Origin of the sequence: Cellulomonas cellasea, from assembly GCF_030372105.1 — a bacterium.
GTDB classification, from domain to species: Bacteria; Actinomycetota; Actinomycetes; order Actinomycetales; family Cellulomonadaceae; genus Cellulomonas_A; species Cellulomonas_A cellasea_A.
On the sequence record NZ_JAUDBQ010000014.1, the window covers coordinates 57,672 to 115,133 of the forward strand.

Consider the following 57,462-nt stretch of genomic DNA (forward strand, 5'->3'; position numbering starts at 1 on the left):
GAGACCTCGCTGTACAGCGCGAGCAGGCCGTCCTCCTCGCGGACGTACACCTTCGGCCAGATCCGCTCGCGATTCCAGTCGTTGATCGCCAGGGCGACGGCCCGCCGGCGCTCCAGGGGGAGCTGGCGCTGCCAACGCCCCCGCACCTGCAGGATCTCCTCGTGCTCGCCGAGCAGCAGGAACCAGAACCGGTTGCCGTCCCAGGTGCCCGTCAGGTCGCCGTCGTCGTCCACCAGGAACTGGTAGCCGCGCCCACGCAGGTAGTCGGCCACGCGCTCCCGGGTCAGCGGAGTGGGCGCCTCCTCGTCGGAGCGCGGGCTGTGGTGCTTGGCGGGGGAGCGCGCGCCCAGCACCCGCGAGATCCAGGCGCTCAGCGGGCGGGCGCTCACGGGGCCACCCCCGCGGGGTCCGGGTACAACTCGTCGATCGCGTCGAAGAACATGCTGCCGGTGCTCAAGCCGCAGAACAGCAGCTGGTTGAGCTGCTCGTCGGTGACGCCGTGCTCCAGGTCGGTCGCGACCTCGGTGATGACATGGACCATGCCGTTGTCACGCACCCGCACGTAGGCCTTGGGCCAGATGCGGTCGGCGTTCCACTCGTTGCACGCGTCCAGCACCTCCTCGAGGCGCTCGATCGCCACTTCGCGGTTCCACTGGCCGCGCACCTGCAGGATCTCCGACTCCTCGCCGAACAGGAAGAAGTAGAAGAGCCGTCCGCGCCACAGCCCGCCCAAGTCGCCGTCGCTGTCGACGAAGTAGCTGAAGTCGTTGCGGACGAACCACTGGGCGATGCGCTCGGTCGTCACTGGTGTGGGCGTGTCGACCACCTGTGCGCCCAGCTCGCGTGCGAGGAGGTCGGTCACCTGGTCGTGCAGTGCGGCGTGCTCGGCTATCTCGTCGGCGCCGCCATCGGGCTCGCGCCGGCCGTTCTCCGGCGGTAGCCCGAGCCACCGGCTGAGCCGACGGTCCCGGAAGAAACCCATGGCGAAACCCTACCCGTGCTGGGAAGGGGTTCCGCCAACCCCCTGCGCGCGGCGCGCGCGGGACGTAGGGCATGACCACCGGCGCCGGTTCGGGCTACCCTCGGTCGGCAGCGCGCCCCCGCGCGATTTACGAGACACGAGGTCGTTTTGTCATGGGTTTCTTCAGCAGGCCGGACGTGGATGCCACGGCATCCGGGCTCGAACCGTTGAGCCACCAGCGCATCATCGATCGGCTCGAGGCGAAGGGCTTCACCTACGGCGTCGACGACGACGGGGACATCGGCGGCCGGTGGGACGACCACGCGTTCTACTTCTTCCTGCTGGGCCGGGACTCCGAGTACCTGCAGGTGCGGGGCCGTTGGGCCCGTGACGTGGCGCCGAGCGAGATCGAGGCGCTCACCGCCGAGGTCAACGCCTGGAACCTCGACAAGCTGTGGCCCAAGGTCTACGTCCGTGCGGAGGGCGACCGCATCGGCGTCTACTCCGAGCACACCGTCGACTACGAGCACGGCGTGAGCGACAGCCAGCTCGAGCTGCACATGGCCTGCGGCATCAGCACCGCGCTGCAGTTCTTCGCGCACCTCGACTCGCTCTACCCCGAGGCGGTGGCCGAGGCCCGCAAGCAGCTCGCAGGCCAGGGCTCCGCGCCGGCTTCCTGACGTCCTCATGCGGGCCGCAGGGCTGGCCAGCGCGGCGGTTCTGTTCTCCGGGGATGTGGCTCGACTGAGGCGGTCACGGCTCGCCGCCGACCGACGTGGAGGGCGTCACCTCGCTCGGCGGGCTCGTCCTGGCCACGGGGCGGGAGCGGCTACCGTCGGAGCATGCTCGTCGCTGCCGCACTGGTCCCTGAGACCGCACTGCTCGTCCCTGGCGCCGCTGGCCGCGCTGACGTCCTGGGGAAGGTGCGGGAGGCCGCGCTGACCGCCGTCGCGCGCGTGCTCGACCAGGCGCCCGACACCGTCGTGGTGGTCGCCCCGGGCCCGATCGACCGCGTGCTCGGCGAGGGCGCACGCCCGAGCCTGGCCGCCGCGGGGATCCCCGACGACGCGCTCGGCTGGCGTCCCGCCCCGAGTGGCCCGGAGTCGGTGGCGGCCAATCCCGCCGCGAGCGTCGCGCTGCTGCTCCTGGCCGCGGCCGGGTGGCAGGGGCGCACGGTGACGGTCGAGGTGGGCGGTGCCTCGCCCGACCCCGAGCGGTTGCGCGCCCAAGGCGCCGCGCAGGCCGGGCCGGCGGAACCCGGCGCCCGGATCGGGCTCCTCGTCGCGGGGTCGCTCAGCGCGCGGCACGGGCCGGATGCGCCGTTGGCCGAGGACCCGCAGGCGGTGACCGTCGACGCGGAGCTGCTGGAGGCGATCGCCGACGCCGGGCCGCACGCCCTCGCCCGGCTAGCGGGCCTGCCCGCAGACGTGGCCCAGCGGCTGGCGATCACGCTCTGGGGCCCGATGCAGGTGCTCCTCGGCGCCGTCGGCGAGGTGCCCGGGGCCCGCGTGGCCGCCGATGTCCTCGTTGCCGACGCGCCGCTCGGCGCCCAGTACGCCGTCGCCACGTGGCTCACCGGGCAGGCCGCCCGATGACCGGCGCAGCGCTCGTCGTGGCGATCGTCGGGCCCACGGCCACGGGCAAGTCCGACCTCGGGCTGGCGCTCGCGGAGCGGCTCGACGGCGAGATCGTCAACACGGACTCGATGCAGTTCTACCGGGGCATGGACATCGGCACGGCCAAGCTCGCCCCGGCCGAGCGGCGGGGGATCCCGCATCACCAGATCGACGTGCTGGACCCGCTCGACGACGCCTCGGTGGCCGACTACCAGCGTGACGCCCGCGCGGACCTGCAGGGCATCGCGGCGCGGGGCCGTCGGGCGGTGGCTGTGGGCGGGTCCGGGCTGTACGTGCGCGCCCTGCTCGACAACATGGACTTCCCGGGCACCGACCCCCTGGTGCGCGCCCGGCTCGAGGCGCGGGTCGAGGCCGAGGGGTCGCGCGCGCTGCACGCCGAGCTGGAGCGGCTCGACCCGGGCGCCGCCGCCGGCATCGGGCCGCGCAACGCCCGCCGGGTGGTCCGCGCCCTCGAGGTCATCGAGCTCACGGGCCGGCCCTACTCGTCGAGCCTCCCGCAGCATGTGTACGAGGTCCCCGCCGTGCAGATCGGGCTGGACTGCGACCGCGCGGTCCTCGACGCCCGGATCGAGTCCCGGGTGGACCACATGTGGGAGGCCGGGCTCGTGGGCGAGGTCGAGGCGCTCGCGGCCCACGGCCTCGGACGCACCGCCGCCCGCGCCGTCGGCTACGCGCAGGTCCTCGCGCTGCTGGCCGGGGAGCTCGACGAGGTCGAGGCCCGCTCGGCCATCGCGGCGGGCACCCGGCGGCTGGCCCGCAAGCAGATGGGCTGGTTCGGCCGCGACCCCCGGGTGCACTGGCTCGACGCGCAGGACCCGGACCTGGTCGAGCGTGCCCTGGAGCTGGTCGCCGCCGCCGACGAGGGCGGGCTGGCGCCGCCCACGGTGGACCCGGCGCCGCGCCGTAGTCTGGGCTCATGACCAGTCCGGCCACCGACCTCGCCGCCACCGGCGCCGCGCACGCGACGCTCCCCGTCACCAAGGGCCACGGCACGCAGAACGACTTCGTGCTGCTCGACGACCGTGACGGGGCGATCGAGCTCACCGACTCGCTCGTGCGGGCGCTCGCGGACCGGCGGGCCGGGATCGGCGGCGACGGGGTGATCCGCCTCGTCGCGAGCGCGGCCCTGCCCGACGGCGCGGCCAGCCTCACCCAGGACCCGCGCGCGCTGTGGTTCATGGACTACCGCAACGCCGACGGCTCGATCGCGGAGATGTGCGGCAACGGGGTGCGCGTCTTCGCCGCGTACCTGGCGAGCCTGGGCCTGTGGGACCCCTCCGAGGGCGACCTGGTGATCGGGACCCGCGCCGGGGTGCGCCATGTGCGCCGTGAGCCGGCCCCCGGAGCCCCGGGCGGCGTCTGGTACGCGGTGGACATGGGCCCGTGGACGCTCCCGGGTGGCGCGGCCGCCCAGGCGGCCGGGTTCGACGCCGAGGTCGTCGTCTCCGGGCTGGAGGTCGACCGCCCGGCGCTGCGCGTCGACGTCGGCAACCCGCACACCGTCCTCGCGCTCGCGGGTGAGGGCGAGCTGGAGGCGGTCGACCTGACCCGGGCGCCGTCGGTGTCCCCGCATCCGCCGCAGGGCACCAACGTGGAGCTCGTGGTCCCGCTCGGCGAGAGCGCCGGCCCGGACGGCACGCCCGTCGGGCGGGTGCGCATGCGCGTCCACGAGCGCGGCGTGGGGGAGACCCGCTCCTGCGGCACCGGGGCGTGCGCGGCGGCGCTGGCCGTGCGCACCTGGGCCGGCTCTGGGGCCCCGGACGTGTGGCTCGTCGACGTGCCGGGCGGCACGGTGCGGGTGCGCCTGCTCGACGGCGGGCACGTGGAGCTGGCGGGGCCGGCGGTGCTCGTCGCCCACGCCGACGTCGACCTGGCGGCGCTGGGCCTATGACGGCCGCGGGGCGGATGACCGCGCTGACGAGCGCGGAGCTCGGCCGGCCCCTCGGGCGGCGCGCGACGTTCGTGCAGATCTCCAGCGCGTTCTGCCTGCCGTGCCGGGCGACCCGCAGGGTGCTCGAGATTGTCGCCGGCGAGCAGGACGGCGTCGCCCACATCGAGCTGGACGTCGCCGACCACCTGGCCCTGGGCGAGCGGCTCGACGTGCGCTCCACCCCGACGGTCCTCGTGCTGGACGCCGACGGGGTCGAGCGGGTGCGCGCGACGGGGGCCCCGACGCTCGCGCAGGCGCGCGCGGCCTTGGCCCGCGTGATCGGCAGCCTGGAGCGCCCGAGCTCAGCGTGAGGTGACGCGCAGCACCCGGAAGCCCTTGGCGCTCGCCACCCGCTCGACGTCGGCGGCGTCCCCGAGCTGCTCCGCGAGCCAGCGGTGCAGCGAGTCGGCCCCGAGGTTCTTGCCGACCACCAAATGCGCCTGGGCGCCGGGCGCCAGCCGTGGCATCCAGCGGAGCAGCAGCGCGTGCAGCGCGTCCTTGCCGACCCGGATCGGCGGGTTCGACCAGATCGCCGCGAAGGCCACGTCGTCGGGCACCTCGTCGGGGAGGACGGCGCGGACGTTCCCCAGCCCGAGCCGCTCCGCGTTGCGTCGCACCAGGTCCAGTGCCCGCTCGTTGACGTCCACAGCCCACACCTGGGCCTCGGGCGACTCCAGGGCCAGCGACAGCGCCACCGGGCCCCACCCCGACCCCAGGTCGAGCAGGTCGCCCGTGGCGGGGGCGGCGGGCACGGTGCGCAGCAGCACCTCGGTGCCGAGGTCGACGTGGTCGGGGGAGAAGACGCCACCAGCGGTCTCCACCTCGACGTCGCGGCCGGCCAGGTGGACGGCGAGGGTGCGGCGCTCCTCGGACGAGGCCGGCTGGGCGGTGAAGTAGTGGTCGTTCGCTGTCACCACCCGACCCTATCGGGGCGTGCTGGGCGCCGATGCGCGCAGATCGTCCGCCCATGGCCTTAGCCCGCAGCGAATAGCGTCGCGATCCCTCCCCGCGGCGTGTCACCCTGGACATGTCGCCGGATGAGCCGGCGGAGCGTCGGTCTCGCGGGGCTTCCCGCACCGACGCGGGCACGACGAGAGGCCACGTGTGAACGACCCGCAGCACCCCATGACGCGCCAGGACGAGAACAACGAGGTGGTCCTGCCACGCAGCGCGCAAGAGGTGGCGGACGACGTCGTGGCCCGAGTCCTCGCCCGCGCCGGCACCGCCCGCCAGGACGGCGGCACCGTCCACTCGGCATATGACGGCGACCAGCTCGAGCTCGAGGAGCGCTCCTCGCTGCGCCGGGTCGCCGGGCTGTCCACCGAGCTCGAGGACGTCACCGAGGTCGAGTACCGGCAGTTGCGCCTGGAGCGCGTGGTGCTCGTCGGCATCTGGGGCGCGCCGTCCTCCGAGGAGGGCGCCACCACCGCCGAGGAGGCTGAGATCTCGCTGCGCGAGCTCGCGGCGCTCGCGGAGACCGCCGGGTCGGAGGTGCTCGACGGGCTCCTGCAGCGGCGCCGCAACCCGGATCCGGGCACGTTCCTCGGCTCGGGCAAGGCCGCCGAGCTCGCCACGATCGTCGCGGCCAGCGGGGCCGACACAGTCATCGTCGACGCGGAGCTCGCCCCGTCGCAGCGCAGGGCGCTCGAGGACGTGGTCCGCGTCAAGGTGATCGACAGGACCGCGCTGATCCTCGACATCTTCGCCCAGCACGCCAAGTCCCGTGAGGGCAAGGCGCAGGTTGAGCTCGCGCAGCTCGAGTACCTGCTGCCGCGCCTGCGCGGGTGGGGCGAGTCCATGTCCCGCCAGGCCGGTGGCCAGGTCGGCGGGGCGGGCGCGGGGATGGGGTCGCGTGGCCCCGGTGAGACGAAGATCGAGCTCGACCGGCGTCGCATCCGCGACCGCATGGCCAAGCTGCGCCGCGAGATCGCGGCCATGGAGCCCGCGCGCGCCACGAAGCGCGCCAACCGCAAGCGCCACGCGATCCCCTCGGTGGCCATCGCGGGGTACACCAACGCGGGCAAGTCCTCGCTGCTCAACCGCCTGACGGGCGCGGGGGTGCTCGTGGAGAACGCGCTGTTCGCGACCCTGGACCCGACCGTCCGCCGTGCGGAGGCCGCCGACGGGCGCGTCTTCACCCTGACCGACACCGTCGGCTTCGTGCGCTCGCTGCCGCACCAGCTCGTCGAGGCGTTCCGCTCCAGCCTCGAGGAGGTCGCCGACGCCGACTTGGTGCTGCACGTGGTCGACGCCTCCCACCCCGACCCCGAGGGGCAGATCGCGGCCGTCCGCCACGTCTTCGCGGACATCCCCGGCGCCATGGACGTGCCCGAGATCATCGTGCTGAACAAGGCCGACCTGGCCCAGCCGGACGTCGTCGCGCGCCTGCGCTCCCGCGAGCCGGGCGCCATCGTGGTCTCGGCGCACACCGGCGAGGGCATCGACGAGCTGCAGGAGCTCATCGCCGACCAGCTCCCGCGACCGGGCGTGACCGTCGACGTGGTGATCCCCTACGACCGGGGCGACCTGGTCAACCGGGTGCACCTGCACGGCGAGATCGACTCGGAGGAGCACACCCCGGCGGGGACGGCGCTGCGCGGACGCGTCGACGAGTCGCTGGCCGCCGAGCTCACCGCCGCGGCGGTGCGCGCGGGCTGAGGCGTCAGACCCGGCGACTAGGCTGTGGCGGTGCCTTTGCCTGCCGCTGTGTCTGTGGACGAGCTCCTGGACCTCGCGGTCGGGGCGCTCGGCGGTTCCCCGCGCGAGGGCCAGCAGGAGATGGCGCGCGCCGTCGCGACCACCATCGAGGCCGGAGAGCACCTGCTGGTGCAGGCCGGGACCGGCACCGGGAAGTCCCTCGGCTACCTGGTCCCCGCGGTGCGGCACGCGGTGCTGGAGGACGAGCGCGTCATCGTGTCCACAGCGACGTTGGCACTGCAGCGCCAGGTGATCACCCGCGACCTGCCCTTGGTGGCCGACGCGCTGGCGCCGAGGCTTCCGCGCCCGCCCCGTATCGCGCTGCTCAAGGGCTGGCACAACTACGTGTGCGTGCACAAGGTCGCCGGGGGCTACCCGGCCGACGAGCCGGGGATGACGTTGTTCGACCTGGGCGACCACGCCGGCGCCGCAGACCACCCCGCGCCGGAGTCCGGGGAGGGTCGCCCTCGTGGCGGCCGGCCCGCCGGGGAGGACCTCGGCGCGCAAGTGGTGCGGCTGCGCGAGTGGGCCGAGGAGACGGAGACGGGCGACCGCGACGACCTGGTGCCCGGCGTCAGCGAGCGGGCCTGGCGCCAGGTGTCCGTGACGTCGCTCGAGTGCCTGGGCGGCAAGTGCCCGATGCTCTCGGAGTGCTTCCCCGAGCGCGCCCGGGGACTGGCCCGCGAGGCCGACGTGGTGGTGACCAACCACGCGATGCTCGGGATCGCGGCCTCCGGCTCGCCGAACGTGCTCCCTGAGCACGAGGTGCTGATCGTCGACGAGGCCCATGAGCTCACCGACCGGGTCACCGCCCAAGCCACCGGCGAGCTGTCGGTGGGGACCATCGAGCACGCCGGACGCCTCGCGCGCCGGCACGGCGGCCTGTCCACCGCCGACCTGGACGCGGCGAGCCTCGCACTGGGCGCCGTGCTCATGGAGCTCCCCGAGGGACGATTCCCCGACGGGCTGCCCCCGGCCGCTCTCGACGCCGTGGGCGCTGTGCGGGACGCGGCCCGCACCCTGCTGTCCCACCTGAAGCCCGAGGGGGCGCCCGCGCAGGCGGTGGGCCGCTCCGCCGGCGGGTCGCCCGACGGCGGCATGAAGATGGCCGTGTCCGCCATGCTCACGCTCTTCGAGACCGCCGAGCGGATGGCCGGCGACGCCGAGGAGAACCGCCACACGGTGCTCTGGTGCTCGCGCGGCGACGGGACGGGGCGCGGCGGCACGATGACCCGGCTGCACGCGGCGCCGCTGGCGGTCAACGGGCTCATCCGCACGAACCTCTTCTCAGGCCGCTCAGCTGTGCTGACCTCCGCGACACTGGCGCTAGGCGGCTCGTTCACCTCGGTGGCCCGATCCGTCGGCCTCGAGACGCAGACGGGGGCCGAGCCGACCGGGCCCGAGCGCCTGACCAGCACCGCGGCGACTCCGCGCACCGGCGCCGCGAAGTCCAAGGACCCCGCCGCCCCCGCCTGGCACGGGCTGGACGTCGGCAGCCCGTTCGACTATGCCCGCCAGGGCATCCTCTACATCGCCCGACGCCTGCCGCCCCCGGGCCGCGAGCCCGCCACCGACGCCCAGCTCGACGAGATCGCCGAGCTCATCACCGCCGCCGGGGGCCGCACCCTGGGCCTGTTCTCCTCCCGGCGCGCGGCCGACGCCGTCGCCCAGGCGATGCGGGAGCGGCTCGACGTGCCCGTGCTCGCGCAGGGCGACGACCAGCTCCCCACGCTCGTGCGGCAGTTCGCCGCCGACGATCGGACCTGCCTGTTCGGCACGCTGTCGCTGTGGCAGGGGGTCGACGTGCCCGGTCCCGCCTGCCAGCTCGTGCTCATCGACCGCATCCCGTTCCCGCGGCCCGACGACCCGGTGCGCTCCGCGCGGTCCGATGCCGTCGCGGCCGCCGGCGGCAACGGCTTCATGTCCGTCTCCGCGACCCACGCAGCGCTGCTGCTGGCCCAGGGCGCCGGGCGCCTCATCCGCTCCACGTCGGATCGCGGCGTTGTGGCGATGCTGGACCCACGGCTCGCCACCGCGCGGTATGGCGAGTTCCTGGCCCGCTCGCTGCCCGGCTTCTGGCGCACCACCGACCGGGAGGTCGCGCTCGCAGCCCTGCGGCGTCTCGACGCAGCGGCTCCCACCACCAATTCCGCCAGCACGAACTAGCCTGTGAGAGGCGCGGAAGCGCCGAACGGGCGACACGGCCCCACTGGCGAGGAGGACGCGTGAGCGCGGAACACGAGAGCGACGACCTCGGATTTCCCGACACCGCCGCAGGCCCGCAGCGCCGCACGAGCAAGCTCGCGGTTGTCGGGGCGGGCTCGGTCGGCGCGACGATGGCCTACGCGGCGCTGATGCGCGGCGCGGCGCGGAACGTCGTGCTGTACGACATCAACAAGGCGAAGGTCGAGGCCGAGGCGCTCGACCTGGGCCACGGCATCCAGTTCATGCCGATGGCCGAGGTGGTCGGCTCCGACGACATCGCGGTCTGCGCGGACGCCGACATCGTCATGGTGACGGCAGGCGCCAAGCAGGAGCCCGGGCAGTCCCGCATCGACCTCGCCGGCGCGACGATCTCGCTCGTCCGCAAGATCCTGCCGGGCCTCGTGGACGTGGCGCCCAACGCGATCTACGTGATGGTCACCAACCCGGTGGACATCGTGACCTACGCGGCGCTGAAGGTCTCCGGCCTGCCGCCGAACCAGCTCTTCGGCTCCGGCACGGTGCTCGACTCCTCCCGCCTGCGCTACCTCATCGCCCAGCACACCGGGGTGGCTGTGCAGAACGTCCACGCCTACATCGCGGGCGAGCACGGCGACACCGAGCTCCCGCTGTGGAGCTCGGCGACGATCGGCGCCGTCCCCCTGGTCGACTGGCCCGGGATCGGCGACCGCGGCCCGCTGACCGAGGAGGTGCGCGAGCGCATCGCCCGTGAGGTCGTCGAGTCCGCCTACCGCATCATCGAGGGCAAGGGAGCCACGAACTACGCCGTCGCCCTCGCCGGATCGCGCATCATCGAGGCGGTCCTCAAGGACGAGCAGCGGATCCTGCCCGTGTCCTCGCTGTTGGAGGACTATCACGGCATCTCCGACGTCTGCCTGTCGGTGCCCACGCTGGTGGGCGGCCAGGGGGTCGGTGAGCGGCTCGAGGTGCCGATGTCGGCGGACGAGCTAGCAGGCCTGCGCCGCTCGGCCGAGGCTCTCAAGGTCGTCGCGCGCCGCTTCGGCCTCTAGCCGCCCGCTGCGCCATGTCGCTCGGCGCCCGCGGTGACGCGCTCCGCTCAGTGGGAGCGGAGCGCGTCGACCAACTCGTCCTTGCGCATCGTCGAGCGGCCCGCGATGCCCAACTCGGCCGCCCGCCTGCGGAGGTCGTCGACGGTCCAGTCGTCGTACGACCCGGACTCCCCGCCCTTGCGGCCGACCTCGCCGCGTGAGCTGTCAGCCGCAGCGTTGGCGATGCGCGCCGACTTCTCCTTGCTGTTCCCCTCGTCGCGGAGCCGCTCGTAGAGCTCCTTGTCCTTGACGCCGGGACCGGGATCCCGCAGCCGACCGGGCATCTCGCCCACTTCCTCTCACTGTGCCGTAGTGCTGCGAGCCAGCACGCGCTGCTAGCCGCGTGGCCAGCGTCGCCGATGCGCCCCGGCGCCGCACCTCGAGGATCAGAGGCTGCGCAACACGCTCACAACGCGTCCGAGCACCTGGGCCTGGTCGCCGAGGATCGGCGCGTACGCGTCGTTGTGGGGCAGCAGCCACACGTGGCCGTCCGCCCGCTTGAAGGTCTTCACGGTGGCCTCGCCGTCGATCATGGCGGCCACGATCTGCCCGTTCTCAGCGACGGGCTGGCGCCGCACGACGACCCAGTCGCCATCACAGATCGCCGCGTCGATCATCGAGTCGCCCGCGACCTTGAGCAGGAAGAGCTCCCCGTCGCCCACGAGCTGGCGGGGGAGGGGGAACACGTCCTCGACGACCTGCTCGGCGAGGATCGGCCCGCCTGCGGCGATCCGGCCGACGAGTGGCACGTAGGTGGGAACCGGGGCCTCATCAGACCCCAGAGGGCCCACGGAGCCGACGGAGCCGCCGGCCGACGGCGCGGCCCAGCGCTGGACGCCGCGTGAGTCATCCCGCTGCACGACCTCGATGGCGCGCGGGCGGTTCGGGTCGCGGCGCAGGTAGCCCTTGCGCTCGAGCGAGGTGAGCTGGTGCTTGACGCTCGACGGGCTGGTCAGCCCGACCGCGTCGCCGATCTCGCGCATGCTCGGCGGGTAGCCGCGTGACTCCACCGCGGCGCGGACGGTCTCCAGCACGAGCCGCTGCCGAGGCGTGAGCTCGTCGGACGCGGCGTCGACGTCAGCCTTCCCGACCACGGCGAGCGCGACATCGCCGTCCTGCCGCGCTGAGCGCAGCGCAGTGTCGCCAGCCCCGTCCCTGGCAGACCCGCTGTCGCGGGACGCGCCGTTCGCCGCCCTGCGGCCCCGTGCGGGGTCGTCCTCGACCGTCCTGCCGTCGCTGCCCACCGTTGGCCTCCTGAGGTGTGTCGTCGCGCTCCCGCGACGCCGTCCGTTGGGCCGAACGGGGTCCCGTGTCAGCGCCTCGTGATGGTCTGTCGCCTGCTGCGCCAGCCTAGGGGAGCGGGGCCGTTCGATCAAACATTTGTTCGAGCGAGTCTCGACAGTCGGGGCGGCGAGGTGGTAGACATCGTACAAGCGTTCGACGAACAGGTGTTCGACAGAGAGGAGGCGACCATGAGCACGATCGCGATCGGCCCAGTCGCGAACCATGGCGGAGCCGTGGTCATCCCCTTCCCCGCGAGGCGCCCGCAGGCGTCGGCCCGCTTGGCGGCACAGCGCCCGCAGGCTGAGGCCTCACAGCGGCGCCCCGCCGCCGTGGCGCGGCCGCAGCAGGCTGTCGCGCACGGAATGCGGGGCGCTGAGCACTCGGCCGCACCGCTGCGGCTGACCGCCCGTGGCCGTCGCGTGGTCGCGCTGCTCTCCCTCATGCTCGTCACCGCGTTCGCCCTGATCGGGACGAAGGCCGTGGCAGGCGGGCCGCAGCGCGCGCTGGAGGTCGAGACGTACACGGTGGCCGCCGGCGACACGCTGTGGGCGTTGGCGACGGAGCTGGCTGCTCCGGGCGAGGACGTCCGCGACGTGATCTTGGAGTTGGTCGAGCTCAATGGCGGCGGCGGAGCCGGGCTCACGGCGGGTCAGCGGATCCTCCTGCCGGTCGAGCGCTGACGCGCCTCACAGCCACCTGCCTTGCAGGTCGAGGACCAGACGTCATAGGTTCTTTGCTGGCGTCTGTCAATGGCGCCGTGATGCCGTGCTCCAGCGCGGCACGTCGTCAAACCGGTCCTCTGCCGCCACGCGCGGCAGGCGAGCTGGTGAGGAGCCTCCTGTGCACTGCCCGTTCTGTCGGCACGCGGACTCGCGCGTGGTCGACTCGCGCACCTCAGACGACGGCGCCTCCATCCGTCGTCGCCGTCAGTGCCCCGAGTGCAACCGCAGGTTCTCCACGGTCGAGACGGCGAGCCTCTCGGTCGTTAAGCGTTCAGGCGTCACCGAGCCGTTCAGCCGCGAGAAGGTCGTCAACGGCGTCCGCAAGGCATGTCAGGGCCGCCCGGTCAGCGATGACGACCTCGCCCTGCTCGCCCAGCGCGTCGAGGAGACGATCCGCGCGAGCGGCACCGCCGAGCTCGACGCCTATGAGATCGGCCTGACCATCCTTGGCCCGCTGCGCGAGCTCGACGAGGTCGCCTACCTGCGGTTCGCCAGCGTCTACCAGGCGTTCAACTCCCTCGAGGACTTCGAGGCCGCCATCACGGTGCTGCGCGCCGAGCGCGATGTCGCGAACGACGAGGCGCAGGCCCCCGGTGACGAGGCCCGCTCGGAGCAGGGCTGAGCACGGAGTAGGGCCCGACTGGCGCAGCACAGCACAAAGGCCCGACCGCGTCTGCAAGACGCGATCGGGCCTTTGCTGAGGAATGCCCTGGTCAGGCGCGAGCGAGGACCTGGTCCCGCACAACGCGCCGCAGCACCTTCCCGATCTGTGAGCGGGGCAGGTCGGCGACGATGACGATCTCGCGGGGGACCGCGTAGCGGGCGAGACGCTCCTCGCACCAGGCGCGCACTGCCGCGAGGTCGATGGCCGGCGAGTTGGTGTCGTCGAGCACGACGGCCGCGACGACCTTCTCGCCCATGTCCCCGCCGGGGACTCCCACGACGGCGACGTCTGCGACGCCGGGCATCGAGCGCAGGTGGCTCTCGACCTGCGAGGGGTACACCTTGAACCCGCCGGTGACGATCATCTCCTTGATCCGGTCCACCAGCGTGGCGAACCCGTGCTCGTCGACGACGACGACGTCGCCGGTGCGCAGCCATCCGTCGGGGAGGAGCTGGTCGGCGGTCTCACCGGGGCGGTTCCAGTAGCCGCTGAACACCTGGGGGCCGCGAATGAGCAGCTCGCCGCGCTCGCCGGGCGCGACGTCGACGGTCGGGTCCTCCTGGTCGACCACGCGGATCTCAGTGCTGGGGAACGGCAGGCCGAGGGCGCCGGGCCGGCGCTCGGCGTTGCACGGGTTGCCCAGGGCGACCGGGCTGGTCTCGGTGAGGCCGTAGCCCTCGATGAGCAGCCCGCCGGTGAGGCGCTCCCACCGGTCGGCGGTGGCGCGGGAGATCGGCATGGCCCCGGCGAGCGAGATGCGGATGGTGCTGAGGTCGGCGCCCGTCTTCTCGGCGAGCGCGGCGAGCCGGTCGAACATGGGCGCCACGCCGGGCAGGAAGGTGGCGGGGCGGCGGCGCTGGGCGGCGAGGACGGATGCCGGGTCGAACTTGCCGAACGCGACGAGGGTGGCGCCGATGCGGGCGGCGAACGTGAGGCACAGCGTGAGGCCGAAGGCGTGGAAGAACGGCAGGACGCCGTAGATCGTCTCGGTCCCGTCCTCGAACTGGGTCCAGGCAGCGCCCTGGACGGCGTTCGAGCCGAGGGAGCGGTGCGTGAGGATCGCGCCCTTGGGGGTGCCGGTGGTCCCGCCGGTGTACTGGATGGTGGCGATGTCGTCGACGGACGGCGCCGGGTGCGTCGCGGGCAGCGGCTGGGCCTCGTCGACGAGGCGGTGCCATTCGAGCGCGCCGGCGGGCACGGGCCCGCGCAGGGCGGCGCGCTGCTTGCGGGCGGCGGGGACGGGGAGCGTGAGGGCGATCCGCTTGACGCGGGGCAGGTCGCGGGTGAGGTCGACGGCGATCAGGTGGCGGAGCTGGGTGTTCTGCTGCACCTCGGCGACACGGGCCGCTGTCGGCTCCCAGCAGATCGCGGCGACGGCGCCGGAGTCGGCGAGCTGGTGCTCGAGCTCGGAGGCCGAGTAGGTGGGGTTGTGCTCGACGACCACTGCGCCGAGGCGCAGGATCGCCCAGAAGGCCACGACGTGGGTGTGGCAGTTGGGTAGCGCGATCGCGACCCGATCACCGCGCTGGACGCCGAGGGCGAGGAGCGCGCCTGCGGCGCGTTCCACCTCGTCGAGGAGCTGGCGGTAAGTGGTGGTCTGGCCTTCGAAGTCGACGGCGACGCGATCCGGGAAGCGCTGGGCGGCGCGTTCGAGGGTGGCCGTCAGCGGCTCGTCGGGAATGTCGATCTTCGGGGGCACGCCGGTCGGGTAGGACGCGAGCCAGGGGTGTCCGAGGGTTGATTCCACCTCGCCATCGTAACCTACGCTCCCGTAAGTTACTAGAGAGTAGGTACGGCCTTCACAAGCCGCTCAGACTGTCAAGGCACATGCTCACAGATCGCTCGAACGCGGTCCCCAGAGGTTCACGCCGGCATCGACCGCGTCCGCGTCGATCGCCTCGAGCTCGGACTCAGTCAGCGGCGGGCCGTCCAGCGCTGCCAGGTTCTCCTCGAGCTGGGCCGAGGTGCGGGCGCCGAGCACCACAGTCGTCACACGCGGGTCGCGCAGGGCCCACGCGATCGCCAGTTGCGCCAAGGACTGCCCGCGTGACAGGGCGACCGCATTGAGCGCGCGGACATGGGCCACGTTCTCCTCGCTCAGATAGGAGGCGCGCAGCGGCCCGCCTCGGGCGGCCCGGGAGTCCGCGGGCACGCCGGTGAGATACCTGTCGGTGAGCATCCCCTGGGCCAGTGGCGAGAACGCTGCGACGCCGAGCCCGCCCTGGGCCGCGACATCGAGCAACGACCTGCCATCCGCCGTCGGGTCGGGCCGCTCGATCCACCGATTGAGCATCGAGTACGCGGGCTGGGCCACCGTGAGGGTCACGCCGAGCCTGCGGGCCACGTCGAGCGCCTGCGCCGTGCGGGCCGCGGAGTAGGAGGAGACGCCCACAGCCCGCGCGCGTCCTGACGCGACGGCGGCGCCGAGTGCCCCGATCGTCTCCTCGAGCGGGGTGCTCGCATCGAACCGGTGGCTGTAGAACACATCGACGTGGTCCAGCCCGAGGCGCCGCAGCGACTGGTCGAGGGAGGCGAGCAGGTACTTGCGCGACCCGTGCTCCCCATACGGCCCGGGCCACTGCCGGTAGCCGGCCTTGGTGGTGATGACGAGCTCGTCGCGGCGCGACCTCAGGTCGCCGGCGAGCAGCCTGCCCATCGTGAGCTCCGCGGCGCCCGGCGGCGGCCCGTAGTTGTTCGCGAGGTCCAGGTGCGTGACGCCGAGCTCGACGGCCCGCAGCACTAGGGCCCGCTGGGCGTCGAACGCCGTGGACTCCCCGAAGTTCTGCCAGAGGCCTAGCGTGACCACAGGCAGCCACAGCCCGCTGCGCCCGCATCGGCGCAGGGGGAGCGGGGACGCATTGGCTGTGGGCGCGTCGTGCATGCGTCGACGTTAGCCGGATCCACCCGCCCCGACCGCACCGGCCACCCCGGCCGCGCAACCCGCCCCTGCGTGGTCCACGACAGGATCTGCCAGGCCCTTGGCAGGGCAATGCGTTGGCATTCGGCGCCGATGTCGGCAAGGCTGGACCGGTGGCGCCGCGGAACCCCCGCTCGCCGCCCCACAAGCAGTACCCATGAGGAGGCACCGCGATGGCGCAGAACGACGACAGGGCGACCGCACCAGCGGCGTCTGAGGACGCCAAGGCGAAGTTCCGCGAGGCGCTCGACCGCAAGAAGGCGGCGCAGCACCGCACGGCGGACGGCTCGACGAACACAGGCTCCGTGCACAGCTCCGAGACCGCCGGTCCCGTGCAACGACAGTTCCGGCGCAAGTCCGGGTCGGCGTGACCGCACTCGGCAGCCTGCGCGCAGGCTGATCGACCCGCGGCCGAGCGGCCACGGGCGCACCGGCCGGGTGACCTCGGTTGGGCGACAGACAGGCTGGGCGACAGACAGACGGCGATGGCCGGGACTCATGTCCCGGCCATCGCCGTCTGTCGCTTGACTGCCGTGGGATCAGGTCAGCAGGCGCAGCCGCACCGACTCGGGGCGCGAGGCGAGGGCTTCGACCACCGCGGGGTCGACAGCCGCGCCGGCGTCGGTGACGACGTAGCCGATCTCGCCGCGTGTCGACAGCAGCTGGCCCTCGATGTTGACGCCATGCTCGGCGAGGGTCGCGTTGACCGCCGCCAGCACGCCCGGGACGTTGCGGTGCAGGTACGCGAGGCGGTGCGCGTCCGGCCGCCGGTCGAGGGCCACATTGGGCAGGTTGACGCTCAGCGTGGTCGAGCCGGTGGTGAGGTAGTCGCGCAGCTTGTTCGAGACGAACTGGCCGATGGCCTCCTGCGCCTCCTCGGTGGAACCACCCGTGTGGGGGGTGAGGATGACGTTCGGCAGCCCGCGCAGCTCGGAGTCGAAGGGGTCGCCCTTGCGCTTGGGCTCCACGGGGAAGACGTCCACGGCCGCGCCGCTGATGTGGCCCGAGACGACGGCGTCACGCAATGCGGAGTAGTCGACGACGAAGCCGCGCGACAGGTTGAGGAACACCGCGCCCGGGCGCATCGCCGCGAACTGCTTCGCGCCGAAGAGCCCGGCGTTCCCGCCGCGCCCGTCCACGTGCAGGGTGACGATGTCCGCGACCTCGAGCACCTCGTCCAGCGAGGCGGCCCGGCGGGCGTTGCCCAGCGCGAGCTTCTCCGAGGTGTCGTAGAAGACCACGGACATGCCCAGGTTCTCGGCGAGGACCGAGAGCTGGGTGCCGATGTTGCCGTAGCCGACGATGCCGAGGGTCCGCCCGCGGACCTCGTGCGCGCCTGTCGCCGACTTGTTCCACACACCGTCGTGCATCGAGCGGTCGAACTCGGTGAGGCGGCGGGTGAGGGCGATGATCTCGGAGATCGCCAGCTCGACGACCGAGCGCGTGTTCGAGAACGGCGCGTTGAACGTCGCCACGCCACGGGAGGCGGCGGCCGCCAGGTCGATCTGGTTGGTGCCGATGCAGTAGGCGCCGATCGCCACGAGGTCCGGGGCCTGCTCGAGCACCGCCGCGGAGACGTGGGTCTTGGAGCGGATGCCGAGGAGGTGGACCCCCTGCAGCGCCTCGACGAGCTCGGACTCGTCCAGGGCGCCGGTGCGGGTGGTCACCTCGAACCCGGCGTCTTCGAGGATCGACTTGGCCTGGGGATGGAGGTTCTCAAGGAGAAGGGCGCGCAGCACGCCCCTATGGTGCGCCTCCCCGCCGCGAGACCCCAAGCCGGTCCCGTCCCTCGGACACGGACGGCCGAGCCACGGCGGCGCGACGGGAAGGCGGCGCTCAGGCGGGGCTGGCCCCCAGGCCGTCGGGCAAGGGCTCGCTGTGCACGACCCGCAGCGCCCGGGTCGGGCGCGTCATCGCCACGTACAGGTCGCCCGCGCTGGCCGCGAGGACCTGTGACGGCTCCAGCAGCACCACGACGTCGAACTCGAGGCCCTTGCTCTCCCGCGGTGTGAGCAGCGACACGGGGGCGTCGAGCGTGGCGCCCCCGGACTTGGTCGCGCGCGGGCTCAGCGCGTCGCCGAGGCCGTGCGCGCGCAAGGCGTCGCCGGCCTCCGCCAGCAGCCCAGGCTCGCCGACCACTGCCACACGCCCGCCCGACGCGTCCGCCGCGAGCTCGTCGATCCAGTGGCGCGCCTGCCGGGCCGCCGCGTCGGCGATCTCGGCGCGTGCCACCCGTTCGACGGCCAGCGCGCCGGGCACCTGCCGCGCCGACGTCAGCGGGCTCACGGGCAGGCCTGCCGCGACGGCGACCCGCTGCGCGGCGTCGGCGACCTCGGCGGGCGTGCGGTAGTTCACCGTCAGCTCCGACAGCCGCCACGAGGAGCGCAGCAGCGGGTCGAGCATCGCCTGCCAGTTGCGGGCGCCCGCCGTCGAGCTCGTCTGCGCGACGTCGCCGACGATGGTCATCGACCGTGTCGGCACGCGGCGCAGCAGCATCCGCCACGCCATCGACGACAGCTCCTGCGCCTCGTCGACCACCACATGGCCGTAGGTCCACGTCCGGTCGGCTGCGGCGCGCTCGGCGGTGGTCAGGCGGGGGCCGGTGGCGGCGAACCGGTCCGCGAGCATCTCGGCGGAGACGAGCCCGTCGCTGCCGCTCGACTGCAGCACGCGGCGGGCGTAGTCCAGCTCGGCGTCGCGGCGGACGGCGTCGGCGCGGGCCTGGGCGCGGGCCGCCTGGTCGTCCTCGCCGAGCAGCTCTGCCGCCTCGTCGAGCAGCGGGACGTCCGCGGCGGTCCAGTCGGCGTCAGGGGAGCGTTGCAGCAGGCGTCGTTCGCGGCGGGACAGCTCGGGCGCCGCCGCGTCGAGGCGGTGCGGCTTGGTGAACAGGTCCCGCACGAGGCCCTGCGGGGTGAGCGGCATCCACGCCAGGTTGAGGGCGATCCGCACCTCGCGGGTCGTGCGCAGCTCCTCGACGATCTCCGCGCGGTCCTCAGGCGCCAGCGGCGACCCGAGCTGCGCGATGTACTGGTCGGCGAGCCGCGAGAGCATGTCCCGCACGAACGACGTGCGCGCCAGGTTGTGGGGGCGGTTGCCCCGGCGGGCGCGGGCGATGGCCGACGCGACATGCGACGGCTCGACGACGACGATCCGGCCGTCCACCGAGATCTCCGTGGCCTCGCGGGGCGTCCGCTCGCGCTGGCGCACCGCCCGCTCGATGATGCGGGCCCACACCGCGCGCCCCTTGATCTCGCTCACCTGGTCGTCTTCGACGCCAGGCGCGTCGACGCCCGGGAACAGCTCCGCGATCGTGGAGGTGACCACGCCGGTCTCCCCGAGCGAGGGGAGCACCTGGTCGATGTACCGCAGGAACGTGCGGCTGGGGCCGACGAGCAGCACCCCGGAGCGCTCGAGCAGCCGCCGGTGGGCGTACAGCAGGTAGGCGGCGCGGTGCAGCGCCACTGCCGTCTTGCCGGTGCCCGGCCCGCCCTGCACCACGAGCGACCCCTGCAGCTCGGAGCGGATGATCGCGTCCTGCTCCGCCTGGATCGTGGCGACGATGTCGGCCATGTGCCCGGTGCGCCCGGCGGCCAGCGACGCCAGCAGGGCTCCCTCGCCCGACAGGCTGGACACGGACGCCGCGCCGTCGGCGCCCTCGGCGAAGTGGTCTAGGTCCAGCACCTCGTCCTCGACGCCGGTGACGGAGCGGCCGCGCGTCACCAGGTGGCGGCGGCGCACCACGTCGTCGGGCTGTGCCGCGGTCGCGCGATAGAAGGCCTGCGCCGCCGGCGCCCGCCAGTCGGTGAGCATCGACGCGTGCTCCGCGTCGGTCAGCCCGATGCGCCCGATGTAGCGCCGCGCGCCGTCCGCGAGGTCGAGCCGGCCGAAGGCCAACCGCTCCTCCACGGACTCGAGCTGGGCGAGCCGGTCCTCGTAGAGCGTCGCGAACGCGTCGCGCTCGCTGCGGTTCTGCGGTGATCCCGAGGGCCCATGCCGCCGGACGTCCACGAGCCGTTCACGGGTTTGATCCCGGAGGGCGTCCAACCGGCCGTAGAGCCTGTCGACCATCTCTTGCTCGTCACGCAGCTCCGACTCGATGCCCGCCACATCCACCGCCCTGTCTGTCCCGACACACCGTCGCCCGCACAGATCGTGGCGCAGGCAGCCGTCCATTATCCGGCACAGGAGCCGATGTCCGCATCGTGCCGGATGTCCGAATCGCTCGGGCGGCCCGCATGTGAGGCATCTACGCTGCAGGGCGGACATCAACGAGAGGACCCCCTTGACCGACATAGCAGCGGCGCCGTCCTTGGCGGTCACCCCGCCTGCCCAGGCGGCGACCGACGGGGCCTTCCGCGTGCTGCTCGTCGAGGACGACGACGGGGACGCGCTGCTCGTCGAGGAGGGCCTGCTCGACGCGGGCCTCGACGCGTCGATCGTCCGGGCGCGGACGCTCGACGAGGCGTTGGAGCGGCTCGACGCGGACTGCGTGCTGCTGGACCTCGGCCTGCCGGACGCGATGGGACTGGGCGCCCTCCAGCGGCTGCTCGCCGCCGGGGCGCCTGCCGTCGTGGTGCTCACCGGCCTGTCCGGCGGCGACCTCGGGCTCGCCGCCGTCGCCCAGGGCGCACAGGACTACCTGGTCAAGGGCGAGGCCGACAGCGAGACGATCGGCCGCTCGGTGCGGTACGCCGTGCAGCGGCGACGGCTCGAGGCCGCCGACCGGGCGCTGTACCGGAGCCTGGTGCGCGCGGAGGAGACCAATCGGCTCGAGCGGGCACTGCTGCCCACCCCCGCCGTGCGCGACGACCGCCTGCACGTGAGCGTCGGGTACCGCGCAGGCCGGGACGGGCTGCTCGGCGGGGATTTCTACGACGTCGTCGAGCGGGCCGACGGCCGTGTGCTGGCGCTCGTGGGCGACGTGTGCGGGCACGGCCCCGACGAGGCGGCGTTGGGGGCGACGCTGCGCACGGCATGGCGCACCCTCGTGCTCGCCGAGGTCGCGGCAGGGGAGATCCTGCCGCTGCTCGAGCGTGTGCTCGAGTCCGAGCGGTCCCGGCCGGAGGTCTTCACCACCGTCGCGATGCTCGAGGTGGCGCCTGACCGCGCCAGCACGGACCTGTACCTGGCGGGCCACCCGGTGCCGCTGCTCATCGACGATCGCAGCCGGCTCCTCCCGTCGACAGCACGGGGGAGGGCGCTGGGCATCCCCGTCTCAGGCGGCTGGCTCCCGCTGCGACTCGAGCTGGGCCCGCGATGGCGGCTGATGATGTACACCGACGGAGTTTTGGAGGCCACCATCCGCGAGAGCTCGGACCGGATCGGCAAGGAGGGGTTGCGCTCGCTCGTCGACGCCGCCCTGTCCCGCGGATCCGCCGACCTGGTCACCGACGTCCTGCAGGATGTGCGCGCGCTGCACGGCGGCGAGCTCGTGGACGACGCCGCGCTGGTCGTGCTCGGGTGGGGCGCATGAGCCCCGCGCTCGCGCTCGCGGCGGGCGCCACGACGCTGCGGTCACGGCTCGGGCAGATGCTCGTGGCCGCCGGGGTGCTGCTCGGCCTCGTGGTCGGGGCTGCTGGCGTGGCCCTGACCCAAGTGGTGGAGCTGCAGAATCAGGTGACCGTCGTCCACTTCGACGCCATCACCCGGGCCGACGGCGCCTACGTCCGACTCGTCGACGCCGAGACGGCGGTGCGCGGCTATGCGCTCACCGGCGACACCGTGACCCTCGAGCCCTTCGAGCGGGCCGCCGACTCGGCGACGACCTTCGCGTCCCTGGCCGACGACTCCATGGCGCGCGGCTTCCCCGACGGGGCTGCCCAGGCCGCCCGCGTCGCGGCGGACGCGGCCGTGCGCTGGCAGGACGAGTTCGCCGAGCCGCTCATCGAGCAGGTCGCGGCGCAGGGCGTGGAGTCAGTCACCCCCGAGCAGATCGAGGCCGGCCGGGCGTTGTTCGACGCGGCCCGATCGGGGGTGGAGGCGTACCTCACCGAACTGCGGCAGGTGCGCGACCAGGCAGGCGGCGAGCTCGCCACCTGGACGACCATCCTCTCGGGCGCCGTCGTCGTGCTGGTGCTGGCCGCGCTCGCCGTCGGCGTCGCCCTCTGGGTCCTGCTGCGCCGCTGGATCACCGCCCCGGTGGCCGCGCTCGCCGCGGACGCGCGCGCGGTCAGCTCGGGCGAACTGTCCCACCCCGTGGTCGTCACCGGCCCGGGGGAGATCGCCGGCCTCGCGCTCGACATGGAGCGGATGCGCCGCACCCTCGTCGACCAGCTCGACGCTCTCGAGCAGTCCTCCCGCGAGGTCGCGCAGGCCCATGAGCTGCTCACCGAGCAGGCGGAGGAGCTGCGCCGCTCCAACCGCGACCTCGAGCAGTTCGCCTACGTCGCCTCACACGACCTGCAGGAGCCGCTGCGCAAGGTCGCGAGCTTCACCCAGCTGCTGCAGAAGCGCTACGGCGGACAGCTCGACGACCGCGCCGACGAGTACATCGGCTTCGCCGTCGACGGAGCCAAGCGCATGCAGCAGCTCATCCAGGACCTGCTCGGCTTCTCCCGTGCCGGTCGCGGGGACGGCGTGCAGGAGCCGGTGGACCTGGCCGACGCGCTCGCGCAGGCCGTCGACAACCTCGACGAGGCCGTGACAGGCGTGAACGCGCAGATCACGGCGGACGATCTCCCGGTGGTGATGGGCGAGCGGGCGCTGCTCGTCCAACTCCTGCAGAACCTCGTCGGCAACGCGGTGAAGTTCCGCCACCCCGACCGTGTGCCGCAGATTCAGATCTCGGCCCATGAGATGGGAGACTCCTGGGAGCTACGGTGCACCGACAACGGGATCGGCATCGATCCGCAGTACGCGGATCGGGTGTTCCTGATCTTCCAGCGGCTGCATCCGAAGGACGTGTACGAGGGCACCGGGATCGGCCTGGCGCTCTGCAAGAAGATCGTCGAGTTCCACGGCGGTCGCATCTGGATCGACCCGGCTCAGGAAATCGGCGCCAGCATCCGCTGGACGCTGCCCGCGGCGCCGGCCCGCGACAACTGACCTGCCCTGGTCGGACTGCCATCGAGGAGAACGAGTGCCCAACTCGCACAAAGACATCGACGTCCTGCTGGTGGAGGACGACCCGGGCGATGTCCTCATGACGCGTGAGGCGTTCGCGGACAACAAGGTGACGAACCGCCTGTCGGTCGTCTCCGACGGGGTGAGCGCGCTCGAGTACCTCCGCAAGGAGGGGGAGTACGCGAACGCCACCACGCCGGACCTCATCCTGCTCGACCTCAACCTGCCGCGGATGGACGGGCGCGAGGTCCTGCACGCGTTGAAGCAAGATGAGCAGCTCCGCTCGATCCCCGTCGTCGTGCTGACCACGTCGGAGGCCGAGGAGGACATCGTCCGCAGCTACTCGCTGCACGCCAACGCCTACGTCACCAAGCCCGTGGACTTCGACCGCTTCATCGAGGTCGTGCGCCAGATCGACGAGTTCTTCGTCACTGTCGTCCGGCTGCCCGGCCGCTGAGCCGGTCGTGACCTGCGCGGCCGTCTGCTGACCACGCGGCGAGACGGGCCGCGCACGTGGGAAGACATGCGCGCCACCGAGTGTTGACCTGGTGGGCAGCAGCGCATGCGCTGCCCGAGTCGGCACGAGAGTGAGGACCCATGCTCGACCCGAGCGAGATCTACGACGTGGACCCTGTGGTCGCCGCCGAGGTGACCGCGCGCGCCGCGCTCGGCTCCGGACCTGTGCTGGTGCACGCCCTGCAGGGCTTCGTGGACGCCGGCGCCGCCGGGCGCAAGGCCGCTGAGCACCTGACGGAGAACCTCACCACCACCCGGCTCGCGACGTTCGACGTCGACCAGCTCATCGACTACCGCTCGCGCCGACCGACCATGACCTTCGACTCGAGCGCCTGGACGGCGTACGACGAGCCCGCGCTGGCCGTGGACCTGGTCCGGGATGTGGAGGGCGCGCCCTTCCTGCTGTTGCACGGCTCGGAGCCGGACGTGCAGTGGGAGCGGTTCACCGCCGCGGTGCGGCAGATCGTCGAGCGCTTCGACGTGCCGCTGACGGTGGGGCTGCACGGCATCCCGATGGGCGTGCCGCACACCCGTCCGCTGTCGGCCACCGCGCACGCCACCCGCCCGGAGCTGGTCGCCGACCACCCCTCCTGGTTCGGCACGGTGCAGGTGCCGGCGAGCGCCGCGGCCCTGTTGGAGATGCGGCTGGGGGAGTCGGGCCACGACGCGATGGGCTTCGCCGTCCATGTGCCGCATTACCTGGCGCAGTCGGAGTTCCCCCAGGCGAGCAAGGTCGCGCTCGAGCATGTGGAGCGGGCCACGGGCCTGGACCTGCGGCTCGCCTCGCTGGCCGAGGCCGCCGACCAGACAGCCGCCGAGATCGAGCGGCAGGTCAGCGACTCGGCGGAGGTCGCCGCGGTGGTGCACGCCTTGGAGGAGCAGTACGACGCCTTCACGCGGAACGTCGGCCGCCCCGGACTGCTGGCCGAGACCTCTCAACTCCCCACCGCCGATGAGCTCGGCGCGGAGTTCGAGCGGTTCCTCGCGGAGCACACCGAGGACGGCCCAGGCTCCTGAGCCGTTCGAGGACGCGCGCCCGGAGCGGCGGATGACCGCTCTGGGCTGGTGCTGAGCCCGCGCCAGGCCGTGATCGGATCGTTGTCGAACCGGGGCCATCACGGCTCCCAAACCGTGGCGCCGCCAAGGTCGCCATGACAGAATCGCGACTGTTGCAGTGACGTACTGACGCTTGACCGGCGCCGCTCTCCACCGAGCGGCACCCTCCAGCCGACCGGCTGGTCTGCCCGGTGCAGGACGCGGGACAAGGCATTGCGGCACGACGCAGGGCGCTGGGCCAGGCGTCGTCACCGGTTGGAACAGAAGGACAGGAAACATGGCACAGGGTGCTGTCAAGTGGTTCAACGCTGAGAAGGGCTACGGGTTCATCGCCCAGGACGGCGGCGGCGCTGACGTCTTCGTCCACTACTCTGCGATCGACTCGCAGGGCTACCGCTCCCTCGAGGAGGGCCAGCGCGTCGAGTTCGAGATCACGCAGGGCCCGAAGGGCCCCCAGGCGGAGCAGGTCCGCCCGCTCTGATCACCTGCGCTCGCTGAGTCCCCGGCCGTGAGGCCCGGGCCCGCGCGCACCGACAAGGCCGTGCCCTCCGGGGCACGGCCTTGTTGCGTCTTGGGTGGGGTGGCGGTGAGGCGCCTGGCGAGGTGCCGGAGCGGGGGCACGTGCCTCGGGGCGGGGTGGAGGTCACCCGACTCCGACCCGCCCTCTCAGCCCGCGGCGTGCTCTGTGGCCGAGCCCCCGGCAGCGGGCTCCGCGGCCTCGGGCGGGTCGGCGAGCACGCGCGCCGCGCCGACGAAGGCGCGCATCTCCTCGCCGGTCAGCAAGCGCGCGGGCGCCGGCAGCGACCGGACCTCGCGTTCCACCTGCGTGGACGCCAGCAGCGCCCCGCTGTCAGTCGCCGCGAGCACCACGTTCCCGTACCCGCGGCCGCGGAGCAGGCCCGGCTCCGCCACGACGCCCAGGTGGCCGAACACCGCGAGCAGTGTGGCCGCCTCGGAGCGGGCGAGGGCGAGCGGCGGCCGGTCGGCGCAGTTCGCCAGGTAGAGGCCCCCGGGCCGCAGCACGCGCGCGACCTCGCGCGCGAACTCCACAGTCGTGACGTGCTCGGGGGTGCGGTCGCCTGCGAAGACGTCACGCACGACCACGTCCGCCGAGGCGTCGGCCATTGCCTCGAGCTGCGCCCGGGCGTCGCCCGCGCGAATCCGCAGGGCGGGCGCGCGCGGCAGGTCGAACCAGGTGCGGACCAGTTCCGGCAGCGCGGTGTCGAGCTCGACGGCGATCTGCCGGGATCCGGGCCGCGTGGCGTGGACGTGCCGGGCCAGGGCGCAGCCCGCCGCGCCGAGGTGGACGACGGCCAACGGCTCGCCGGCCGGGGCGGTGTGGCCGAGCAGCACGGCCATCTGCTGCATGTACTCGAAGGACAGCCGCCGCGGGTCCTCGAGGTCCAGATGCGAGCTCGGCACGCCGTTGACCAGCACTGTCACGCCCGAGGGGTCGTCGGCGGCCCGCACAAGCTCGACCGTGCCCGTCGGGATGCGGACAGGGCCCTCGGGCCAGCGGGTGTGTGTCGGTGGGCGGTGGGATTGTGGGGGCCGTCGCCCCGAGCGGTCACGGGAAGCCACAGGACCACGGTACGGGTTGACGGGTATCGAACAGGTGTTCGATACTGAGTTGAGCAGAGAAGGAGGTGCGGCCGGGATGAACGCCATCCGATCCCATCTGTCGGGCGGTCTCGCGGGGCCGGCCGAGGGGCTGCTCCAGCGCGCGGACGCCGAGCTGCTGGCGGCGCAGTTCTCCTCCGAGCCGTGGGAGCGGCTCTCGCACGCCCATCTCGCCGCGGTCCGTGCGGGGGCGGCGCTGCTCGCGGCCCGCGGGCGTCCCGGTGGCCGCCGTGTGCCCCGGACAGTGTGGGAGATGCTCGACGCCGTGGCCCCCGAGGTGCAGCGTTGGAGCGGGTACTTCGCCGCTGGCGCGTCGCTTCGCTCGGCGGTCGAGGCTGGCCGGTTCGACATCGTGAGCCCCGCTCGGGCCGAGCAGGCCGTCTGCGCCGCCGAGGACTTCCTCGACGCTGTGCGCGCGCTCGTCGAGGCTGAGGCCGGGACCGCCGACGCGGCCGGCGCCTCCGTGCTGGCAGCGCGCGCGTCATGAGCCGCGGACCGCGCCCCAGCGGGCGCCGGGATTGGGGCGACGACGAGGACGGCGCGTCGATTCTGCACGTCGACATGGACGCGTTCTTCGCCTCGGTGGAGTTGGCGCGCCGACCGCACCTGCGCGGGCTGCCCGTCATTGTCGGCGGCGAGCAGCGCGGGGTGGTGCTTGCCGCCACCTACGAGGCGCGGGCGTATGGCGTCCACTCGGCCATGCCCATGGCGGTGGCGCGGCGGATGTGCCCGCAGGCCGTCATCGTCCCGCCCGACCACAGGGCGTATACGGCGGTCTCCGAGGGTGTGATGCGCGTGCTGCGGGACGTCACCACGCTGGTGGAGCAGGTGAGCGTCGACGAGGCGTTCTTGGACGTGGCCGGCGCGCGCCGTCGGCTGGGACCGCCGACCCACATCGCCGCGAAGATCCGCAGCGACGTGCGCGCCGAGTTCGGCATCACGTGCTCGGTGGGCATCGCCGCCACGAAGTTCGTCGCGAAGCTGGCCTCGGGGCACGCCAAGCCGGACGGTGTCCTGCTGGTGCCACGGGCGGCGACAGTCGACTATCTGCGCACGCTCCCGGTCGGCGCGCTGTGGGGTGTGGGTGAGGCGACCGAGGCGGCACTGGCCCGCTGGGGCGTCCGCACCGTCGCCGAGCTCGCCGACAGTGACGTCCAGACGATCCAGCGCGCAGTGGGCAGGGTCGCGGGCGCGCACCTGCACGACCTCGCCTGGGGGAGGGACCCGCGGCCCGTCCAGCCCGGTCGGGAGGAGAAGAGCATCGGGGCGGAGGAGACGTTCGACGTGGACGTCCACGACCTCTCGGTGGTGGAGGCCAAGGTGCTCGAGCTCGCCGATCGGTGCGCCGGGCGGCTGCGGTCGCATGCGCTCGTCGCGCGCACAGTGAGCCTCAAAGTCCGCACCTCGGACTTCCGCACTCTCACCCGGTCACGCACGCTCGCCACGCCCACCGACGTCGCGCGGGAGGTCTACCTGGCGGCCCGTGCCCTCCTCGCGGGCGTGGACCTGGGCGGTCTGCCTGTGCGCCTGGTCGGGGTGCGCGCTGAGGGGCTGAGCCCTGCCGCCTCGACGGTGCGACAGCCGACGCTCGAGGAGGCTGTGGCAGAGAACAGCACGGCCCGACGTGACGCGGAGCGGGCAATGGACCTGGTTCGAGGCCGTTTCGGGCGGTCCGCGATCGCCGCCGGATCGATTCCGCCCCCGCGGCGGCGGGACTCGACTACCGACTTCGTGTCCGGGGAACTATCCTTGTCGAAAGATGTCTCTACGGGGGAGTACGGGGGTAGTAATGCCTCTGTCCGAGTACGAGCAGCGCGTACTGGAACAGATGGAGCGACAGCTCACATCTGACGACCCCAGACTCGCGAACACTCTGGCATCGCGTGGCCGGCGGCCTGTGGGCCGTTACGTGCTCGCGAGCGCGGTCGCCGTCGCGGGTCTCTTGATGCTGGTCGCGGGAGCGGCCACGCGGCTCGCCTGGATCGGAGTCCTCGGCTTCGTCATCATGTTCGGCGCCGTGGCCTTCGGATTCTCCCAGGGATCCTCGAAGGACTCCGCGGGAGCCGCAACCGCCACGAAGGCGAAGTCGGCCAACGCCCCGCGCCGTCAGGCAGGGTTCATGACCCGCCTCGAGGAGCGCTGGCAGCACCGACGCGATCAGGGCGGCGGTCGCTGACCTCAGCGTCAGCGGTTGTCCCCGAGTGGCAGAGGCTGCCCCTTGGCGGCAGCGGTCGTCGCCGATTGGCAGCGGTCGTCGACGACCTCATCGATCAGACGTTCTTCGCCTCAGCCATCGTGTTGCCGTCGCTCGAGAGGTTCGCGGTCACGCCCTCAAGCACCTCATGCGCCCACCGGCGCACGTCCTCGTCCGAGTCCTGTGCCGGGTCAGGGGCGTAACGGCCCCGCTCGACAGCGTCGGTGAGCCGGGTCAGGGCCTCGTCGGCGGCGGCGTCGAGGGGCTCCCCGCGCAACTCCTCCGCGCGCGCGCGGATCACGGCCGCGGCCTGGCGGGGCGTTCGCGCATCCGACCAGGTGATCGGCACGCGACGCAGCCGTCCGCGTAGCCACGTCCACGCGTCCTCGGCGGTGAGGTGCGCGACCCGCGCCGAGCGGCGGCGGATCATGACGACCGCGCCCAGCAGCAGCGCCAGCACGATGCCGGCGACGGGCGCCACCAACGCGCGGGGGATCTCGGACTCGTCCACGTCGGGGGCGGGCACCGCTGCCCGCGGCGCGGCGGTGCTGCTCGCGGTGGGGGCGGGGGCGGACGGGACCACGGGCGCGGCGGTCGGCGCGGTGGTCGCCGGCGTCACCACGAGCGGGTCGCTCCACCGCGGGGGCGTCCCCGTCTGCACGGCCGGTGTCGGCTCGAACCGCACCCAGCCGACGTTCGGGAAGTAGAGCTCGGGCCACGCGTGGGACTGCCGTCCGGTGATGACGTACTCGTCGTCGGCGGAGATGGTCCCGGGGAGGAAGCCCACGCCCACACGGGCGGGGATGCCGAGGGTGCGCGCCATGATCGCCATGGAGGTGGCGTACTGCACGCAGTACCCGCGCTTGCTCTCCAGGAAGTCCCACACCGAGTCCTCGGACGTCGCTGGCTCGACGCGGGTGTCATAGGCGAAGTTCTGCGGGTTGCGGAACCAGGTCTGCAGCGCCATCGCCTGTTCGAAGGCGCCGGTGGCGCCGGTGGTGACCTCGGTGGCGAGGGCGGCGACGTCCTGCGCATGGTCGGTGTCGGGAGTGGTCAGGTAGGGGTCGAGGGTGGGGCCGCTCGCCGCTGGCGCGGCGCGCAGGACGTCCGCTGTGAGCTCTGGCACCTGGACGGTCATCGAGTAGCCCATGCCGTTGCGCGTGCTCCGATCGCCCACCACCTCATCGTGCTCGGCGTCGTACAGCCACGGCCCGGAGACCTCCAGCGTGCGGGCGAACGTGCTGACCGGCAGTTTGTCCTCCCGGAGGCCGCCGACGATGACGTTCACCGCGGCGAGCATCCCCTCGGACGGGTCGGGCGCGCCGCCGTGCATGCGGGGGTCCGGGCTGAGGAGGGTGTCCGGATCCCAGTCCTCGAGCTCGGTGGGGTCGGAGTGCGCCCACGTCCGCCCGTCGAAGTCGCGCAGGGTGAAGGCGCGCAGCGGCCCGATCGTCTTCGCGTCGGCGAGGAGTGTCGGCCGGGCCAGGTCGGGCACGTCTGCCGCGGGGGCGCTGCCGGGCGCCTCCTCGACGGTGTAGCGCAGGACGACCTGCTCGGAGCGGGGGCCGAGGCTGTCGCGCATGTCCAGGGAGTCGTCGAGCCGGACCGGCCCCACGGAGCCTGAGCCCAGTCGGGGGAGCTCGAGCGCCGCCCAGCCTGGCACGGGGGCGAGCAGCGGGCCGACGACGATCGCGGCGACGACGACGCCCCCGGCCGCGGCGACGGTCCAGCCGGCACGCCGGGCGGCGCCGGGCCCGGCAGTGGAGGGCGCGGCGGAGAGTCCCAGCAGCAAGAGGTACGGCACGGCGGTGACCGCCAACGCCTGCCCGGAGGCCGGCGTGCCCAGGGCGATCCCCGGGATCCACACGATGAGCAGCACCAGGCCCGACCAAGCCGGGGCGCCGAGCCCGAGCGCGACGAGGTCCACGCCGAGGAAGAGCAGCGCCGCCCCGATCACCACCAGCAGCACGATGGGCCGCGACGACTGCAGGGGGATGAAGGAGGAGTTGACCAGGTCCAGCGCGACACGGGACATCGCGAGGAGCCGGTCGACGGACTCCGTGTCGGGGATGAGTTGCACGCGCCCGGGAGGGGCGCCGAACGTGATGAGGACGCCGGCGGTGGTCGCGAGGGCTCCGACGAGGGTGGGCGCCCACCAGCGGCGGGACAGCGCGCGCACCCCGGCCGTCAAGGCGGTGAGCAGCAGGACGACCAGGACGGCGGTTCCGAGCCACGGGCCCGGCGCGATGAGCTGCTGGACGGCGAGGAGGCCGCCGCATGTGGCGGCGCCGACCAGGGAGGAGGCGATCAGGCCGCGGCCGCCTCGCAGGGCCACGGACTCCTCGCGGGGGCCGCTCATGTGCGCGTTCCCAGCATCCGAGTCCAGCTCTCCGTGAGGTCGTCGCCGGGCTGCACAGGGCAGGCCCGCCAGCCGAGTCGGCGCAGATGGCTGATGGTCCGCTCGGCCTCGTGCCGCTCGTTGACGGACCAGGCCGGGTCGGAGCGGACCATGGCCCAGCCCTGGGCTCCTGTCGCGAGCTGGGCGAGGGCGGTGCGGGTGGGCTGGCTCAGCGGGCCCACGAGCGCCACGACGATCTCGCTGCCGCTGTGACTGCCGAGGTGCAGGCGCACTGCGGTGAGGAGCTGCTCCTCGGCGGCGGACGCATCGGGGGCCTGCACGTCGATCATCCGGTCGAGGAGCTCGGTGCGCGCCGTGTGGCCCGGACGGGCGTGGGCGCCGTCCGCCGAGCGGGCGTCGGGCTCGGAGGGCGGGCCGAGCAGCCGGACGGGGTGGCCCGCGTCGAGCATGGCCAGGGCCATCGACGTGCCGAGGGAGATGGTCCACTCGAGCGACTCGGCCTCTTGGGGCAGGTCGAGGAGCACCGTCACCGGGCGCATGCCGGCGCGCTCGTCAGAGCGGACGACGAGCTCGCCGCGGCGCGCGCTGCTGCGCCAGTGCACCCGCCGCAGGTCGTCGCCGAGCTGGTACTCCCGCAGCGCGGAGTCGTCCGTCGACGGGCTGCGGGCGCCGAGGGCGATCCGGTCGGGCTCGGCGACGAGGATCCCGCGCGGCGCCGGGAGCTGCGTCACGGCAGGCCAGACGGCGATGTCGGCCTGCTCGCCCAGCGCGGTGCTGGCCCGGACCACGCCGAACGGGTCGTAGCGGGTCACGGTGAGCGGTCCCAGTGCCCAGCGGCCGCGCCGGGCGGCGTGCACGGGGTACGCCAGGCCCACGGAGCGGTCGGTGCGTATGACCCGGGCGCGCAGCGGCCGCCCGCCGGAGAGCTCGGCGGACGCCTGCTCCCCGAGGCGCAGGCCGTTCAGGCGGACCCGGCCGGCGAGGTTGTCGGCGACGACCTCGACGCTGACCTGGGCGGGGGAGCCGGCGTGGACGGGGCTCGGCTGCACATGGCGGTGCACGCGCAGCCGGTGCCGACCGCGCCCGGGGTCGCGGAGCGCCGTCGCGGTGAACGAGCCGATCACCAGGAGGAGGGCCAGCGCGCCGATCTGCACCAGGTCGATGGCGCCGAGCCCGATGCCGAGCCCGACCGCGCTGGCCCCGGCGACGCTGAGGCCGGCGCCGCGGCGGGTCAGACGCGGACGCATCAGCCGGTCGCCCGCCGTTCGCGCGGGGCGACGCTCGTCGACGGCACGGGGGTGCGGGCCACGATGTCCTGGACGACGTCGCTCGTCGAGCGGCCGGAGAGCCGGGCCTCGGTGCTCGCGATCAGGCGGTGGGCGAGCACGGGCTCGGCGAGCTGCTGGACGTCGTCGGGGAGCACATGGTCGCGCCCGGACATCGCGGCGAGAGACTTGGCGGCGCGCAGCAGCTGGATCGAGGCGCGGGGGGAGGCTCCCAGCCGCAGGCCCTGGTCCTCGCGCGTGGCGGTCACCAGGTCGATCACGTACCTCTTGATCCCCGGCGCGGCGTAGAGCCGGCGCGCGGTGTTGACGTGGCGGGCGACCTGCGCGGCGTCGGTCACGGGGCGCAGCGCGGCGAGCGGGTCCGACGTCTCCTGCAGGTCGAGCATGTCGAGCTCGGCCTCGACGCTCGGGTAGCCGACGGTCAGCCGCGCCATGAAGCGGTCGCGCTGCGCCTCGGGCAGGGGGTAGGTCCCCTCCATCTCGACGGGGTTCTGGGTCGCGATGACGAGGAACGGGCGCGGCAGCGGGTAGGTCGACCCGTCGACTGTCGCCTGCGTCTCCTGCATGCACTCGAGGAGCGCGGACTGGGTCTTGGGGGAGGCGCGGTTGATCTCGTCGCCGATGACGATGTGCGCGAACAGGGGGCCGGGCCGGAACTCGAACTCGTGGGTCTGGCTCCGGTAGATGTTGACGCCGGTGAGGTCGCTGGGCAGCAGGTCGGGCGTGAACTGGATGCGGCCCACGCTGCAGTCGATGGTGCGGGCCAGGGCCTTGGCCAGCGTCGTCTTGCCGACGCCGGGCACGTCCTCGAGCAGCAGGTGGCCCTCGGCGAGCAGCACGGCCACCGTGATCCCGACGATCTCGGACCGTCCGGTGACGACCGTCTCGATCCCCCCGCGGATCTGGTTGGTCGTCTCGACCAGCTCGGCGAGCTCCGAGGTCGAGGGCACAGCCTGAAGCATGGGGACTCCTTCGGCGGGTGGGGGCACGAGCCTACGTGCGGGCGCGCGCAGGACGTGCTCCGTCCAGGTGAATCTGACGAACGCGGTGCGGCGGGCCCCCACTTCCCCCCACGTTCCTCTTCGTCGCGGTGCGTGACCACTTGGAGGGCGCCCGGTTCCTCCGATTGCGGGTGGAGGAACCACCATAAACGGTCGCCGCTCGCCGCGTGTTCGTTCGGCGAGGCGTCTCGCCGGTGGCTGGCGCCGTCATTCCCCTCCACTCCGCCCCACCTCTCTGACCTGCGGTTTTGCTGGCAGCGACGGGTGAAACGCGCGACTTTGCGGTTGCGGGTGGAGGGAAGTGGAGTACCGTGGAGGCACTTGGTGAGGACTGGATGAGAGACGTGGATCGCGAGCCGACGGGGAGCAGAGGGGGCGGCGGTGAGCATCGAGTCGACCTTCAGCGGCTTCGGCTCCTCAGCGCCCTTCCTTGGCACGTACACGCCCCGGCTCGACGACAAAGGGCGGCTGATCCTGCCGGCCAAGTTCCGTGCGCAGCTGGCGCCCGGGCTGGTCATGACGCGCGGGCAGGAGCGCTGCCTCTTCTTGCTGCCGATGGACGAGTTCCGGCGCATGCACGACCAGATCCGGCAGGCGCCGGTGACGAGCAAGCAGGCCCGGGACTACCTGCGCGTGTTCCTGTCCGGGGCCAGCGACGAGCTTCCCGACAAGCAGGGGCGGATCTCCATCCCGCCGATGCTGCGCACCTACGCCGGCCTCGACCGGGACGTCGCCGTGATCGGCGCCGGCTCGCGCGTCGAGGTGTGGGACCTCGGCGCCTGGGAGGCGTACCTCGCTGAGCAAGAGGCCGGGTACGCCGAGACCGCCGAGGAGGTGTTCCCGAACGGCCCCTTCTGACCACGACGACCCCGTACCCCCGGCTCACAGGCCGCCCGATGAGATCTCCTCCCGTCTTCTCTGTCGCACTTCCCCGCGACAGAGGGCCGGTGGGGGATCTGGTCGGACGGCGGAGGGGCCGCCCGACCACCACTCACAGGGGCTCCAGGTAGACGTGGGAGCCGGCACAGCCAGACGACGCGAGAGGAGACGGCCATGGAGCAGCACGACGACGGACAGCCGCTCGACGACGCATCGACACGGCACACGCCAGTGATGCTGGAGCGCTGCCTCGAGCTGCTCGCCCCGGCTCTCGAGGCGCCGGGGGCCGTGATGGTCGACTCGACGCTCGGCATGGGCGGGCACACCGAGGCGGTGCTGGCCCGGTTCCCCGACGTGCGCGTGATCGGCCTGGACCGCGACCCGCAGGCGCTCGCGCTCGCCAGCCGCCGGCTCGCGGTTTTCGGCGACCGCTTCACCCCCGTGCACGCGATCTACGACGAGATCAACGAGGTGCTGGCCTCCCTCGGCATTCCCGCCGTGCAGGGCGTCCTCATGGACCTCGGCGTGTCCTCGCTGCAGCTCGACGAGACAGAGCGCGGCTTCTCGTACTCCCAGGACGCCCCGCTGGACATGCGGATGGACTCCACACAGGGCCAGACCGCCGCCGACATCCTCAACACCTATGACGTGCGCGAGCTCACCCGGGTGCTGCGGGAGTACGGCGAGGAGCGGTTCGCGCAGCGGATCGCCCGGCGCATCGTGGCGCAGCGTGAGACGGCGCCGCTGACCCGCACCGGCGAGCTGGTCGACATCCTGCGGGCGAGCATCCCCGCGGCGACCCGCAAGACCGGCGGCAACCCCGCCAAGCGCACGTTCCAGGCGCTGCGCATCGAGGTGAACGGCGAGCTCGAGGTGCTGGAGCGGGCGCTCCCGGCATCGATCGAGGCGTTGGCGGTGGGCGGGCGCATCGTCGTCGAGGCCTACCACTCCCTTGAGGACCGGTTGGTCAAGCGGGCGCTCGCGGTCGGCGCGACGTCCAGCGCGCCCCCCGGGCTGCCGGTGGAGCCGGAGACGCACCGCCCGTTCCTGCGGCTCGTCACCCGTGGCGCCGAGGAGGCGGACGAGGCCGAGCGCGAGCGCAACCCGCGCTCCCAGTCGGTGCGGCTGCGCGCCGCCGAGCGGCTCCGAGACACACCTGACCACATGCGAGACCGAGGCGCATCGAGGAGATCGTCATGAGCGCACAGGCAGCGGCACGCGCCATCCCGCGCCCGGCACGGCCCGCGTCGCCGGCTCCGGCGAGCCAGCCCACCCCGCGGCTGCTGCTCGTCCGGGCCCCGGCCCAGGCGCGCACGAGGGCGCCCTTCGTGATCGCCTGCATGCTGATCCTCGTGGCGGCGCTGGTCACGGCGCTCCTGCTCAACACGACGATGGCGCGCGGCGCCTTCGAGAAGCAGGCGCTCGACACGGAGCTGTACCGGCTGGCGCAGAGCGAGCAGGACCTCGCCGCCCAGGTCGACCGCCTGCGCTCGCCTGAGCAGCTCGCGAGCGCGGCGCAGGCCCGCGGCATGGTCAAGGCCGAGAGCACGGCATGGCTGTTCCTGGCCGACGGCACGGTGCAGGGCGCGCCCGGGGAGGCAGGAGCCGGCGGATGACCGATCGAGGCAGGACACCGTCTGGGTCCCCGGCCGCCGGCCGAGGGGCCAGTCGGCCTGCCCCGAACCCGGCCGCGTCGCCACGGCAGGGCGCGGCGGCGCCTCGTGCGGCGTCACCGCGCACGGCGTCACCCCGTGCGGCCTCGCCGCGCCCGACGCCGGCGTCTGCGACCTCTGAACGAGCGCCGCGCGACGCCGCTCGCCGTGGCGACGCGCCGCGTCGTACCCGGTCCGCATCACCGCGGACTGCGGGCGGCACGAAGCCCGTGCGCGCGCGCACGCCCGCCCAGGGCGCCCGGACCGGCCGTCCGTCGGGGCCGCTCGGACCTCGCAAGCCTCGGACGCCGCGTGGCCCGCAAGGCCCGCGGACCGGCGACCCGCGCCGGAGGCAGGCCTTCCTCACCGTGATGGTGTTGGCGGTCCTCACCGTGTTCGCGGGGCGGCTCGTCTACGTGCAGGGCATCCAGGGCGAGGCGGTGGCCCAGGAGGCGCTGCAGCAGCGGCTCGGGCGCGACTCGAGCCTCGCGGTGCGCGGCCAGATCACCGACGCCAAGGGCGACATCCTGGCGCGCTCGGTGGAGCGGTACACGTTGGCGGTGAACCAGCTCGACCTAGCCGAGTGGACGGTGCCCCGCTCGGACCCGAAGACCGGTGGGCCGTCGGCCGCAGCCGAGCGGCTCGCCCCGCTGCTGGACATGAACGCCGCCGAGCTGGGCGCGCTCCTCACCGGGGAGAGCACCTGGAAGGTCATCAAGAAGGGCCTGCTCCCCGAGCAGATGCGGGACATCAAGAAGCTGGCGATCGGCGGGGTGCAGTTCGAGCGCGTCCTGGACCGGGTGTACCCGAACGGGACCGTCGCGGGGAACCTGTTGGGCTGGGTCAATGCGGAGGGCGTGGGCGCGCAGGGGCTCGAGGCCGTGCTCGACGACCAGCTCACCGGCTCGGCGGGCACGTACGTCTGGGAGCGCGGGGGCGGCGGCCAGGCGATCCCTGGCGGGTATGAGGAGTCGACAGACGCTGTCGAGGGGGACACCGTCCAGCTCACCATCCGCAGCGACCTGCAGTGGAAGGCGCAGGAGGCGATCGACGCGCAGGTGGCCGCGACGGGCGCGGACAGCGGCTCGGTGATCGTCACGGACGTCGCCACGGGGGAGATCCTCGCCCTGGCGGACTCGGGGGCGCTGGACCCGAACAGCCCGAGCGGCGACCTCTCCGGCTCGCGCTCCATCTCCGGTGTGTTCGACCCGGGGTCGACCGCCAAGGTGATCACGATGGCGGCGGCGCTCGAGACCGGGCTGGTGGACCCGCTCACCCCCTTCGAGGTGCCGTACCAGTACACGACCGACAACAACCAGACGTTCAAGGACTCGCATGAGCACGCGGGGATGCGCCTGACGACCACCGGCGTGCTGGCGCAGTCGTCCAACACCGGCACGGTGATGATCGGCGAGAAGATCCCGCAGCAGGTGCGGCATGACTACCTGGCGAAGTTCGGCTTCGGCGAGAAGACGGGCATCGAGCTCCCCCAGGAGTCGCGCGGCATCCTGCACCCGTCGGACGAGTGGGACGGGCGCACCAAGTACGCCGTGCTCTTCGGTCAGGGCGTCTCGGTGACGGCGCTGCAGGCCACCCAGGTGTTCGCGACGATCGCCAACGGCGGGGTGCGGGTGCAGCCGCACCTCATCAAGGGCTGGACCTCCGCGGACGGGCAGTACACAGCCGCCGCGCCGGCCGCCTCGACACAGGTCGTCTCGAAGGAGACGGCCGACACCGTGCTGACCATGTTGGAGAGCGCCGTGGACGACGGGACGGGCTCCGCGGCCGCGATCCCCGGCTACCGGGTGGCCGGCAAGACGGGCACCGCCCAGTCCTTCAACCCGTCGGGGATCACCGCGTCGTTCATCGGCGTGGCTCCCGCCGACAACCCGCGCATCGCGGTCAGCGTGGTGCTGCACAACCCGCGCACGTCCGAGTGGGGCGGCACCGTCGCGGCGCCCGTCTTCCGGGACGTCACGCGCGACGCGCTGCTGGAGCTCGGCGTGGCCCCGAGCGGGGCGCCGGCGACGCTCTACGCGACGACGTGGTGACCCGTCGGGCGACCCCGGCCGAGCGCCGGGGCCGGGCTCAGCGCGCCGGGGTGGCGCCCGACCGGGGTAGATTCTCCCTATGACGTCCCCCCAGGGTCGGATGCGCCCGCAGCACCCCGCCACACACCGGGTCGTCGACCTCATCGACGTCTTCGGCCTGTCCGTCCAGGGCGTCGCCCCGGGCCCCGATGCCACCCTCAGCGGCGTCAGCGTCGCGAGCGGCGACGTGCGGCCCGGCGACCTGTTCGTGGCCCTGAGCGGCCTCAAGGTCCACGGGGCGACGTTCACGGCCCAGGCCGTCGAGGGCGGCGCCGTCGCGATCCTCACCGACCAGGCCGGCGTGGAACTCCTCGCCGCCGACCAGCCCCCGATCCCGATCCTCGTCGCCCCCGACCCGCGGTCGCTCGCGGGCCCGATCGCGGCGTGGGCGCATGACCATCCCGCGCAGGGCGTCGTCACCGTGGGCATCACCGGCACCAATGGGAAGACGACCACCAGCTACTTCGTCGACGCCGCGTTGCGCGCCCAGCACGCGAGCACCGGCGTGATGGGCACCGTCGAGCTGCGGATCGGCGCCGAGGCGATCGAGAGCCCTCGCACGACCGTGGAGGCGCCCGTGGTGCAGTCGATCCTCGCGCTGATGCGCGAGCGCGGCGCGACGGCCTGCACGATGGAGGTGTCGTCGCATGCGCTGGCCCTCGGGCGCGTCGGCGGGCTGGAGTTCGACGTGGTCGGCTTCACCAACCTGCAGCGCGACCACCTGGACTTCCACGGCGACATGGAGGGCTACTTCCGGGACAAGTCCCGGCTGTTCGCGCCCGGCCAGGCCCGTCGTGGCGTCGTCGTCGTGGACGACGTGTGGGGCCAGCGGCTCGCGGCCGAGGCGCAGATCCCCGTCGAGTCCGTCTCGACCCTCGTCGGGGCGCCGGTGGCGGAGACTGCCGACTGGGCGGTGACGTCCGCGGACATCGGCCTCGACGGCATCGGCTCGACCTTCACGCTGCGCGGCCCGGACGGCGTCGAGCACGCCGCGGCGAGCCCGCTGCCCGGCCGGGTCAACGTGTCAAACGCGGCGCTGGCCGTCGTCATCGCCCACCGTGCCGGCGTCGACCTGGCCACCGCCATCCACGCCGTGGGGCACGCGTCGGAGATCCCCGGCCGGATGGAGCGCGTCGTCGAGCGCGGGGCCGGCATGCCGCTGGGCCTGGTCGACTACGCGCACACCCCTGACGCGCTGGTGCTCGCGCTCGACGCGGTGCGCCCCATCACCCCGGGCCGGCTGATCCTGGTCTTCGGCTCCGACGGCGACCGCGACCAGGGCAAGCGCCCGCTCATGGGCGAGATCGCCGCGCGTCTGGCGGATGTGCTCGTCGTCACCGACGAGAACCCCCGCTCGGAGGACCCGGCAGTCATCCGCGCCGCGATCCTCGACGGGGTGCGCGGCGCGCGCCCCGACCTCGCCGACGTGCACGAGGCGACCAGCCGCAGCCAGGCCATCCACGACGCCTTCGAGATCGCGACGGAGCAGGACACCATCATCATCACGGGCAAGGGTCACGAGCCGACCCAGGAGATCGCCGGTGTGTTCCACCGGTACAACGACCGCGACGTGCTGCTGGCCGCGGCGCGGGCGCGGCGCGAGCTCGAGGGGCAGGACGCGTGATCGCTCTGACAGCGGCCGACATCGCGGCCGCCACCGGGGGAGAGCTGCGCCCCGCGTCGCTCGACCCCGCCACCGTCGTCAGCGGGCCCGTGGTGGTCGACTCCCGTGAGGTCCAGGAGGGCTCGCTGTTCGTGGCCCTGCCGGGCGAGCACGTGGACGGCCACGACTTCGCGGCCGCCGCCGTGCGGTCGGGCGCGGGGCTGGTGTTGGCGGCGCGCCCGCTGGCCACCCCCGAGGGCGAGCCGCTGCCGTGCGTCGTCGTGCCGGACGTGGAGCGGGCCCTGGGCGACTTGGCCCGCGCGGTGCTGGCCCGCCTGCGCGAGGCGTCCCTCGAGCCTGGCGGCGCCGGGCTGCAGGTGATCGGCGTGACCGGGTCGGTGGGCAAGACGACCACCAAGGACCTGCTCGCGCAGATCCTCGGCGCCGCGGGCCCGACGATCGCCCCCGCGCGGTCGTTCAACAACGAGATCGGCCTGCCCCTCACGGTGCTGCGCGCCGACGAGTCCACGCGCTTCCTGGTGCTTGAGATGGGCGCCAGCGGCATGGGGCACCTGACGTACCTCACCGACATCGCGCCGCCCGACGTGGCGGTGGTGCTCGTGGTGGGCACCGCGCACCTGGGGGAGTTCGGGGGCATCGAGGCGGTCGCCACGGCGAAGGCCGAGATCGTCCAAGGGCTTGTGCCGGATGGCGTCGCGGTGCTCAACGCGGACGACTCGAGGGTGAGCGCCATGGCGGGCGTCGCGCCAGGGAAGGTCGTCACGTTCGGCTTCTCGGCGGCGGCCGACGTGCGGGCCCGCGACTTGCGGATCGACCGCGCCGGCCGGGCGTCCTTCACGCTGCAGGCGCCGGGCGCCGACGGGGTCATCGGCCAGGCGCCCGTCTCGCTGCGACTGGTCGGCGAGCACCACGCGAACAACGCGATCGCCGCCGCGGCGGCCGCGATGCAGGTGGGGCTCGGGCTCTCCGAGGTCGCGGCGTCGCTGAGCGGCGCGGAGGCGCTCAGCCCGCACCGCATGCACGTGGTGGACCGGCCCGACGGCGTCACCGTCATCGACGACTCCTACAACGCGAACCCCGACTCGATGCAGGCGGCCCTCAAGGCCCTGGCAGTCGTCGCCGGGCGCGACAGGCGGTCCATCGCGGTGCTCGGGGAGATGCTCGAGCTCGGCGAGGACGCCCGGGAGGCGCATGACGCCATCGGGCGGCTCGCCGTGCGCCTCAACATCGGCCTCACGATCGCCGTGGGGGAGGGCGCGCGCCCGATCCGCGACGGCGCCAACCGCGAGGGGTCGTGGGGCGACGAGATCGCCGTGGCCGACGACATCGACGCCGCCGCGCGGTTCCTCGACGAGGAGCTGCGCGCCGGGGACGTCGTGCTGGTGAAGTCCTCGTACGGCGCGGGGCTCTGGCGGCTGGGCGACCGGCTCATCGCCGGCGGGCAGGAGGCCGCGTCATGAGGGCAGTCCTCATCTCCGGCGGCCTGTCGATGCTCATCGCGCTGCTCGGCACACCCCTGTTCATCCGGTTCCTGGTCAAGAAGCAGTACGGCCAGTTCATCCGCCAGGACGGGCCCACCGCGCACTTCACCAAGCGCGGCACGCCCACGATGGGCGGGGTCGTCATCATCGGCGCCACGCTGCTGGGCTGGGGCGGGGGGCTGCTCGCGACGGGGCAGCTGCCCACGGTCTCGGCCATGCTCGTGCTGTACCTGATGACCGGCCTGGGCGTCGTGGGCTTCCTCGACGACTTCATCAAGATCTCCCGCCAACGCAGCCTCGGCCTCAAGGCGCGGTGGAAGTTCCTCGGCCAGGGCCTGGTCGGCGTGACCTTCGCGATCGCGGCCCTGCAGTTCCCCAACGAGGCGTTCCGCACCCCCGCGTCGACGAAGATCTCGTTCATCCGGGACACCAACCTCGACCTGGCGTTCGCTGGACTCACCCTCGGCATGGTGCTGTTCGTCATCTGGGCGAACTTCCTCATCACCGCCTGGTCCAACGCCGTCAACCTCACCGACGGGCTGGACGGGCTCGCCACCGGCGTGTCGCTGATCGTCTTCGGCTCGTACGTGCTGGTCGGCGTGTGGCAGTTCAACCAGAGCTGCCAGTTCCTGGCCTCGGCCGGGCCGCGTTGCTACGAGGTCCGCGACCCGATGAGCCTGGCCGTGGTGGCCGCGTCGATCACCGGCGCCTGCTTCGGGTTCCTGTGGTGGAACGCGAGCCCCGCGCAGATCTTCATGGGGGACACCGGCTCGCTGGCCCTCGGCGGGGCGCTCGCCGGGCTGTCGATCCTGTCCCGCACGGAGATCCTCGCGGCGATCCTGGGCGGCTTGTTCGTGCTGATCGTGCTCTCCGACGTGATCCAGATCGGCTTCTTCAAGATGACCGGGAAACGGGTCTTCAAGATGGCGCCGCTACATCACCACTTCGAGTTGTCGGGGTGGGGCGAGGTCACGATCGTCATCCGCTTCTGGATCATCGCCGGGCTGTTCGTGGCCCTCGGCATCGGCATCTTCTACGCGGAGTGGGTGACGGGTTAGTGGCCCCCGGCGACGAGGGAGTGCTCAGCGCTGAGGCGCTCAGCGGCGCGCGAGTGCTCGTCGCCGGGCTCGGCGTCTCCGGCCGGGCGGCGCTCGAGGCGCTGACCTCGCTGGGCGCCGCGGTGACCACCGTCGACGAGCACGCCGAGCAGGCCGACGTGCGGGACGTCGCGGGATTCGTGGCCGATGGCGGGCTGGACGGAGTGGACCTGGTGGTCGCCTCGCCGGGGTGGCCGCCGTCGAACCCGCTGCTGGAAGGCGCCGTCGAGCGCGGCGTCCCGGTGTGGAGCGAGGTCGAGCTCGCGTGGCAGACCCGGGTGGGCCGGGCGGATGGCAGCGGCCCGGCGCCGTGGCTCGCGGTCACCGGCACGAACGGCAAGACGACCACCGTCGGCATGCTGGAGTCGATGCTCCGTGCCGGTGGCGAGCATGCGGTCGCCGCCGGGAACGTCGGCACGCCGCTGGTGCAGGTCGTCGCGGACCCGTCCGTCGACGTGGTCGCCGTCGAGCTCTCGAGCTTCCAGCTCCACTTCACGCACTCGATGTCGGCGCAGGCCGCCGCGGTGCTCAACGTGGCCCCCGACCACCTCGACTGGCATGGCTCCCTGGAGGCGTATGCCGCCGACAAGGGGCGGGTGTACGAGCGCGCCCAGGTCGCCTGCGTTTACAACCTGGCCGACCCGCTCACCGAGCACCTGGTCCGCGAGGCCGACGTGGAGGAGGGCGCCCGCGCCATCGGCGTCACGCTCGGCACCCCGGGCGTCGGCCAGCTCGGCGTGGTCGAGGACGTGCTGGTGGACCGGGGGTTCACGCCGCAGCGCCACACCCATGCCGCCGAGCTGGGCACGTTGGCGGATCTGGCGCATCTGGGCGGCGCGGACGGCGTGCCACCGCATGTCGTCCAGGACGCGCTCACCGCGGCGGCGCTGGCCCTGGCGCATGGCTGCCCGCCCGCCGCGGTCCGGGACGGACTGCGCGCGTTCGCTCCTGGCGAACATCGATCTCAGATGGTGGCGGAGGTGGACGGCATCCGCTGGGTCGACGACTCGAAGGCCACCAACGCGCACGCCGCCGCGGCGTCACTCGCCGGCTTCGCCCCCGGCAGCGTCGTCTGGATCGCCGGCGGCCTCGCCAAGGGCGCGAGGTTCGACGCGCTCGTGCAGGCGTGCAAGGACAGGCTCGCCGGCGTCGTGCTCATCGGCGTGGACCCGGAGCCGCTCGCGGGGGCGCTCGCCCGACACGCGCCAGAAGTTCCCGTCGCCCGCGTCGATCCCGGTGACACTGGGACGGTGATGACGCGTGCGGTCGAGGAGGCTCGCCGGCTCGCCGCCTCGGTGCGGCCCGGGCCAGCGAGCGTCCTGCTCGCGCCCGCCAGCGCGTCGATGGACCAGTTCCGCTCCTACGCCGAGCGGGGAGAGTCATTCGCCGCGGCGGTGCGCGCCCTGAGCCCCGACGCGGGCTGAGCGCGGACATGGTGACGCCGATGCCACCTCGTTCGATCACGTCGCAGGCCGGGCCCGGCGAGCAACGCGACACGGCGGCGCCCACCGGCCGGCTCGGCGCGTGGAACAGCCCGGTCACCAGTTACTACGTGCTCACCGGCGCCACTGCCCTGCTGGTGGTGCTGGGACTGGTCATGGTGCTGTCCAGCTCGAGTGTGGAGTCGCTCGCGAAGGGGCGGTCGCCGTACGCGGAGTTCCTCAAGCAGGCACAGTTCGCGTTGATGGGCCTGCCGGTGCTGTGGGTCGCGTCGCGTGCGCCCGTGCGCTTCTACAAGGCGGCGGCCTGGCCGCTGCTGGGGATCGCCGCGGTGCTGCAGCTCGCGGTGTTCTCCCCGCTCGGCGCCGATGCCGTGGGCGGCAACCGGAACTGGATCGCCCTCGGGTCGTTCACGGCCCAGCCGAGCGAGGCGGTGAAGTTCGCGCTGTCGATCTGGCTGGGCGTCGTGCTCGCCCGCAAGCGGCCGCTGTTGCAGGAGTGGAAGCACGCGCTCATCCCGGTCGTGCCGGTCGGGGCGTTGATGATCGGGTTGGTCTTGATCGGACACGACCTGGGCACCGCGCTCGTGATGATGCTGCTGGTCGGCGGCGCGATGTTCGTCGCCGGGGTCCCGATGCGGATGTTCAGCGTGGCGGTGTCGTTGGCAGTCGTGGCGGCGGGCGTCCTGGCGATCTCCTCCAAGAACCGCGTGGCGCGCATCTTCTCGTGGCTGAGTGACGACTGCGACGTGACCAGCGACTGCTATCAGACCCTGCACGGCGGCTGGGGCCTGGCCACCGGCGGCTGGACGGGGATCGGGCTGGGCGCCAGCCGCGAGAAATGGTCGTACCTGCCCGAGGCGCACAACGACTTCATCTTCGCGATCATCGGCGAGGAGCTGGGCCTGATCGGCACGCTCCTGGTGCTCGGGTTGTTCGCGCTCATCGCGCTGGCCATGTTCCGGGTGATCCGCCGTCACAGCGACCCGTTCGTGCAGATCACGACGGGCGCCATCGTGTGCTGGGTGATCGGCCAGGCGCTGGTGAACATCGCGGTGGTGATCGGCCTCGCGCCGGTGATCGGCGTGCCGCTGCCACTCGTGTCGGCGGGCGGCTCGGCGCTGATCACAACGATGGGCGCGATCGGCGTGGTCATCTCGTTCGCGCGTGCCGAGCCCGGCGCCGCCGAGGCGCTCGCCGCCCGGCCCAGCGTGGTGCGACGCTCGCTCGCGGTGATCGGCCGGACGCGTGGGTGAGACCGTGGGGGACCGGCAGGACGAATCGACGGACGAAGGAGCTGTGGGGCGCGTGGGAAGTCGTGTGGGTGTGCGGTCGGTGCTGCTGGCAGGCGGTGGCACGGCGGGGCACGTCAACCCGTTGCTCGCTGTCGCGGAGGAGCTGCGCCGGCGCGATCCGCAGATCCGGCTGACGGTGCTGGGCACGGAGTCGGGCCTCGAGGCACGACTCGTCCCCGAGCGCGGCCTCCCGCTGGCCTTCGTGCCCCGTGTGCCGCTGCCCCGCCGCCCCACCGCCGAGTGGGCCATGCTGCCCGCGCGGCTGCGCGACGCGGTGCGCACCGCCGGCGAGGTGATCGACGAGACGGGCGCCCAGGTCGTCATCGGCTTCGGCGGCTACGTCTCCACGCCCGCCTACCTGGCCGCGCGCACCCGGCACGTGCCAGTTGTCGTCCACGAGCAGAACGCCCGCGCGGGCCTGGCGAACCGCCTGGGCTCGCGCTGGGCGGCGGACGTCGCGGTGACCTTCCCCGGCACCACGCTGCCGGGCGCCCAGGTCACCGGCCTGCCGCTGCGGCCGGAGATCGCGGCCCTCGTCGCCGATCGCGCACGTGACGCCGCGGCGACCCGGGTCGCCGCGGCCGAGCGGCTGGGACTGGACCCGGAGCGGGTCACGCTCGTGGTGACGGGCGGCTCATTGGGCGCGCTGAGCCTCAACCGGGCGATGACGCGCGTCGCCGCCGACCTGCTCGCCGCCGGGGTCCAGGTGCTGCACCTCGCTGGCGCGGGCAAGGCGGACGAGGTGCGCGAGGTCGTCGCCCCACTGCCCGGCGGCGAGCGCTACCACGTGCACGAGTACCTCTCGGAGATGCAGCATGCGCTGGCCGTCGCCGACGTCGTGGTCGGACGGTCCGGCGCCGGCACTGTCAGCGAGCTCGCCGCCCTGGGCCTGCCCGCCGTCTACGTGCCGCTGCCGGTGGGCAACGGCGAGCAGCGCCTCAATGCGGCGCCGGTGGTCGAGGCGGGTGGCGGGCTGCTCGTCGCCGACGCTGACCTGACCCCGGAATGGCTCGCCGAGCACCTGTTCCCGATGCTGGTCGGTGACGAGGCGGCGAGCCGGCGCGAGCGGATGGGCCAGGCCGCGGCCTCCGTCGGTGTGCGCGACGGCGCGGCACGTGTGGCGGACTTGGTCGAGGCGCATCTCCCGCCTGTCTCGGGTGGGGGGCTGGCCGACCTCGGCCGCGTGCACCTCATCGGCATCGGCGGGGCCGGGATGTCGGCTGTCGCCGGCTTGCTCGTGGCCGCGGGCGTGCCCGTGAGCGGCTCGGACGCGAAGGAGGGGCCCGCCCTCGAGGGCCTGCGCGCTGCCGGCGCGCAGGTGTGGGTCGGGCATGACGCCGCGCATGTGCAGGACGTCGACACGGTGGTCGTTTCCACGGCGGTGCGCGAGTCGAACCCGGAGCTGGCCCGGGCCCGTGAGCTGGGCTTGCGGGTGCTGCACCGCTCCGAGGCGCTGGCCGCCCTCATGGAGGGCCGGGAGGCCATCGCCGTCGCGGGCGCGCACGGCAAGACGACGACGTCGGCGATGATCGCCACCGCCCTGGTGCACGCCGGGCTGGACCCGTCGTTCGCCATCGGCGGCGACGTGCTGTCCGACGCGGGCCCCCTCGGCGGCAGCCGGACAGGCGCGGGCCCGGCGTTCGTGGCCGAGGCCGACGAGTCCGACGGGTCCTTCCTCGCCTACGCCCCCCGCATCGCCGTCGTCACCAACGTCGAGCCGGACCACCTGGACCACTACGGCACCCGTGAGGCCTTCGAGGAGGCGTTCGTCGCCTTCACCGCCCGGGTCCAGGACGGCGGGCTGCTGGTGGCGTGCGCCGACGACGCGGGCGCGGCCGAGTTGGTCGGCCGGGTGCGGGCGGGCCTCGCCAGCCGCGGGGTGGACGTCGTGACCTACGGCCGTGACGCGGGCGCCGACGTGGTCGTGGAGCCGCTGGGCGCCCACGACGGGATCTGGCAGGTCGGACTGCGCTCCTCTGACCCATCGATCGGCGACGCGGTGCTGCGCCTGACCGTTCCGGGCGAGCACAACGCGCTCAACGCCGCCGCCGCGTTCGTGGCGGCGCGCCGTGCGGGCGCCACGTCCACGCAGGCCGTCGAGGGGCTCGCCGGTTTCCGGGGGACCGGCCGCAGGTTCGAGGAGCGGGGCATGGCGGCCGGGGTCCGCGTCGTCGACGACTACGCCCACCACCCGACGGAGGTCGCCGCGCTGCTGCGCGCCGCGCGTACAGTCGTCGGGGACGGCCGGGTGCTCGTGGTCTTCCAGCCGCACCTCTACTCCCGCACCCGCACGTTCGCGGCCGAGTTCGGCCAGGCCCTCGACCTCGCGGACGTCGTGGTCGTGACAGACGTGTACGCGGCCCGCGAGGACCCGGACCCGGCGGTCACGGGCCGCCTCATCGTCGACGAGGTGCCGACCGCCGGGCGCGCGCAGTTCGTCCCCGACCGGCATGCGGCGGCCCGCGAGCTGGCCGCGCTGGCCCGCCCGGGAGACCTCGTGCTGACCGTCGGCGCCGGTGATGTGACCGAGCTGGCGCCCGTGGTGCTCGCCGTGCTCGCCGAGCGCGGCCCGGACCAGCCCGCCGCGCCTGGCGCGGGGAGCGGCCCGGAGGGCGCATGACGCCGCAGCGCCCGCGACCGCCGGTTCCGGGGCGCACCGCGCGTCCGGCCGCGCCGCGTGCGCCTGAGCGGCCGCGTCCGGCGCTGCCGTCGAAGCCGTCTGCCCCGAGGCCCGCCGAGCCCGGCGCCTCCACAGGCCAGACCCCCCAGGCCGAGCCGGCTGCTGGCGCTGGACGGCGCCCGGCCGCCGCCCGGGGCGCCGCGAGGCCGGCGTCGTCGACTGGCGCGCCGGCCCCAGGCGAGCCGAGTGTCACGACCTACACCGCGGGGCGCCGGGGCAACGCCCTGCCGGTGCGCCCGCCGGTCGTCTCGACGAGCTCGGCGGCCCGGTTCGCCGAACGCGCGCGGGCGCGGCGGAAGCTGGCGCGCCGTGACGTGCTGGTGGCCGTGGGGACGGTGGTCGGCGTGGGGGCGCTGGCGTGGCTGCTGCTCTGGTCGCCGGTGCTCCGGCTCGACCAGGCGAAGGTCACGGTGTCCGGGGCGGGCACTGTGGTGGCCGTGGACCAGGTCCGCGCCGTCGTGGCGGAGCGTGGCACGACGCCGCTGACGCGGCTGGACACCGTCGGGCTGCGCGAGGACGTGCTGGACGTGCCCGGGGTGCGTGAGGCGCAGGTCAGCCGGGCGTGGCCGCGTGGGCTGCACATCGAGCTGGTGTCGCGCGAGCCGGTGGCGGCGGTGCCCGAGGAGGCAGGGGCCGCCCCGGACGGCGGCGAGCCGGGGTTCGCGCTGGTGGACATGGACGGCGTGCAGGTCGGCAGGGTGGAGGCGGCGCCCGAGGGGCTGCCCGTCGTCCAGGTCCCGGTGGGCCAGCCGCGCACGCTCGAGGCCGTGCTGACGGTGCTGGAGGCGTTGCCCGTGGAGTTGCTGGCCGAGGTCGCCGAGGTCTCGGCGACCTCGCAGGACACCGTCACCATGGCGTTGCGGGACGGGGCGCGCGTGGACTGGGGGAGCGGGCAGGACACCTCGTTGAAGATCGCTGTGCTCAGCGCGCTGCGCTCGGCTCCGGAGAGCGCGGGGGCCAGCGTGTTCGACGTGTCGGCGCCCACGCTGCCGATCACGAAATGAGGGTGTGCTGGGCAGGCGGAAAACGCCGCGACCTGCGATCGTGGCCGACACGCGCGGCGTGGTCGTTGATCGCGGCCCCCGGCGCACATAACGTCACGAGATAGAGAATGTGACATAACTATAACCCTCTACTAGAGGGTGAAGGTTTGGCTTCGACGGTCACCCGCCGCAGCCATGCAGGTCCCGGCGCACAACGAGAGGCACCCACTGTGGCAGCTCCGCAGAACTACCTGGCGGTCATCAAGGTCGTCGGCATCGGTGGTGGGGGCGTCAACGCCGTCAACCGCATGATCGAGGTCGGCCTCAAGGGTGTCGAGTTCATCGCGATCAACACGGACGCCCAGGCTCTGCTGATGTCCGACGCCGACGTCAAGCTCGACGTCGGCCGCGAGCTCACCCGCGGGCTCGGCGCCGGCGCCGACCCCGAGGTCGGCAAGAAGGCCGCCGAGGACCACGCGGAGGAGATCGAGGACGTGCTCCGCGGCGCGGACATGGTCTTCGTCACCGCCGGCGAGGGCGGCGGCACCGGCACCGGCGGCGCGCCCGTCGTGGCCCGCATCGCCCGCTCGCTCGGCGCGCTGACCATCGGCGTCGTCACGCGCCCGTTCACGTTCGAGGGCCGCCGCCGCTCGGTGCAGGCCGACTCCGGCATCGACGCGCTGCGGGCCGAGGTCGACACGCTCATCGTCATCCCCAACGACCGGCTGCTGTCGATCTCCGACCGCTCGGTGTCGGTGCTCGACGCGTTCCACTCGGCCGACCAGGTGCTGCTCTCCGGTGTGCAGGGCATCACCGACCTCATCACCACCCCCGGCCTCATCAACCTCGACTTCGCCGACGTCAAGTCCGTCATGCAGGGCGCCGGGTCCGCCCTCATGGGGATCGGCTCGGCGCGCGGCGACGACCGCGCGGTGCAGGCTGCCGAGCTGGCGATCTCCTCGCCGCTGCTCGAGGCCAGCATCGACGGCGCCCACGGCGTGCTGCTGTCGATCCAGGGCGGCTCCGACCTCGGCCTGTTCGAGATCAACGAGGCCGCGCGCCTCGTGCAGGAGGCCGCGCACCCCGAGGCCAACATCATCTTCGGAGCGGTGATCGACGACGCCCTCGGCGACGAGGTGCGGGTCACCGTCATCGCCGCGGGCTTCGACGGCGGGGCTCCCGTGGTCCGGCGCGACAGCCGCGGCCTCGGCCAGGTCAGCGGGTCCTCCGCCGCGGCCACCCGGCACGTCCCGGCCGCCGCGCCCACCCACGCCGCCGCGCAGCCGCGTCCGGTCGACCCGGACGAGGACGTCGTCCGCGTCGGCTCGCCGCTGCGGCCCGTCGCGCCGGCGCCCGTGCCCACGTTCCTGGCCTCCGAGCCCGTCGCCCCGGCGCCCAGCACCGGGCAGCTCGCGGTCCCGCAGATCTTCGAGGAGGACCACTCGCGTCGCGCGAACGAGGAGCTGGACGTCCCCGACTTCCTCAAGTAGCCGGATGGGCCTCCCCGTCCTCGAGGCCGACCTCGGCCCGCGGGTGCGCGCCGGTTTCACCACCCGGGCCGGCGGCGTCTCCGGGGAGCCCTGGGGGACGCTGAACGTCGGCCTCTTCGTGGGGGACCGGCCCGCCGACGTCCGCGCCAACCGCGAGCTGGTGGGCCAGTGGGCGGGAGCCCCTGTCGTCTTCGGCGAGCAGGTGCACGGCGCGCGGGCGCTGGTGCTCGATGGGCCGCCCGCGACGGAGGACGGCTCGGCGGGGCGCGCTGACGCGCTGGTCGCGACCACGCCGCAGATCGCGGTGGGGGTGTACGTGGCCGACTGCGTCCCCCTGCTCCTGGCCGACGCCGACGCGGGGGTGGTCGCCGCCGTGCACGCCGGCCGCGCCGGGCTGGTCGCCGGGGTGGTGCGCGCCGCCGTCGACGCGATGCGCGCCCGCGGGGCGGCGCCGGACCGGCTGCGGGCGGTCGTCGGCCCGTCCATCGGCGGCCACTCGTACGAGGTGCCCGAGGCCATGCGCGCCGACGTCGCGGCAGCCGTCCCCGAGGCGTGGGCGGTGACGCGGTGGGGGACGCCCGGCGTCGACCTCGGCGCCGGGGTCGCAGCGGAGCTCGCCCGCGCGGGAGTGCGCCAGGTCACGCGCCTTTCGACGTGCACGTTCACCGACGAGCGGCTTTACTCTCACCGTCGCGCATCGGCGGCGGGCGTCGCCACCGGCAGGTTCGCCGGGGTGATCCGCCTCGTCAGATGAGGCAGGGGCAATCCGGACGGCCCGCGCGTGTCGCGGCAGGTCGGGGCGGGCGCCTTGCTAGCGTCGAAGAAGGGAATTGACAGTCCCGGGGGATGAGGAGACCGCGATGGCCGGAGCGCTGCGCAAGACGATGCTGTACCTCGGCCTCGCCGACGAACGAGGCGAGCACGAGGAGTACGTCGACGAGTACGACGAACTGGAGGCCACAGTGCCGCAGGAGTACGAGGCTCAGGTCACGCCGCTCCACCGGCCGACGGTGAAGGTCGCGCAGCCCGCGCCCGCCACCGGCGAGCTCCGGCGGATCACGACGATCCACCCGCGGGCCTACAACGACGCGCGCAAGATCGGCGAGGCGTTCCGCGAGGGCACGCCGGTGATCATGAACCTCTCCGACATGGACGACGCGGACGCCAAGCGCCTGGTCGACTTCTCGGCGGGTCTGATCTTCGGCTTGCACGGCGCCATCGAGCGGGTCACCAACAAGGTGTTCCTGCTCTCGCCCGCGCACGTCGAGGTCACCGGTGACGAGCAGCCCGCCGAGCCCGCCCCCGCGGGCTTCTTCAACCAGAGCTGACGCGTGAGGTTGATCGCCGACGTCCTCTATCTGGTCGTCCTCGTCTTCTTCCTGCTCCTGCTCGCGCGGCTGGTCCTCGACTGGGTGCAGTTCTTCGCCCGCGAGTGGCGGCCGAGCGGCGTCATGCTCGTCGTCGCCGAGGCGACCTACACGGTGACGGACCCGCCGCTGCGCGCGATCCGCCGGGTGGTCCCGCCCCTCTCGCTCGGGACGGTGCGCCTCGATCTGGCGTTCCTGATCCTGATGTTGGCGTGCTCTGTGCTCCTCTCCGTGCTGGGGTCGGTGTGATCCGGGTGAGCGTCGTCGACCCGTGCGCGCTCCACCGCCGCACGGGCGAGGAGGCTGCCCGAGGGGTGAGCAGTGCGTGGCGGGTCGCATGCGACCGCCTCAATGTCCGCTACCGTGAGCCGAGGTGGTCGGTGACTGCCCACCGGCTCAACCAAGTTCGACCGAAGAGGTGACGACGATGGCACTGCTGACAGCAGACGACGTCCTGAACAAGAAGTTCCAGGCGACGAAGTTCCGCGAGGGCTACGACCAGGACGAGGTCGATGACTTCCTCGACGAGGTCGTCAACACACTGCGCGACCTGCAGACCGAGAACGAGGACCTCAAGACGAAGCTCGCGGCAGCCGAGCGACGCATCGCCGAGCTCAGCCGTGCGGGCGCCCAGCAGGGCGCCCCGGCGCCGAAGCCCGAGCCCGCCCCCGAGCCGCAGCCCGCGCCCGCGCCGGCCGCCCCCGCCCCGGTGGCAGTCGCGCCCGTGAGCCCGCAGCGGCCCAACGAGCCCGAGTCGGCAACCGGCATGCTGGCCCTGGCGCAGAAGCTGCACGACGACTACGTGCGCAGCGGCCAGGAGGAGAGCGACCGGATCATCTCCGAGGCCAAGGCCCAGAGCACGCGCATCGTCCGCGAGGCCGAGGAGACGTCGTCCCGCACGCTCGGGCAGCTCGAGCAGGAGCGCTCGCTGCTGGAGCGCAAGATCGACGAGCTCCGCGTGTTCGAGCGGGACTACCGCACGCGCCTCAAGAGCTACCTGGAGAACCTGCTCGGCGACCTGGACAACAGGGGCAGCGCGCTGCCGCCGCGCAGTGGACAGAACGCGCAGCCCGGAGCGGCTTCGCGAGGCGTCTGACCTGCACTTTCGTTCCACAACACACCGTGCTGAGGCCCTGCCTCACGCGGTGTGTTGTGCGTTGTGTGCAACGCGCATAGTCTCGCGTGACTTCGACAGAGAGGGCGCGAGTGGCCATCAACGACTCACTCAGCAGGGGGACGACATCACAGGGGGAGTTGGATCTCGCGAAGGCGGTCCGGCTGTTCCCAGTGCGTGACGGTGAGAAGCCGTGGTCGGTCCGAGATGTGCGTGCTGTCGCCGACGAGCTCATGAGCGACGTCGCGCGACTTACCTCCGAGCTCTCGGCAGCAGACGCCGAGCTCTCGAACTTGTTGCGCAACTCCGGCGACGGGGCTGGCGACGACCAGGCGGACTCTGGCTCGAGCGCGCTCGAGCGAGAGCATGAGCTCACCCTGGTGAACAACACGCGTGACCTCCTGGCCCAGACGGCCCACGCCCTGGCCCGCATCAGCGCGGGCACGTTCGGGACGTGTGAGTCGTGTGGGAAGGCGATCGGCAAGGCGCGGGTGGAGGCATTCCCCCGCGCCACGCTGTGCGTGGAGTGCAAGCAGCGCGAGGAACGTCGATGAGCCACCCGTAGACTCCTGCGGGTGCCCACGACCTTCGAGACGACGCCGGCCTCCGCACCCTCGGGTGCGGGGCGCCGGCGTCGCCTTCTTCTGCTCCTCGTCCTCCTGACTGTCGGCGTCCTCGTGCTCGACCAAGGCACGAAGGCCTGGGTGCTGGTCACCCTCGTCGAGGGCGAGCGGGTCCCGGTGCTCGGCGACCTCTTGAGCCTGCGCCTGCTGTTCAACCCGGGCGCGGCCCTGTCGATCGCCGAGGGAATGACCTGGATCCTGACGATCATCGCCACAGCGGTGGTGGTCTACGTGGTGCGCGCCTCGCGTCGGATCGGCTCCACCACCTGGGCCATCGCCCTCGGGCTGCTGCTCGGCGGGGCGATCGGCAACCTCGGCGACCGCATCTTCCGGGCGCCCGGCTTCGCGCGCGGCCACGTGGTGGACTTCATCGCCTATGGGGACCTGTTCGTCGGCAACGTCGCGGACATCGCGATCGTCGTCGCGGCGGGCCTGATCATGCTGCTGGCGTTCCGCGGCATCCAGATCGACGGCACGCGAGCCCACGAGCCACAGGCGGAGGGCGCCGAGCCGCCACCCGGGGGCCAGCAGGCGTCAGAGGGGGCCGACGCCCCGGATGCGGGCCCGGGCGCCCAAGGGCCCGCCGTGCGCACCCCGCAGGAGGGCCGCGACGATGGCTGAGACCCGTGCGCTGCCCGTCCCCGACGGCCTGGCGGGGGAGCGGGTCGACGCCGCGATCGCCCGGCTGCTGGGGCTGTCCCGCACCCGTGCGGCAGAGCTCGCCGCCGCTGGCTCCGTGCGGCTCGACGGCCGCGAGGTCGGCAAGTCCGACCGGCTGCCCGCCGGGGCATGGCTCGAGGTCGAGCTGCCCGAGCCGGAGCGCGCCGAGGCGTTCGCCGACATCGTGCACGAGCCCGTCCCCGGCATGCGCGTCGTGCATGACGACGACGACCTGGTCGTGGTGGACAAGCCCATCGGCGTGGCGGCGCACCCGTCGCCCGGCTGGACGGGGCCGACGGTGGTGGGCGCCCTGCTGGCCTCCGGCTACCGGCTCTCGACCTCAGGGCCCGCTGAGCGGCAGGGCATCGTGCACCGGCTCGATGTCGGCACCTCGGGCCTGATGGTCGTGGCCAAGAGCGAGCACGCGTACACGGTGCTCAAGCGGGCGTTCAAGGAGCGCACCGTCGAGAAGGTCTACCACGCGCTGGTGCAGGGGCACCCCGAGCCGACGACGGGCACCATCGACGCGCCCATCGGGCGGCATCCGAGCTCGGACTGGCGGTTCGCCGTCGTCGCCGACGGCAAGCCGTCGATCACGCACTACGAGGTCCTGGAGATGCTCCCGGCGGCCTCGCTCGTCGAGGTGCACCTGGAGACCGGTCGCACCCACCAGATCCGCGTGCACTTCTCAGCCCTCCGGCACCCATGTGTGGGCGACCTCACGTACGGGGCCGATCCGACGCTCGCGGCCCGTGTGGCGATGTCCCGGCAGTGGCTGCACGCCGTGCGGCTCGGGTTCGAGCACCCCACCAGCGGAGACTGGCTCGAGCTCTCGAGCGAGTACCCGCAGGATCTGGCTGAGGCCCTCGCCACACTTCGCGACGCCTACCGCTAGGCGTCCCGGGGGTGTCCCAGGTGGCACCTAGACTGACCGGCATGGCAGCGGCTGGGCGAACTGACGGGTCCGATTTCGTCCATCTCCACGTCCACACCGAGTACTCGATGCTCGATGGCGCGGCGCGGTTGGACGACCTCTTCACCGAGGCGAAGCGCCTCGGCCAGACGGCCATGGCCACCACCGACCACGGGTATCTGTTCGGGGCCTTCGACTTCTGGAACAAAGCGCGCAAGCACGGCATCAAGCCGATCATCGGGGTCGAGGCGTACATCACGCCCGGCACGAGCCGCTTCGACCAGAACCGGGTGCGCTGGGGTGAGGCGCACCAGGCGAGCGACGACGTCTCGGCGCGTGGCGCGTACACGCACATGACGATGCTCGCGCGCACCACCGAGGGCATGCACAACCTGTTCCGGATGTCCTCGCTCGGCTCGCTCGAGGGGCAGATGGGCAAGTGGCCGCGCATCGACCGCGAGCTGCTCAGCCGCTACAGCGAGGGCATGATCGCGATGACCGGCTGCGCCTCGGGGGAGGTGCAGACCCGGCTGCGGCTCGGCCAGTTCGACGAGGCCGTCCGCGCCGCCGGAGAGCTCCAGGACATCTTCGGCAAGGAGAACTTCTACGTCGAGATGATGGACCACGGCCTCGACATCGAGACCAGGGTCATCAAGGACCTGCGCCGGCTCTCCGAGATCATCGGCGCGCCCATGGTCGCCACGAACGACCTGCACTACACGCGCCACGAGGACGCCCACGCGCATGAGGTGCTGCTCGCCGTGCAGTCGGGCTCGACGCTGGCCGACCCGGACCGCTTCAAGTTCGACAGCGACCAGTTCTACTTGAAGTCGGCCGAGGAGATGCGGCGCACCTGGGCCGAGCTGCCCGAGGCTTGCGACAACACGCTGCTCATCGCCGAGCAGTGCGAGGTCGCGTTCAACACCGACGCGAACTTCATGCCCCGGTTCCCCGACGTCCCGGCCGGCGACAACGAGGACTCCTGGTTCATCAAGGAGGTCGAGCGCGGGCTGCAACGGCGGTACAAGGGCGCCGTGCCCGACGCCGTCCGCGCGCAGGCGAACTATGAGACGGGCGTCATCACCCAGCTCGGGTTCTCCGGCTACTTCCTCGTCGTCGCCGACTTCATCAACTGGGCCAAGGCCCAGGGCATCCGGGTGGGGCCGGGCCGTGGCTCGGCCGCCGGGTCCATGGCGTCGTACGCCATGGGGATCACCGAGCTCGACCCGCTCGAGCACGGGCTGATCTTCGAGCGGTTCCTCAACCCCGAGCGCGTGTCCTGGCCTGACGTCGACGTCGACTTCGACGAGCGCCGGCGCGGTGAGGTCATCCGGTACGTCACCGACAAGTACGGCGAGGACCGCGTCGCCCAGATCGTCACGTACGGCACCATCAAGGCCAAGCAGGCCCTCAAGGACGCCTCCCGCGTGCTCGGCTTCCCGTTCGCGATGGGGGAGAAGCTCACCAAGGCGATGCCCCCGGCCGTGATGGGCAAGGACATCTCGCTGTCCGGCATCTACAACCCGGACGACCCGCGCTACGCGGAAGCCGACGAGTTCCGCAAGGTCGTCGAGACGGATCCTGAGGCCCAGCGCGTGCTCGAGACGGCACGCGGCCTCGAAGGGCTCAAGCGCCAGTGGGGCGTGCACGCGGCCGGCGTCATCATGTCGAGCGAGCCCCTGCTCAACGTCGTCCCGATCATGCGCCGCCTGCAGGATGGCGCGATCATCACCCAGCTCGACCAGCCCGCGTCCGAGGCGCTCGGGCTGATCAAGATGGACTTCCTCGGCCTGCGCAACCTCACGATCCTCGACGACGCGCTCGAGAACATCGTGATGAACGGCAAGGACCCGATCAAGATCGAGGAGGTCCCGCTCGACGACCCCGCGACGTACGAGCTGCTGGGCCGTGGCGACACGCTCGGCGTGTTCCAGCTCGACGGCGGCCCGATGCGCTCGCTGCTGCGCCAGATGCGCCCCGACAACTTCGAGGACATCTCGGCCGTCATCGCGCTGTACCGCCCGGGCCCGATGGGGATGAACTCCCACATCAACTACGCGCTGCGCAAGAACGGCCTGCAGAAGGTCGAGCCGATCCACCCCGAGCTCGAGGAGCCGCTCGAGGAGATCGTGGGCATCACCCACGGCCTGATCGTCTACCAGGAGCAGGTGCAGCGCGCCGCGCAGAAGCTGGCCGGGTACAGCCTGGGCCAGGCCGACCTGCTGCGTCGCGCGATGGGCAAGAAGAAGAAGGAGGTCCTGGAGAAGGAGTTCATCCCGTTCCAGGCCGGGTGCCGCGAGCGGGGGTACTCCGACGAGGCCATCCAGGCCGTGTGGGACGTGCTGGTGCCCTTCGCCGGGTACGCCTTCAACAAGGCCCACTCCGCCGCGTACGGCGTCGTCTCCTACTGGACCGCCTACCTCAAGGCGAACTACCCGACCGAGTACATGGCCGGCCTGCTCACGAGCGTGCGCGACGACAAGGACAAGTCGGCGCTGTACCTCGGCGAGTGCCGCCACATGGGCATCACGGTCCTCCCGCCGGACGTGAACTCCTCCTCGGCGAACTTCACGGCCGTCGGCAAGGACATCCGCTTCGGGTTGGCGGCCATCCGCAACGTCGGCGCCAACGTGGTCGACGCGATCGTGCGCGCCCGCGAGGAGAAGGGCGCGTTCACGTCCTTCATCGACTTCCTCGACAAGGTGCCCGCCGTGGTCTGCAACAAGCGGACCATCGAGTCGCTGATCAAGGCCGGGGCCTTCGACTCCCTGGGCCACCCGCGCCGCGCGCTGCTGCTGGTGCACGAGCAGGCCGTCGACTCCGTCATCGGCGTCAAGCGCAAGGAGGCCGAGGGGCAGTTCGACCTCTTCGCCGACCTGGGCGGCGAGGACGAGAGC

Annotated in this window: 52 protein-coding genes (2 of these 52 running past the window's edge); 39 read left to right on the forward strand and 13 right to left on the reverse strand. The window is 73.0% G+C overall.

Going from position 1 to position 57,462, the window contains the following annotated elements:
- Together QUV83_RS13545 and QUV83_RS13550 are read right to left on the reverse strand one after the other, a co-directional pair.
- Positions 1-389, reverse strand: the 5' portion of a protein-coding gene (locus QUV83_RS13545) for a YbjN domain-containing protein (protein WP_436231921.1). 145 nt of this gene lie to the left of the window's left edge; only the first 389 of its 534 coding nucleotides appear in the window; the start codon lies at positions 387-389; its stop codon lies beyond the left edge, outside the window.
- A complete protein-coding gene (locus QUV83_RS13550) occupies positions 386-982 on the reverse strand; it encodes a YbjN domain-containing protein (RefSeq protein ID WP_289565236.1) in 597 nt (198 codons plus the stop codon). The genes QUV83_RS13545 and QUV83_RS13550 overlap by 4 nt, the downstream gene beginning before the upstream one ends.
- A gap of 176 nt (positions 983-1,158) precedes the next feature.
- Here QUV83_RS13550 and QUV83_RS13555 point away from each other — a divergent pair, with 176 nt between their 5' ends.
- The 5 genes from QUV83_RS13555 (at position 1,159) to QUV83_RS13575 (ending at position 4,839) form a co-directional block, all read left to right on the forward strand.
- Complete coding sequence (locus tag QUV83_RS13555; RefSeq protein WP_289565238.1) at positions 1,159-1,641, forward strand: YbjN domain-containing protein; 483 nt, start codon at positions 1,159-1,161, stop codon at positions 1,639-1,641.
- A 162-nt stretch (positions 1,642-1,803) separates the two neighbouring features.
- Positions 1,804-2,556: a hypothetical protein gene (locus QUV83_RS13560; protein WP_289565239.1), complete on the forward strand. Its 753-nt coding sequence runs from the start codon at positions 1,804-1,806 to the stop codon at positions 2,554-2,556.
- Entirely contained in the window at positions 2,553-3,518 is a 966-nt protein-coding gene (gene miaA / locus QUV83_RS13565) for a tRNA (adenosine(37)-N6)-dimethylallyltransferase MiaA (protein WP_289565240.1), read from the forward strand. The genes QUV83_RS13560 and miaA overlap by 4 nt, the downstream gene beginning before the upstream one ends.
- Positions 3,515-4,489 (forward strand): diaminopimelate epimerase, encoded by a 975-nt coding sequence (dapF, locus tag QUV83_RS13570; RefSeq protein WP_289565241.1) that lies wholly within the window; start codon positions 3,515-3,517, stop codon positions 4,487-4,489. Before miaA ends, dapF begins: the two co-directional genes overlap by 4 nt.
- 14 nt (positions 4,490-4,503) lie before the next feature.
- Positions 4,504-4,839 (forward strand): thioredoxin family protein, encoded by a 336-nt coding sequence (locus QUV83_RS13575; RefSeq protein ID WP_289565242.1) that lies wholly within the window; start codon positions 4,504-4,506, stop codon positions 4,837-4,839.
- On the opposite strand, the gene QUV83_RS13580 is transcribed toward QUV83_RS13575, so the two are convergent.
- Positions 4,831-5,442, reverse strand: coding sequence for a class I SAM-dependent methyltransferase (locus QUV83_RS13580; protein WP_289565243.1), 612 nt, complete (start codon positions 5,440-5,442; stop codon positions 4,831-4,833). The genes QUV83_RS13575 and QUV83_RS13580 overlap by 9 nt on opposite strands.
- Positions 5,443-5,653: 211 nt before the next feature.
- On the opposite strand from QUV83_RS13580, the gene hflX reads away from it, so the two are divergent.
- The 3 genes from hflX to QUV83_RS13595 are packed head-to-tail and all read left to right on the forward strand — an operon-like array spanning position 5,654 to position 10,458.
- A complete protein-coding gene (hflX, locus tag QUV83_RS13585; protein WP_289565325.1) occupies positions 5,654-7,186 on the forward strand; it encodes a GTPase HflX in 1,533 nt (510 codons plus the stop codon).
- 30 nt (positions 7,187-7,216) lie between these two features.
- Positions 7,217-9,391 carry an ATP-dependent DNA helicase gene (locus tag QUV83_RS13590; RefSeq protein ID WP_289565244.1) on the forward strand — a complete coding sequence of 725 codons (2,175 nt, stop codon included), beginning with the start codon at positions 7,217-7,219 and terminating at the stop codon, positions 9,389-9,391.
- A gap of 59 nt (positions 9,392-9,450) precedes the next feature.
- Entirely contained in the window at positions 9,451-10,458 is a 1,008-nt protein-coding gene (locus tag QUV83_RS13595; RefSeq protein ID WP_289565245.1) for an L-lactate dehydrogenase, read from the forward strand.
- Between the two features lie 47 nt (positions 10,459-10,505).
- Here the strand turns inward: QUV83_RS13595 and QUV83_RS13600 are convergent, their stop codons facing one another.
- Both QUV83_RS13600 and lexA read right to left on the reverse strand, forming a co-directional pair.
- Entirely contained in the window at positions 10,506-10,781 is a 276-nt protein-coding gene (locus QUV83_RS13600; RefSeq protein WP_289565246.1) for a DUF7218 family protein, read from the reverse strand.
- 102 nt (positions 10,782-10,883) lie between these two features.
- Positions 10,884-11,591 carry a transcriptional repressor LexA gene (lexA, locus tag QUV83_RS13605; protein WP_289565326.1) on the reverse strand — a complete coding sequence of 236 codons (708 nt, stop codon included), beginning with the start codon at positions 11,589-11,591 and terminating at the stop codon, positions 10,884-10,886.
- 378 nt (positions 11,592-11,969) lie between these two features.
- Between lexA and QUV83_RS13610 the strand changes: the two genes are divergently transcribed.
- On the forward strand, positions 11,970-12,461 hold the full coding sequence (locus QUV83_RS13610) for a LysM peptidoglycan-binding domain-containing protein (protein WP_289565247.1): 492 nt from the start codon (positions 11,970-11,972) through the stop codon (positions 12,459-12,461).
- Positions 12,462-12,621: 160 nt separating this feature from the next.
- Positions 12,622-13,125 (forward strand): transcriptional regulator NrdR, encoded by a 504-nt coding sequence (gene nrdR, locus QUV83_RS13615; protein WP_289565248.1) that lies wholly within the window; start codon positions 12,622-12,624, stop codon positions 13,123-13,125.
- 91 nt (positions 13,126-13,216) lie between these two features.
- Here nrdR and QUV83_RS13620 read toward each other — a convergent pair whose 3' ends face one another.
- On the reverse strand, positions 13,217-14,914 hold the full coding sequence (locus tag QUV83_RS13620) for an AMP-binding protein (protein WP_289565249.1): 1,698 nt from the start codon (positions 14,912-14,914) through the stop codon (positions 13,217-13,219).
- An 84-nt stretch (positions 14,915-14,998) separates the two neighbouring features.
- Positions 14,999-16,048: an aldo/keto reductase gene (locus QUV83_RS13625; RefSeq protein WP_289565250.1), complete on the reverse strand. Its 1,050-nt coding sequence runs from the start codon at positions 16,046-16,048 to the stop codon at positions 14,999-15,001.
- 209 nt (positions 16,049-16,257) lie between these two features.
- On the opposite strand from QUV83_RS13625, the gene QUV83_RS13630 reads away from it, so the two are divergent.
- A complete protein-coding gene (locus QUV83_RS13630; protein ID WP_289565252.1) occupies positions 16,258-16,455 on the forward strand; it encodes a DUF5302 domain-containing protein in 198 nt (65 codons plus the stop codon).
- Between the two features lie 168 nt (positions 16,456-16,623).
- Here the strand turns inward: QUV83_RS13630 and serA are convergent, their stop codons facing one another.
- Together serA and QUV83_RS13640 are read right to left on the reverse strand one after the other, a co-directional pair.
- A complete protein-coding gene (serA, locus tag QUV83_RS13635) occupies positions 16,624-17,823 on the reverse strand; it encodes a phosphoglycerate dehydrogenase (protein ID WP_289565253.1) in 1,200 nt (399 codons plus the stop codon).
- A gap of 97 nt (positions 17,824-17,920) precedes the next feature.
- Entirely contained in the window at positions 17,921-20,191 is a 2,271-nt protein-coding gene (locus QUV83_RS13640; RefSeq protein WP_289565254.1) for a HelD family protein, read from the reverse strand.
- Positions 20,192-20,366: 175 nt separating this feature from the next.
- Between QUV83_RS13640 and QUV83_RS13645 the strand changes: the two genes are divergently transcribed.
- From QUV83_RS13645 to QUV83_RS13665, 5 genes are all read left to right on the forward strand, one after another.
- On the forward strand, positions 20,367-21,557 hold the full coding sequence (locus QUV83_RS13645) for a PP2C family protein-serine/threonine phosphatase (RefSeq protein ID WP_289565255.1): 1,191 nt from the start codon (positions 20,367-20,369) through the stop codon (positions 21,555-21,557).
- Positions 21,554-23,128 carry a sensor histidine kinase gene (locus tag QUV83_RS13650; protein ID WP_289565256.1) on the forward strand — a complete coding sequence of 525 codons (1,575 nt, stop codon included), beginning with the start codon at positions 21,554-21,556 and terminating at the stop codon, positions 23,126-23,128. Before QUV83_RS13645 ends, QUV83_RS13650 begins: the two co-directional genes overlap by 4 nt.
- 34 nt (positions 23,129-23,162) lie before the next feature.
- The gene (locus QUV83_RS13655; protein WP_289565259.1) at positions 23,163-23,603 is read left to right on the forward strand and encodes a response regulator; all 441 of its coding nucleotides are present in this window, start codon (positions 23,163-23,165) and stop codon (positions 23,601-23,603) included.
- 140 nt (positions 23,604-23,743) lie between these two features.
- Positions 23,744-24,679, forward strand: a complete 936-nt coding sequence (locus tag QUV83_RS13660) for a proteasome assembly chaperone family protein (protein WP_289565261.1) — start codon at positions 23,744-23,746, stop codon at positions 24,677-24,679.
- 316 nt (positions 24,680-24,995) lie between these two features.
- Positions 24,996-25,199: a cold-shock protein gene (locus QUV83_RS13665; RefSeq protein ID WP_066582120.1), complete on the forward strand. Its 204-nt coding sequence runs from the start codon at positions 24,996-24,998 to the stop codon at positions 25,197-25,199.
- 185 nt (positions 25,200-25,384) lie between these two features.
- Here the strand turns inward: QUV83_RS13665 and QUV83_RS13670 are convergent, their stop codons facing one another.
- Positions 25,385-26,188 (reverse strand): spermidine synthase, encoded by an 804-nt coding sequence (locus QUV83_RS13670; protein ID WP_289565263.1) that lies wholly within the window; start codon positions 26,186-26,188, stop codon positions 25,385-25,387.
- Positions 26,189-26,375: 187 nt separating this feature from the next.
- Between QUV83_RS13670 and QUV83_RS13675 the strand changes: the two genes are divergently transcribed.
- Genes QUV83_RS13675 through QUV83_RS13685 form a run of 3 tightly spaced genes read left to right on the forward strand, consistent with a single transcriptional unit; the run spans position 26,376 to position 28,514 of the window.
- Entirely contained in the window at positions 26,376-26,825 is a 450-nt protein-coding gene (locus QUV83_RS13675; protein ID WP_289565265.1) for an SAV_6107 family HEPN domain-containing protein, read from the forward strand.
- A complete protein-coding gene (locus QUV83_RS13680) occupies positions 26,822-28,189 on the forward strand; it encodes a DNA polymerase IV (RefSeq protein WP_289565267.1) in 1,368 nt (455 codons plus the stop codon). Before QUV83_RS13675 ends, QUV83_RS13680 begins: the two co-directional genes overlap by 4 nt.
- Positions 28,167-28,514: a DUF3040 domain-containing protein gene (locus tag QUV83_RS13685; protein ID WP_354003946.1), complete on the forward strand. Its 348-nt coding sequence runs from the start codon at positions 28,167-28,169 to the stop codon at positions 28,512-28,514. Before QUV83_RS13680 ends, QUV83_RS13685 begins: the two co-directional genes overlap by 23 nt.
- Before the next feature lie 94 nt (positions 28,515-28,608).
- Here QUV83_RS13685 and QUV83_RS13690 read toward each other — a convergent pair whose 3' ends face one another.
- The 3 genes from QUV83_RS13690 to QUV83_RS13700 are packed head-to-tail and all read right to left on the reverse strand — an operon-like array spanning position 28,609 to position 33,139.
- Positions 28,609-30,891 (reverse strand): DUF3488 and transglutaminase-like domain-containing protein, encoded by a 2,283-nt coding sequence (locus QUV83_RS13690; RefSeq protein ID WP_289565272.1) that lies wholly within the window; start codon positions 30,889-30,891, stop codon positions 28,609-28,611.
- Positions 30,888-32,138 (reverse strand): DUF58 domain-containing protein, encoded by a 1,251-nt coding sequence (locus QUV83_RS13695; protein WP_289565275.1) that lies wholly within the window; start codon positions 32,136-32,138, stop codon positions 30,888-30,890. The genes QUV83_RS13690 and QUV83_RS13695 overlap by 4 nt, the downstream gene beginning before the upstream one ends.
- Positions 32,138-33,139 carry an AAA family ATPase gene (locus QUV83_RS13700; RefSeq protein WP_289565277.1) on the reverse strand — a complete coding sequence of 334 codons (1,002 nt, stop codon included), beginning with the start codon at positions 33,137-33,139 and terminating at the stop codon, positions 32,138-32,140. The genes QUV83_RS13695 and QUV83_RS13700 overlap by 1 nt, the downstream gene beginning before the upstream one ends.
- 426 nt (positions 33,140-33,565) lie before the next feature.
- Between QUV83_RS13700 and mraZ the strand changes: the two genes are divergently transcribed.
- The 20 genes from mraZ to dnaE all read left to right on the forward strand — a co-directional run.
- On the forward strand, positions 33,566-34,036 hold the full coding sequence (gene mraZ, locus QUV83_RS13705; RefSeq protein ID WP_436231923.1) for a division/cell wall cluster transcriptional repressor MraZ: 471 nt from the start codon (positions 33,566-33,568) through the stop codon (positions 34,034-34,036).
- Positions 34,037-34,231: 195 nt separating this feature from the next.
- Positions 34,232-35,257, forward strand: coding sequence for a 16S rRNA (cytosine(1402)-N(4))-methyltransferase RsmH (gene rsmH, locus QUV83_RS13710; RefSeq protein WP_289565281.1), 1,026 nt, complete (start codon positions 34,232-34,234; stop codon positions 35,255-35,257).
- On the forward strand, positions 35,254-35,673 hold the full coding sequence (locus QUV83_RS13715) for a hypothetical protein (RefSeq protein ID WP_289565283.1): 420 nt from the start codon (positions 35,254-35,256) through the stop codon (positions 35,671-35,673). The genes rsmH and QUV83_RS13715 overlap by 4 nt, the downstream gene beginning before the upstream one ends.
- Positions 35,674-36,080: 407 nt before the next feature.
- The gene (locus QUV83_RS13720) at positions 36,081-37,760 is read left to right on the forward strand and encodes a peptidoglycan D,D-transpeptidase FtsI family protein (protein ID WP_289565284.1); all 1,680 of its coding nucleotides are present in this window, start codon (positions 36,081-36,083) and stop codon (positions 37,758-37,760) included.
- 79 nt (positions 37,761-37,839) lie between these two features.
- Positions 37,840-39,423, forward strand: a complete 1,584-nt coding sequence (locus tag QUV83_RS13725; protein ID WP_289565286.1) for a UDP-N-acetylmuramoyl-L-alanyl-D-glutamate--2,6-diaminopimelate ligase — start codon at positions 37,840-37,842, stop codon at positions 39,421-39,423.
- Positions 39,420-40,883 (forward strand): UDP-N-acetylmuramoyl-tripeptide--D-alanyl-D-alanine ligase, encoded by a 1,464-nt coding sequence (locus tag QUV83_RS13730; RefSeq protein ID WP_289565288.1) that lies wholly within the window; start codon positions 39,420-39,422, stop codon positions 40,881-40,883. The genes QUV83_RS13725 and QUV83_RS13730 overlap by 4 nt, the downstream gene beginning before the upstream one ends.
- Positions 40,880-41,962, forward strand: a complete 1,083-nt coding sequence (mraY, locus tag QUV83_RS13735; RefSeq protein WP_289565290.1) for a phospho-N-acetylmuramoyl-pentapeptide-transferase — start codon at positions 40,880-40,882, stop codon at positions 41,960-41,962. Before QUV83_RS13730 ends, mraY begins: the two co-directional genes overlap by 4 nt.
- Positions 41,947-43,425 carry a UDP-N-acetylmuramoyl-L-alanine--D-glutamate ligase gene (gene murD / locus QUV83_RS13740; RefSeq protein ID WP_289565292.1) on the forward strand — a complete coding sequence of 493 codons (1,479 nt, stop codon included), beginning with the start codon at positions 41,947-41,949 and terminating at the stop codon, positions 43,423-43,425. Before mraY ends, murD begins: the two co-directional genes overlap by 16 nt.
- 20 nt (positions 43,426-43,445) lie before the next feature.
- Positions 43,446-44,696, forward strand: a complete 1,251-nt coding sequence (gene ftsW, locus QUV83_RS13745) for a putative lipid II flippase FtsW (protein WP_289565294.1) — start codon at positions 43,446-43,448, stop codon at positions 44,694-44,696.
- A gap of 52 nt (positions 44,697-44,748) precedes the next feature.
- Positions 44,749-47,355 (forward strand): UDP-N-acetylmuramate--L-alanine ligase, encoded by a 2,607-nt coding sequence (murC, locus tag QUV83_RS17675; RefSeq protein WP_354003947.1) that lies wholly within the window; start codon positions 44,749-44,751, stop codon positions 47,353-47,355.
- Positions 47,356-47,645: 290 nt separating this feature from the next.
- A complete protein-coding gene (locus QUV83_RS13760) occupies positions 47,646-48,419 on the forward strand; it encodes a cell division protein FtsQ/DivIB (protein WP_289565296.1) in 774 nt (257 codons plus the stop codon).
- A 209-nt stretch (positions 48,420-48,628) separates the two neighbouring features.
- On the forward strand, positions 48,629-49,888 hold the full coding sequence (ftsZ, locus tag QUV83_RS13765; protein WP_289565298.1) for a cell division protein FtsZ: 1,260 nt from the start codon (positions 48,629-48,631) through the stop codon (positions 49,886-49,888).
- A 4-nt stretch (positions 49,889-49,892) separates the two neighbouring features.
- Entirely contained in the window at positions 49,893-50,642 is a 750-nt protein-coding gene (gene pgeF / locus QUV83_RS13770) for a peptidoglycan editing factor PgeF (RefSeq protein WP_289565300.1), read from the forward strand.
- 106 nt (positions 50,643-50,748) lie between these two features.
- Entirely contained in the window at positions 50,749-51,216 is a 468-nt protein-coding gene (locus tag QUV83_RS13775) for a cell division protein SepF (protein WP_066582137.1), read from the forward strand.
- Between the two features lie 3 nt (positions 51,217-51,219).
- A complete protein-coding gene (locus QUV83_RS13780; protein WP_289565303.1) occupies positions 51,220-51,504 on the forward strand; it encodes a YggT family protein in 285 nt (94 codons plus the stop codon).
- Between the two features lie 178 nt (positions 51,505-51,682).
- Complete coding sequence (locus QUV83_RS13785; RefSeq protein ID WP_289565305.1) at positions 51,683-52,351, forward strand: DivIVA domain-containing protein; 669 nt, start codon at positions 51,683-51,685, stop codon at positions 52,349-52,351.
- Positions 52,352-52,509: 158 nt separating this feature from the next.
- Positions 52,510-52,923 carry a TraR/DksA family transcriptional regulator gene (locus QUV83_RS13790; protein WP_436231922.1) on the forward strand — a complete coding sequence of 138 codons (414 nt, stop codon included), beginning with the start codon at positions 52,510-52,512 and terminating at the stop codon, positions 52,921-52,923.
- Between the two features lie 21 nt (positions 52,924-52,944).
- On the forward strand, positions 52,945-53,613 hold the full coding sequence (locus QUV83_RS13795) for a signal peptidase II (RefSeq protein ID WP_289565309.1): 669 nt from the start codon (positions 52,945-52,947) through the stop codon (positions 53,611-53,613).
- Entirely contained in the window at positions 53,606-54,547 is a 942-nt protein-coding gene (locus QUV83_RS13800; protein ID WP_289565311.1) for an RluA family pseudouridine synthase, read from the forward strand. Before QUV83_RS13795 ends, QUV83_RS13800 begins: the two co-directional genes overlap by 8 nt.
- A 41-nt stretch (positions 54,548-54,588) precedes the next feature.
- A protein-coding gene (gene dnaE, locus QUV83_RS13805; RefSeq protein WP_289565313.1) for a DNA polymerase III subunit alpha crosses the window boundary here: on the forward strand, positions 54,589-57,462 show its 5' portion. 672 nt of this gene lie beyond the right edge of the window; only the first 2,874 of its 3,546 coding nucleotides appear in the window; it begins with the start codon at positions 54,589-54,591; the stop codon falls past the right edge of the window.

Coding starts and splice junctions, on each gene's coding strand:
- QUV83_RS13715 (WP_289565283.1), top strand. CDS start 35,254: ATGAGCGCACAGGCAGCGGCACGCGCCATCCCGCGCCCGGCACGGCCC.
- QUV83_RS13560 (WP_289565239.1), top strand. CDS start 1,804: ATGCTCGTCGCTGCCGCACTGGTCCCTGAGACCGCACTGCTCGTCCCT.
- QUV83_RS13700 (WP_289565277.1), bottom strand. CDS start 33,139: ATGCTTCAGGCTGTGCCCTCGACCTCGGAGCTCGCCGAGCTGGTCGAG.
- QUV83_RS13695 (WP_289565275.1), bottom strand. CDS start 32,138: ATGCGTCCGCGTCTGACCCGCCGCGGCGCCGGCCTCAGCGTCGCCGGG.
- QUV83_RS13660 (WP_289565261.1), top strand. CDS start 23,744: ATGCTCGACCCGAGCGAGATCTACGACGTGGACCCTGTGGTCGCCGCC.
- rsmH (WP_289565281.1), top strand. CDS start 34,232: ATGGAGCAGCACGACGACGGACAGCCGCTCGACGACGCATCGACACGG.
- QUV83_RS13550 (WP_289565236.1), bottom strand. CDS start 982: ATGGGTTTCTTCCGGGACCGTCGGCTCAGCCGGTGGCTCGGGCTACCG.
- QUV83_RS13630 (WP_289565252.1), top strand. CDS start 16,258: ATGGCGCAGAACGACGACAGGGCGACCGCACCAGCGGCGTCTGAGGAC.
- QUV83_RS13575 (WP_289565242.1), top strand. CDS start 4,504: ATGACCGCGCTGACGAGCGCGGAGCTCGGCCGGCCCCTCGGGCGGCGC.
- hflX (WP_289565325.1), top strand. CDS start 5,654: ATGACGCGCCAGGACGAGAACAACGAGGTGGTCCTGCCACGCAGCGCG.
- QUV83_RS13680 (WP_289565267.1), top strand. CDS start 26,822: ATGAGCCGCGGACCGCGCCCCAGCGGGCGCCGGGATTGGGGCGACGAC.
- QUV83_RS13685 (WP_354003946.1), top strand. CDS start 28,167: ATGGAGCGACAGCTCACATCTGACGACCCCAGACTCGCGAACACTCTG.
- QUV83_RS13775 (WP_066582137.1), top strand. CDS start 50,749: ATGGCCGGAGCGCTGCGCAAGACGATGCTGTACCTCGGCCTCGCCGAC.
- ftsW (WP_289565294.1), top strand. CDS start 43,446: ATGCCACCTCGTTCGATCACGTCGCAGGCCGGGCCCGGCGAGCAACGC.
- miaA (WP_289565240.1), top strand. CDS start 2,553: ATGACCGGCGCAGCGCTCGTCGTGGCGATCGTCGGGCCCACGGCCACG.
- QUV83_RS13625 (WP_289565250.1), bottom strand. CDS start 16,048: ATGCACGACGCGCCCACAGCCAATGCGTCCCCGCTCCCCCTGCGCCGA.
- QUV83_RS13720 (WP_289565284.1), top strand. CDS start 36,081: ATGGTGTTGGCGGTCCTCACCGTGTTCGCGGGGCGGCTCGTCTACGTG.
- QUV83_RS13665 (WP_066582120.1), top strand. CDS start 24,996: ATGGCACAGGGTGCTGTCAAGTGGTTCAACGCTGAGAAGGGCTACGGG.
- QUV83_RS13785 (WP_289565305.1), top strand. CDS start 51,683: ATGGCACTGCTGACAGCAGACGACGTCCTGAACAAGAAGTTCCAGGCG.
- QUV83_RS13690 (WP_289565272.1), bottom strand. CDS start 30,891: ATGAGCGGCCCCCGCGAGGAGTCCGTGGCCCTGCGAGGCGGCCGCGGC.
- QUV83_RS13650 (WP_289565256.1), top strand. CDS start 21,554: ATGAGCCCCGCGCTCGCGCTCGCGGCGGGCGCCACGACGCTGCGGTCA.
- pgeF (WP_289565300.1), top strand. CDS start 49,893: ATGGGCCTCCCCGTCCTCGAGGCCGACCTCGGCCCGCGGGTGCGCGCC.
- QUV83_RS13610 (WP_289565247.1), top strand. CDS start 11,970: ATGAGCACGATCGCGATCGGCCCAGTCGCGAACCATGGCGGAGCCGTG.
- mraY (WP_289565290.1), top strand. CDS start 40,880: ATGAGGGCAGTCCTCATCTCCGGCGGCCTGTCGATGCTCATCGCGCTG.
- QUV83_RS13800 (WP_289565311.1), top strand. CDS start 53,606: ATGGCTGAGACCCGTGCGCTGCCCGTCCCCGACGGCCTGGCGGGGGAG.
- QUV83_RS13600 (WP_289565246.1), bottom strand. CDS start 10,781: ATGCCCGGTCGGCTGCGGGATCCCGGTCCCGGCGTCAAGGACAAGGAG.
- QUV83_RS13675 (WP_289565265.1), top strand. CDS start 26,376: ATGAACGCCATCCGATCCCATCTGTCGGGCGGTCTCGCGGGGCCGGCC.
- QUV83_RS13725 (WP_289565286.1), top strand. CDS start 37,840: ATGACGTCCCCCCAGGGTCGGATGCGCCCGCAGCACCCCGCCACACAC.
- dapF (WP_289565241.1), top strand. CDS start 3,515: ATGACCAGTCCGGCCACCGACCTCGCCGCCACCGGCGCCGCGCACGCG.